Annotated in this window: 38 protein-coding genes; 22 read left to right on the top strand and 16 right to left on the bottom strand. The window is 45.5% G+C overall.

The features are described from left to right. Nucleotides 1-163: 163 nt before the first annotated feature. Nucleotides 164-592: a helix-turn-helix domain-containing protein gene (locus RH949_RS08515; RefSeq protein ID WP_446352556.1), complete on the top strand. Its 429-nt coding sequence runs from the start codon at nt 164-166 to the stop codon at nt 590-592. A 19-nt stretch (nt 593-611) separates the two neighbouring features. Here the strand turns inward: RH949_RS08515 and RH949_RS08510 are convergent, their stop codons facing one another. Beyond that, complete coding sequence (locus RH949_RS08510; RefSeq protein ID WP_446352555.1) at nt 612-1,553, bottom strand: phosphate ABC transporter substrate-binding protein; 942 nt, start codon at nt 1,551-1,553, stop codon at nt 612-614. Nucleotides 1,554-1,915: 362 nt separating this feature from the next. On the opposite strand from RH949_RS08510, the gene RH949_RS08505 reads away from it, so the two are divergent. Further along, nucleotides 1,916-3,277, top strand: coding sequence for a hypothetical protein (locus RH949_RS08505; protein WP_446352554.1), 1,362 nt, complete (start codon nt 1,916-1,918; stop codon nt 3,275-3,277). Between the two features lie 216 nt (nt 3,278-3,493). On the opposite strand, the gene fghA is transcribed toward RH949_RS08505, so the two are convergent. Further along, nucleotides 3,494-4,351 carry an S-formylglutathione hydrolase gene (gene fghA / locus RH949_RS08500; protein ID WP_446352553.1) on the bottom strand — a complete coding sequence of 286 codons (858 nt, stop codon included), beginning with the start codon at nt 4,349-4,351 and terminating at the stop codon, nt 3,494-3,496. 788 nt (nt 4,352-5,139) lie between these two features. Between fghA and RH949_RS08495 the strand changes: the two genes are divergently transcribed. From RH949_RS08495 to RH949_RS08480, 4 genes are all read left to right on the top strand, one after another. Beyond that, nucleotides 5,140-5,805 carry a hypothetical protein gene (locus RH949_RS08495; RefSeq protein ID WP_157453411.1) on the top strand — a complete coding sequence of 222 codons (666 nt, stop codon included), beginning with the start codon at nt 5,140-5,142 and terminating at the stop codon, nt 5,803-5,805. Between the two features lie 489 nt (nt 5,806-6,294). Further along, nucleotides 6,295-8,376 carry an ATP-dependent zinc metalloprotease FtsH gene (ftsH, locus tag RH949_RS08490; RefSeq protein WP_446352552.1) on the top strand — a complete coding sequence of 694 codons (2,082 nt, stop codon included), beginning with the start codon at nt 6,295-6,297 and terminating at the stop codon, nt 8,374-8,376. A gap of 120 nt (nt 8,377-8,496) precedes the next feature. After that, the gene (locus tag RH949_RS08485) at nt 8,497-9,867 is read left to right on the top strand and encodes a DUF1800 domain-containing protein (RefSeq protein WP_446352551.1); all 1,371 of its coding nucleotides are present in this window, start codon (nt 8,497-8,499) and stop codon (nt 9,865-9,867) included. A gap of 323 nt (nt 9,868-10,190) precedes the next feature. After that, nucleotides 10,191-11,279, top strand: a complete 1,089-nt coding sequence (locus RH949_RS08480) for a glycosyltransferase family 4 protein (RefSeq protein ID WP_446352550.1) — start codon at nt 10,191-10,193, stop codon at nt 11,277-11,279. Nucleotides 11,280-11,323: 44 nt separating this feature from the next. Here RH949_RS08480 and sat read toward each other — a convergent pair whose 3' ends face one another. After that, nucleotides 11,324-12,496, bottom strand: a complete 1,173-nt coding sequence (gene sat / locus RH949_RS08475) for a sulfate adenylyltransferase (protein WP_006105726.1) — start codon at nt 12,494-12,496, stop codon at nt 11,324-11,326. 593 nt (nt 12,497-13,089) lie between these two features. After that, the gene (gene mnmA / locus RH949_RS08470; RefSeq protein WP_446352549.1) at nt 13,090-14,154 is read right to left on the bottom strand and encodes a tRNA 2-thiouridine(34) synthase MnmA; all 1,065 of its coding nucleotides are present in this window, start codon (nt 14,152-14,154) and stop codon (nt 13,090-13,092) included. Nucleotides 14,155-14,657: 503 nt separating this feature from the next. On the opposite strand from mnmA, the gene RH949_RS08465 reads away from it, so the two are divergent. The 5 genes from RH949_RS08465 (at nt 14,658) to RH949_RS08445 (ending at nt 19,902) form a co-directional block, all read left to right on the top strand. Beyond that, nucleotides 14,658-15,722, top strand: a complete 1,065-nt coding sequence (locus RH949_RS08465; protein ID WP_446352548.1) for a diguanylate cyclase domain-containing protein — start codon at nt 14,658-14,660, stop codon at nt 15,720-15,722. 255 nt (nt 15,723-15,977) lie between these two features. Beyond that, nucleotides 15,978-17,309, top strand: a complete 1,332-nt coding sequence (locus RH949_RS08460) for a sensor histidine kinase (protein ID WP_006105722.1) — start codon at nt 15,978-15,980, stop codon at nt 17,307-17,309. A gap of 537 nt (nt 17,310-17,846) precedes the next feature. Next, the gene (locus tag RH949_RS08455) at nt 17,847-18,551 is read left to right on the top strand and encodes a DUF433 domain-containing protein (RefSeq protein WP_044210827.1); all 705 of its coding nucleotides are present in this window, start codon (nt 17,847-17,849) and stop codon (nt 18,549-18,551) included. Next, on the top strand, nt 18,548-18,979 hold the full coding sequence (locus tag RH949_RS08450) for a PIN-like domain-containing protein (protein ID WP_446352547.1): 432 nt from the start codon (nt 18,548-18,550) through the stop codon (nt 18,977-18,979). The genes RH949_RS08455 and RH949_RS08450 overlap by 4 nt, the downstream gene beginning before the upstream one ends. Before the next feature lie 230 nt (nt 18,980-19,209). Beyond that, complete coding sequence (locus RH949_RS08445) at nt 19,210-19,902, top strand: carbonic anhydrase (RefSeq protein WP_006105779.1); 693 nt, start codon at nt 19,210-19,212, stop codon at nt 19,900-19,902. Between the two features lie 132 nt (nt 19,903-20,034). On the opposite strand, the gene RH949_RS08440 is transcribed toward RH949_RS08445, so the two are convergent. Then, a complete protein-coding gene (locus tag RH949_RS08440) occupies nt 20,035-20,277 on the bottom strand; it encodes a hypothetical protein (RefSeq protein ID WP_006105755.1) in 243 nt (80 codons plus the stop codon). A 332-nt stretch (nt 20,278-20,609) separates the two neighbouring features. Between RH949_RS08440 and RH949_RS08435 the strand changes: the two genes are divergently transcribed. After that, nucleotides 20,610-21,386, top strand: a complete 777-nt coding sequence (locus tag RH949_RS08435; protein ID WP_006105767.1) for an MBL fold metallo-hydrolase — start codon at nt 20,610-20,612, stop codon at nt 21,384-21,386. 96 nt (nt 21,387-21,482) lie between these two features. Beyond that, nucleotides 21,483-22,274 carry a glutathione S-transferase family protein gene (locus RH949_RS08430; protein WP_006105760.1) on the top strand — a complete coding sequence of 264 codons (792 nt, stop codon included), beginning with the start codon at nt 21,483-21,485 and terminating at the stop codon, nt 22,272-22,274. Between the two features lie 100 nt (nt 22,275-22,374). Here the strand turns inward: RH949_RS08430 and RH949_RS08425 are convergent, their stop codons facing one another. From RH949_RS08425 to RH949_RS08415, 3 genes are all read right to left on the bottom strand, one after another. Beyond that, on the bottom strand, nt 22,375-23,583 hold the full coding sequence (locus RH949_RS08425; RefSeq protein WP_446352546.1) for a 4-hydroxy-3-methylbut-2-enyl diphosphate reductase: 1,209 nt from the start codon (nt 23,581-23,583) through the stop codon (nt 22,375-22,377). 109 nt (nt 23,584-23,692) lie between these two features. Then, on the bottom strand, nt 23,693-24,532 hold the full coding sequence (locus RH949_RS08420) for an SGNH/GDSL hydrolase family protein (RefSeq protein WP_446352569.1): 840 nt from the start codon (nt 24,530-24,532) through the stop codon (nt 23,693-23,695). 932 nt (nt 24,533-25,464) lie between these two features. Continuing rightward, nucleotides 25,465-27,345 (bottom strand): phosphodiester glycosidase family protein, encoded by a 1,881-nt coding sequence (locus RH949_RS08415; RefSeq protein ID WP_446352545.1) that lies wholly within the window; start codon nt 27,343-27,345, stop codon nt 25,465-25,467. Nucleotides 27,346-27,692: 347 nt separating this feature from the next. On the opposite strand from RH949_RS08415, the gene RH949_RS08410 reads away from it, so the two are divergent. Further along, nucleotides 27,693-28,289 (top strand): Uma2 family endonuclease, encoded by a 597-nt coding sequence (locus tag RH949_RS08410; RefSeq protein WP_446352544.1) that lies wholly within the window; start codon nt 27,693-27,695, stop codon nt 28,287-28,289. 204 nt (nt 28,290-28,493) lie between these two features. Here the strand turns inward: RH949_RS08410 and RH949_RS08405 are convergent, their stop codons facing one another. The 8 genes from RH949_RS08405 to RH949_RS08370 form a co-directional block, all read right to left on the bottom strand. Continuing rightward, on the bottom strand, nt 28,494-29,540 hold the full coding sequence (locus tag RH949_RS08405; protein WP_446352543.1) for an N-acetyltransferase family protein: 1,047 nt from the start codon (nt 29,538-29,540) through the stop codon (nt 28,494-28,496). A gap of 101 nt (nt 29,541-29,641) precedes the next feature. Continuing rightward, a complete protein-coding gene (locus RH949_RS08400) occupies nt 29,642-30,085 on the bottom strand; it encodes an aspartyl protease family protein (RefSeq protein ID WP_446352542.1) in 444 nt (147 codons plus the stop codon). Nucleotides 30,086-30,237: 152 nt separating this feature from the next. Beyond that, on the bottom strand, nt 30,238-30,462 hold the full coding sequence (locus RH949_RS08395; protein WP_446352541.1) for a DUF433 domain-containing protein: 225 nt from the start codon (nt 30,460-30,462) through the stop codon (nt 30,238-30,240). Nucleotides 30,463-30,753: 291 nt separating this feature from the next. Next, the gene (locus tag RH949_RS08390; RefSeq protein WP_446352540.1) at nt 30,754-30,915 is read right to left on the bottom strand and encodes a hypothetical protein; all 162 of its coding nucleotides are present in this window, start codon (nt 30,913-30,915) and stop codon (nt 30,754-30,756) included. Between the two features lie 26 nt (nt 30,916-30,941). Next, complete coding sequence (locus tag RH949_RS08385; RefSeq protein WP_446352539.1) at nt 30,942-42,128, bottom strand: DUF4114 domain-containing protein; 11,187 nt, start codon at nt 42,126-42,128, stop codon at nt 30,942-30,944. Nucleotides 42,129-42,399: 271 nt separating this feature from the next. Continuing rightward, nucleotides 42,400-43,815 (bottom strand): HlyD family secretion protein, encoded by a 1,416-nt coding sequence (locus tag RH949_RS08380; protein WP_446352538.1) that lies wholly within the window; start codon nt 43,813-43,815, stop codon nt 42,400-42,402. A gap of 86 nt (nt 43,816-43,901) precedes the next feature. After that, on the bottom strand, nt 43,902-45,422 hold the full coding sequence (locus tag RH949_RS08375) for a hypothetical protein (protein ID WP_446352537.1): 1,521 nt from the start codon (nt 45,420-45,422) through the stop codon (nt 43,902-43,904). A 122-nt stretch (nt 45,423-45,544) separates the two neighbouring features. Continuing rightward, nucleotides 45,545-45,757, bottom strand: coding sequence for a hypothetical protein (locus RH949_RS08370; protein ID WP_446352568.1), 213 nt, complete (start codon nt 45,755-45,757; stop codon nt 45,545-45,547). 243 nt (nt 45,758-46,000) lie between these two features. Here RH949_RS08370 and RH949_RS08365 point away from each other — a divergent pair, with 243 nt between their 5' ends. The 8 genes from RH949_RS08365 to RH949_RS08330 all read left to right on the top strand — a co-directional run bounded on the left by RH949_RS08365 (nt 46,001) and on the right by RH949_RS08330 (nt 57,342). Continuing rightward, nucleotides 46,001-46,723, top strand: a complete 723-nt coding sequence (locus RH949_RS08365; RefSeq protein ID WP_446352536.1) for a sigma-70 family RNA polymerase sigma factor — start codon at nt 46,001-46,003, stop codon at nt 46,721-46,723. An 84-nt stretch (nt 46,724-46,807) separates the two neighbouring features. Next, complete coding sequence (locus RH949_RS08360) at nt 46,808-47,809, top strand: DUF1822 family protein (protein WP_446352535.1); 1,002 nt, start codon at nt 46,808-46,810, stop codon at nt 47,807-47,809. A 156-nt stretch (nt 47,810-47,965) separates the two neighbouring features. Continuing rightward, a complete protein-coding gene (locus RH949_RS08355; protein WP_446352534.1) occupies nt 47,966-49,777 on the top strand; it encodes a CHAT domain-containing tetratricopeptide repeat protein in 1,812 nt (603 codons plus the stop codon). Between the two features lie 231 nt (nt 49,778-50,008). Further along, entirely contained in the window at nt 50,009-51,169 is a 1,161-nt protein-coding gene (locus RH949_RS08350; protein ID WP_446352533.1) for a tetratricopeptide repeat protein, read from the top strand. A 187-nt stretch (nt 51,170-51,356) separates the two neighbouring features. Next, on the top strand, nt 51,357-54,929 hold the full coding sequence (locus RH949_RS08345) for a CHAT domain-containing protein (RefSeq protein WP_446352532.1): 3,573 nt from the start codon (nt 51,357-51,359) through the stop codon (nt 54,927-54,929). Between the two features lie 170 nt (nt 54,930-55,099). After that, nucleotides 55,100-56,389 (top strand): hypothetical protein, encoded by a 1,290-nt coding sequence (locus RH949_RS08340; RefSeq protein WP_446352531.1) that lies wholly within the window; start codon nt 55,100-55,102, stop codon nt 56,387-56,389. Beyond that, the gene (locus RH949_RS08335) at nt 56,374-57,030 is read left to right on the top strand and encodes a hypothetical protein (protein WP_446352530.1); all 657 of its coding nucleotides are present in this window, start codon (nt 56,374-56,376) and stop codon (nt 57,028-57,030) included. The genes RH949_RS08340 and RH949_RS08335 overlap by 16 nt, the downstream gene beginning before the upstream one ends. Before the next feature lie 87 nt (nt 57,031-57,117). Beyond that, complete coding sequence (locus RH949_RS08330; protein ID WP_446352529.1) at nt 57,118-57,342, top strand: hypothetical protein; 225 nt, start codon at nt 57,118-57,120, stop codon at nt 57,340-57,342. Nucleotides 57,343-57,671: the final 329 nt, after the last annotated feature.

The raw sequence follows: 57,671 nt of genomic DNA, 5'->3' as shown, positions 1-57,671 counted from the left end.
GGGGCGCATAGCGTGCGCCCATCAAATTGTAAAATCTATCCTACAATTTTAGCTGTGTCAGTCCAATAGGGTGGGAGCATCCCAATTTGGCACGTTGGCTTTTTGAATGGGGCTGAAACCATTGCAATTGCGTTACTTTAGGTAATGCTTTGTCCAAAACGGGATGCTCTCAATAGGGTTGGATAGGGCGTTAGCACTGTTAAATGCCCCGGATAATGACTTGAAGAACACTAATCCTATTATGTGGCAGCTTAATGTCGATGGAGTCCAAAGTCTGATCGATGACTTTACTGCCCAGATGCAGGAGTATGAAACTCTAATTAATCGGGATGAGAGCGAACCAATCATTTTTGAAATCGGTTCTCTTTCTCAGCTTCCCCGCATTTTGATTCAAGCCCGTATCGCGGCTAAAATTAGCCAGAAAGAACTTGCTCAACGGCTGGGAATTGAAGAGAGTCTGCTTCAGCGATATGAAGATAGAGAGTATGAATCAGCAACGCTGACACAATTATTAGAAATTAGTGGAGTTTTGGGAATTTCAATTCAACCAAAAACTACGGTTAGGGTGGTTGCACCATTGAAGACAGCATAAACTAATCTGTTAATATCACTCAATTTCCTGCTGATATCAGTTGCTTGCCTTGGGGTGAATTCGCATAACCTAAGAAGGCTTGAACGGCTGGATTCGCTGGGTTTTTGTAGACGTAATAGAGGGTTCGTTGATAGGGATACGTCGGTTGATCGGGAAGTACACCATTAACAGCCAAAGAACGCACGGTTTTCTGGTTCATCACCTGAGTGTACGTCGCATAGCCAATGCCATCATTCCCTAATGCGCGAAGTAGGGGTGTTGTGGCGTCTTGGGGTAGGGTGGTAATATTCGGCGTTGTGCCAAAATTTTCTCCAGCTAATACTAATTCTTGAAATGCTTGATGGGTGCCACTAATCGCGGGACGATTGATGACGCGGATGGCATTGGCAGCACCACCAACTTGTGACCAATTGGTAATTTTTCCCTGGAAAATAGCCTCGACTTGAGTCGGAGTTAGTCCGCTTGTAAGGGGATTATACACGCCAACCACGATCGCGATCGCATCCGTGGCAATTGGCATAGCGACTAAACCTTGACTTTGTTCTTGAGGAGTCAGAGGTCGAGAAATCGCCGCGATATCCGTGTTCCCAGCTAATAGGTTTTGAATTCCTTGATCAGAACCTCTGGCTTGGGGAATAACGGTTGTATTCGGAAATTGTTGTTCAAAGCCATTTTTGAGAGTTTGATTAATACCCACCATACTCGTAGAACCATCAATTCTTACCTGAGTACCACTCGCGACAGCCGTTGGCGGCGGAAATGAATTAGCCGCAGGGGTAGGTTTGGGGGCGGGTGGAGGTGTTGGAGAGGCGCTGGATGAGGTGGGAGGAGGAGTTGTGGGAACGGTGGTGTTGACGGTTGGGGTTTGATTCTTCAGATAAAACCATCCGTAGCCAGCCGCGAGTAAGGCGAGGGTGATCAGAATATAAGGAATGGGAGAAGGATCACCATGTTTTATCATCAGATTCACCGTGAGTGGGAACAGATATCTAGATGAGGCAAAATCACCGATAATTTAGAAAGTTTAGAGAGGAGTTAAGCTGTTCGGCATTTAAACCTTAATGCCAATAATGGCGAATTCCTTGTATGTAGTGCGAGCATCTTGCTCGCTACTCAGCATCATCTTGCTCGCTACTAAGCATCTTGCTCGCTACTAAGCATCTTGCTCGCTACTCATACCCAATTTAAATGCATGACAACTTACAACCTGCTGCTAATTTTATGCAAACAACGGCTCTTAATCACCAAAATTAACAAAACTCTACACTTCCGCCTAGCTTAACCAAAGCTTAAACTAATCGTGCTTATCTATTGCCATCAGGAATGGATGATGCCATTAAATGGTGGTATTGGTGGACGCTAATTATGAAATGTATTCAATGTCAGACGGATAATAATTTACAAGAACGGACTGAACATCAGGGGCGGTGTAAAAATTGTGGGCATCCCTTTGCTTTTGAACCGACGAGTATGGGTACACCAACATTTACTGACCCATTTTTTGCCAAGGCGATCGCAGATATTTCGGCTAACGGTACTCTATTTTTTACGCCCAAGCAACTTGTATATTTATTAAATAGGCGCTTGAGAAATCGGTCATTAGAAATTGCTACTTTGATTACAATATATATTATTTTTAGTCTTTTTGTATATGTGTTTTTAGCTGAATTTTTGTCTAATTTTTACGGTAAATTTTCAATTTTTATTATTTCAAATTTTTTAAATATTAGCATCTTTTTCGTTTTATTTAAAGCTAGCAAATCTAATCAAAATAGTCCTAAAGTTCGCCAAATTAATGCCATATTGTTGCAAGTATTAGGAGGATTTATTATCGTCACTGGTATTTACTTAAGTATAGCGATATTCAATTCTTTTGGTATGTTTGCAGTTGCTGTTCTCCTAGGAATGCTGTCTATCTATTTGGGAATTCGACAGCTACAACGTCAAAAAAGAATATCTCAATCTTTTTTAATTGCTCAAAGTCAAGTAGAAAATTGGCTGAATCGCTGGCAAGAAATTAATGGTAACTCAGAAAAAATGCTACCCTCTCCCCGTGAGGAGAATACCGAAGCCGAAATCAGTCCAGATATCAGCGCCTATAGTTTTGACCGAGTAGTCGTTTGTGGTAGTGCGACTATTGCACAACTCCTGATTTCAAATAATTTCCACTTTGAAAATAACTGCGCTGTTCTCAGTATCAATGGCTATCCCAAAAGAATTTTTAGAACTGTATTACAAATGTTAAAACGTAATCCAGAATTAAAAGTTTATGCTCTCCATGATTCTAGTCCTCGTGGCGTAAGATTGCTGCATCACCTGCGAACTAGCCGAAACTGGTTTGCCGAAAGTACGGTGACAATTTACGATTTGGGATTACTTCCTCGTCATGTATTAAACAGCAAACGTAATTTTTTTGTCCGAGGATCAGAAGAATCAGCGCAACAGGCAAAACAATTATCTCCAGACGTGCGGCAGAATTTGTCGGTAGAGGAACTAGAATGGTTAGAGTTGGGTAATTTTGTAGAATTAGAATCCTTTACTCCCCGAAAGTTGTTGCAAATCGTCACTCAAGGGATTGCCAGAAGACAACTTTCCCCAGATGGCACAGATTCAGCTTTTGTAGAAATTGATAGCGATTCGAGTAGTGGTGAGGCTTATTTGTTAGCCTCTGAAAGTTTTGGTTAAGCTATCACACATTTAAGTTGAATGTTACTGAATTAAGGCTGCACCCTACGGTATATCAAAGGTTTCAGTAGTCCCAAAATGCTGACTGGAGCGTGCCATTCCATTTAAGTTGGGTATTGGAAACACCTCTCAATAACAAATATATTCCGATTCCCTCCCCTTGCAGGGGAGGGTTAGGGAGGGGTCTTTCCTTTAACCAAAAGCATCGTACATATCTTAATTCTCTAGCTTCAACGCCGCTGCATGATGACGAATGTGGTCTTCCACAAACGAGGAAATGAAATAATAGCTGTGATTATACCCTTCTTGGAAGCGTAATGTTAAAGGAACCCCAGCTTTTTCACAAGCTTGGGCAAAGATACCAGGAAGCAATTGCTGCTTTTCCAAAAAAGGATCGGCTGTCCCTTGATCAATAAGAATTGGGCGCTTATATCCCACAGTTAACACTAATTCGCTAGCATCATAGATGTCCCAATTTTCTTCATCCTCACCCAAATAATTTGTAAATGCCTTTTTTCCCCAAGGACATTGTGTTGGTGCAGCAATGGGAGCTAACGCAGAAACAGATGTATATTGCTCAGGGTTTCTTAAAGCACAAATCAGCGCCCCATGACCCCCCATGGAATGACCAAAAATCCCCTGATGATCAATTTGAGCCGGGAAATGTTGGGCAATAATTGCTGGCAATTCCTCAACGACATAGCTATACATTTGATAATGTTCTGACCAGGGTTCTACTGTCGCATCGACGTAAAAACCCGCGCCTGTACCGAAATCCCAGTCGTCATTTTCTCCAGGAATTCCCGTATCACGGGGACTGGTGTCTGGTGCCACCAGCATTAATCCGTACTTCGCCGCAAACTTCTGCGCCCCAGCTTTTGCCATAAAATTTTCTTCAGTACAGGTTAAGCCAGAAAGGAAATAGAGAACGGGGACTCGTTCAGATTTGGCTTTAGGCGGTTGGTAGACAGCAAACCGCATTTTACTGTTGCAGGTTTGAGAGTGATGGGAGTAAAAGCCAACTGTACCACCGAAGCATCGATTTTCTGAGATAATTTTAGGGGCTGTGGACATAAATTAATTGTGTAGTGAGCAGCAGTAGATGTGGCTTTTTAAGTCGGCTGTTTTGATACCTGACGCACAACCCATACCCGCAAGAAGGCTAATAGTCGCTATTGATCCAATAAAGCATGAAGCAAGCGTCAGTCCTGTTCTATTCTCCCACAGACAGGGGAACATCGTCTGCTTTAGATTAGTGATTATTATGAATCGCTGCTCAGGGGATCAAGTTGTCACAGGTCGAGAAAACTGCTAAGGTATCCGCGATCGCTCATCTCGAAAAAATTTCCCCTATCCCTTACCTAACCTAGCTTCCGATGAAGTGATAGGGAAAGCGCGATCGCAGGAGAGCGAGATGGTCTAGAATCGAAGCACAATCTGGATTGTGCGGCTATAGTAGAGTAGATTTACCTTGAATTCTAGACCTAAGGTAGCTTAAAATACCCACCTGGAAAAATTCTATCCCCCCTCCCAGGCTTGGCAGAGGGGATAGGGGTGAGGGCGAAACCTGTCTGTCAATTTCGAGCATTTGGGTTTAAGTTGATACCAATATCAGGAACTATAGAAATTCTTATAACCCTGGTGATACTGCCTAGAAACGTTTTAAAATCCTTGGGGATGGACAATTGAGCCTTTCTCGTTTTCAATTAGAAAACGGAGAACAGCCAGAGAACCCCCCCCAATAGACTCAATGATGTATAAACTCATAAGGAGTCAAGTTTCACCAACGGCAGTCAGCCTGTATCAGTGACAATGAGTGGTAGTTCAGTTTTAAATGTGAGGTAAGAGCGATGAGTGATGGTATGGCATTCCTAACAGGGGCTGCCTTTGCGGGGGTAGCGGTTCTGTTTATGATGAAAGGCGGAGACAGTCTTGGCATTACCAATGCCCCTCCCTCTCAAACCGCTCAACTTCCACAGAGCAATTCTTATAATCCCTATAATCCGGCTTATGGGCAGAACCCGCAAATGCCAGTTCAGACAACACCAGGTTTTGCAGGTAATGATTTTGAACAGCAACAGGTTACAGTAGAACGCTTGAAAGGCATGCTGGAACAGCAACGCGCCGAAACGGAACAGCTAAAAGCTCAAATGCAAAATCAGCAAGCGTTGATTGACAATCTTATGGGACAAACTAATCCCAATAATCCCAATAGTTTCATACCCCCTCGGATTGAAGCAGCGCCCCCTGTAACTCCTGTGCAGCAGTCTGAGCAAGATAATTCGATTATTTCCGGCTTGGTTTGGGGATTGGGTGGTATGGCGGTAACGATTAGTGGTGGTGTTGTAGTTGTGGGATTATTAGCAGTGCTGTCGCGACAACAACAACCCCGTCCACCTCGGACGACTTACGTTGTCCCCCATCCCTACAATGCGCTTCCTTATGCCCCCTCAGCTAGGCGGCGCACTGAAGTAATACCGCCTCCTCTTGATGATAGACAAGTGGACTATGTGGAATATGAGCGTTAGTCCAAAAAGGCAGAAGACAGAGGGCAAACCTACACCCGTCCCCCTTTTAGATCCCCCTCCCGTCCCCCTTAAAAAGGGGGAAGCCAGCAGATGCTTCGCTTTTTTTGCACGGGAGAGGGGAGTAAGAGAATCCGATCCCCCTTCTCCCCACGGTGGGAGAAGGGGTTAGGGGATGAGGGGGAAAATGTCAAGGAGTAGATAGACACAACTTAAAACCTTGTCAGTATTAGTTTGCACCTTACAGCAGTTTGCTCTGCTATGCGGTACATTGTCGATCCCCCTAAATCCCCTTAAAAAGGGGGAATTTGATCTACTATACTTTATTACAGCGCAAAGCGCTGTAAGTTGATACGAATGCGTACCCAACGCTCCCCTACGGGAGAGCGTTGGCTTCTGATGCCTTGAATAAGACGCTAACTTGTTACCCTAAAAATAGGAATTCTCCCATCCACCCAAGCCCACGGCATCAAGCGTGCAGATAACAAATGTATGAGTATTAAAGACAAACCGAAATCGCCACACGGTCGCCAGATTGGTCTTATCCTATTAATTCTGGCGAGTGTATCCTTACTGGGGTACTTGTTTGTACCCAAATCTCCTCGGTTTCCCCTAGTACCCTATAGCAAATTTCTCGACCAACTGGACGACGGTAAAGTCACCCGGGTTTCGGTGGGGGAAGACCAAGTGATTTATCAGCTTAAGCCCACTCAAGATCCCCTGAAGGCGACTCAAGACTTGCTGCAAGCCACTCAAGATCCTCTCCAAGCCACTCAAGACTTGCTGGAAACGCCAGAACCGCCCCTAGACACAGAAGTAGAACCGGATCTGGACACACCCGACAATCCGTTAAATTCACCATCTGACGATCCGCTCAACCCAACCGATGAACTGCTCAACCAAGATGAGCAACAAGGACAAATCTATGCCACACTCCGGGTTTATGATCCAGACTTGGTGAACACGCTTCAGGAACAAGAGATTGAATTTTTTGCTGCGCCTCCTCCCAAAAATGGTTGGTTACTGAGTCTGTTAAGTTGGGTGGTTCCGCCGCTAATCCTCGTTGCCGCCTTTCAGTTTTTCCTGCGCCGCAATGACAGAGACGCTGAAGGTGCGCTTTCGTTTAGTAAAAGTAAGGCAAAGGTTTATGTAGAAGGAGAATCGGCTAAAATTACCTTTGCTAATGTCGCGGGGGCGGAGGAAGCTAAGACAGAATTAGTGGAAATTGTCGAATTCCTGCAAAACCCCGATCGCTTTACCGCAATTGGGGCGCGAATCCCTAAAGGGGTACTGCTGGTGGGACCTCCAGGAACGGGGAAGACACTCTTGGCAAAAGCGGTAGCTGGGGAAGCAGAGGTTCCCTTCTTTAGTATTTCCGCTTCGGAGTTTGTGGAACTATTTGTGGGAACCGGTGCGGCGCGGGTGCGGGATTTGTTTGATCAGGCAAAAAAGAAGGCACCCTGTATTATTTTTATTGATGAATTGGATGCGATCGGCAAATCTCGGAGTAGTGGGAATTTCCATAGTGGCGGAAATGATGAACGGGAACAAACGCTCAACCAGTTGCTTACAGAAATGGATGGCTTTGCGGCTGGCGATGCGACGGTGATTGTCCTCGCCGCGACAAACCGCCCCGAAAGCTTAGATCGTGCCTTGTTACGTCCAGGACGCTTTGACCGTCAGGTATTGGTTGACCGTCCTGATTTAGCTGGACGTAAAGAAATATTAAGCATTTATGCCCAGAAAGTCAAATTAGGCGAGGATGTGGATCTGCACGCGATCGCAACTCGGACACCTGGGTTTGCTGGGGCGGATTTAGCCAATCTAGTCAATGAAGCCGCCTTATTAGCCGCCCGCAAGCGACAAGATACCATTGCTCAAGCCGACTTTGCCGAAGCCATTGAACGAGTCGTGGCGGGGTTGGAGAAGAAAAGCCGGGTTCTCAGCGATGTTGAGAAAAAGATTGTCGCCTATCACGAAGTTGGTCATGCTTTAGTGGGTGCGTTAATGCCGGGAAGTGGTAAAGTCGCGAAAATTTCCATTGTGCCACGGGGAATGTCTGCGTTGGGATATACACTGCAACTCCCCACAGAAGACCGTTTTTTGATGAATGAAGCGGAACTTCGCGGCGATATTGCCACCCTATTAGGAGGACGCGCCGCTGAAGAAATTGTCTTTGGTAATATCACCACAGGGGCGGCGAATGATTTGCAACGCGCCACAGAGTTAGCTGAACGCATGGTCACAACTTATGGCATGAGTAAAGTTTTGGGTCCTTTGGCGTATAATCAGGCTCAAGGCAATAGTTTTTTGGGCAATAGTGGCGGAAATATACGCCGGAGTATGAGTGATGAAACGGCAAAAGCGATTGATGTGGAAGTGCGAGAAATTGTGGAAAACTCTCATCGGAAAGCCTTAGCGATTCTCAATCACAATCGCGATTTACTCGAAGAAATTGCACAACAGATATTAGCAACGGAGGTGATTGAAGGGGAAAATTTGCAAAATCTGCTGCAACAAGTGCGCCCAGCGGATAATTTTGTCGCCTTGGAGAATAATCGTGTAGCTTCATAGGGGAGATGGGGGAGCAATGTAGAGACGTGCCATGGCGCGTCTGGGAGATGGGGGAGCTGGGGGAGATGAGGTAGAGATTTCCTAATCAACATAAGACATAAGACATAAGACATAAGACAAATGACGAAATCTCTCCATATTCTAAATCGTCTCAGTTTTGGTGTTCGTCCCGGTGATATTGAACAAATCCAATCGATGGGGATTGAGGCTTATATTCAATCTCAACTTTCGCCAGACTCCATTCCCGAACCTCCGCAAATAACTCGCCAGCTTAATCAATGGCGTACTCTAAAACTGACTCCAGTTCAATTACTCAGACAGTATAAACCTCGCCGCCAAAAACAGCGTTCAGAGGAGGAACGTCAGCAAGCTCGCCAAAAAGCTAAACAACCCTTACAGCAAGCAATACAGGCGCGATTACTGCGTGCGATCGCCAGTCCTCGGCAATTGCAAGAAGTAATGGTAAACTTTTGGTTTAATCACTTTAATGTTTTTGCCAGAAAAGAAGACATTAAATTCTGGGTTGGTGCCTATGAACAGCAAGCCATTCGACCTTATGCCCTGGGTCGTTTTCGGGATTTGCTAGCCGCAACAGTTCATCATCCGGCAATGTTGGTTTATTTAGATAACTGGCGCAATACTGCCCCCAATAGTCCGGGTGCAAAGGGGAAATTTCGCGGTATTAATGAAAATTATGCCCGTGAATTGATGGAACTTCATACCTTGGGTGTTGATGGCGGCTATAGTCAGGATGATGTAATTGCTTTAGCTTATATGTTAACCGGATGGGGTTTGGATCTGGATGAGAATAAGGGGGATAGTAATGGCTTTTATTTCGATATAAACCGCCATGACTATAGTGATAAACTATTTCTAGGTCAACGGATTAAAGGCAGTGGCGTAGCGGAAGTGGAACAGGCGATCGATAGTTTAGCGAGTCATCCAGCGACTGCCCGTTATATTAGTTATAAACTTGCCCAATACTTTGTCGCCGATGACCCACCTTCCGGTTTAGTGAAGCGGCTGGCTAAGGAATTTTTGCAGACAGAGGGGGATATTCGCGCTGTCTTAGACACCCTTTTTCAACGTCCTGAGTTTTGGCAGGTAAATGAGTATGGTCGTAAATTTAAGACACCCTATGATTATATTATTTCGGCTGTCCGGGCGACGGGGACAAAAGAGCCAAATTTAAAGCGAATTTCGGGTATGTTAAATCAACTGAGTATGCCGCTTTATAACTGTTCCACTCCTGAGGGCTATAAAAATATTCAAGAGGCTTGGTTGAGTCCCGATGCGATGCTGCGGCGGGTCAGTTTGGCAACGGCGATAGCCCAGGGACGCTTGGGTGATAATCAATCAGTGGATGCGAGTCAACTTCTGAATACATTAGGTGATAGTATTTCGGCTCAAACTAAAATGGAGATTGAGAATAGTCCCGAAAAGTTACGGGCAGCTTTAATTTTAGGAAGTCCCGATATGATGTATCGATAATGACTCAATTAAACTCGGTAACAGTCAAGGAAAGAATATGGGGAAGAAGTTACATCGAAAAAGAAAAAACAACGGCATCTAAAAAAGTATATACCAAATCTGGTTTAGCATCCCCGTTATAACCTAGTCCGCGCAGGCGCACTTTGTTTGTGTAGCAGCGATTTCAATCGCCTCCTCTTGCTAAAATTGTGGAATGGATTTGACCATTGAATCGGGCGCAAAGCTTTGCGCCCCTATGGTTTCCGGGTTAATGGTTAATTCATATTGCCAAGGGTGTGCAACACCACTACAATTGACTGGTTATTTTAATAATTTATAATTTAATGAACAAGAATTCTCTAAAATTACTACTTATTTCTAGTCCCGTGGGTCCCTTGGGTCCGGGATTGACGGGCGGTGTTGAATTAACGTTGCGTAATGTTGCTAGCGATTTAGTCAGACGCGGACATCAGGTCACCATTGTAGCAACACAAGGGTCTACGGGTTGGGGTATGCCTCTGGTGGAAATTAGCGGAACGGTGCAAACTAGCACTCAAACACAAGCACGAGATACACCGATTATTATTCCCCCAGCTTCGGTTTTGGCGGGGTTTTGGGATTATGCACGGCAAGTGCAATTCGACTATGATTTAATTGTCAATTTTGCGTATGATTGGCTGCCCTTTTATGTAACGCCGTTTTTTTCTCGTCCTGTTGCCCATTTGGTGAGTATGGGTTCTATCTCAGAAGCGATGGATGAGATAATTGAGCAAGTGGTGATGGCGTTTCCGGGTACAGTGGCGGTTCATTCTCATGCACAGGCGGCTACGTTTACATTTGGCGATCGCTGTCGGTGTCTGGGGAATGGTATTGATTTATCATGCTATAATTTTTGTCCAGAACCTGAACCGTGGTTGGCATGGATGGGGCGAATTTCCCCAGAAAAGGGGTTAGAGGATGCAGTGGCGGCGTCTCATAAGACGGGGATTCCCCTGAAAATTATGGGAGTGCTGCAAAATCAGGACTATTGGCAACAGATTTTGCGGGATTACCCGAAAGCGCCGATTGATTATTTAGGGTTTTTCTCGACGAGTGAGTTGCAGGAACACTTACGCCAATGTCGGGGATTATTAATGACGCCGCGTTGGGTAGAAGCCTTTGGCAATGTGGCAATAGAAGCCCTCGCCTGTGGCGTGCCGGTGATTGCTTACCGTCGCGGTGGACCGGCGGAAATTGTCGAGGAGGGGAAAACGGGGTTTTTGGTAGAACCGGATTCTGTGGCGGGATTGGTTGAGGCGATTAACGGATTAGATAGGATTAACCGCTATACCTGTCGTCAACAAGCCGAAGCCAAATACTCGACCCAGGCGATGTGCGATCGCGTGGAGCAGTGGTTGTACACTATTTTGATGGAATGGGAAAAGAGAACTTGACCAGTAGGGGTTTGGTTACCAAACCCCTACTCACTTGCAGGATATCAATCTTCCACCTTCATCGCCTTCGCCAATTCCGCCGCGACTAAAGGTCGAGAAAACTGCGGCGGAGGTAACTCACCTTTACGCAACAGTTCCCTTACCTTGGTTCCCGATAAGTGAATGCGTTGATCTGGAGTGCTGGGACTTGTCTTGGCTGTTGCCATTGTCTCCGTCACTTCGCAGTAAAAGGCGTGTTCAAATTTTAGCGGAATAATCCCCAATTCATCCGGCTCAAACTCTTCAAAGATATGCTGAGCATCGTAGGTACCATAATAGTCACCCACACCTGCATGATCCCGCCCCACAATAAAGTGAGTACAACCGTAATTCTTACGCACGATCGCGTGAAAAATTGCTTCCCTTGGACCCGCATAGCGCATAGCGGCTGGGTTAATCGCTAAAATTACCTGGTTTTGGGGGAAATAGTTATCCATCATAATTTCATAGCAACGCATCCGCACATCGGCGGGGATGTCATCGCTTTTGGTTGCACCAACTAAGGGATGCAGGAATAAACCATCAACAATTTCCAAGGCACACTTAATAATATATTCATGCGCCCGGTGGATGGGATTTCGGGTTTGGAAACCCACCACCGTTTTCCATCCCCGTTCTTTAAACAACGTCCGAGATTGAGCCGGATCAATTTGATACTTAGGAAACAGAGGATGGGGATACCGTTGCAATAACCAAACTGGACCGGCTAGATTCACGTCTCCTTGGTTATAAACCACCTTGACACCGGGGTGCTTCTCCTCATCGGTGCGGTAAACATTCATCGCTTCCCGCTTTTTGTCATAGCGATATTTTTGCGTGAGTTCTAAAACGCCAACAAAGCGCCCATTTTGGTCATCCAGACGCACTAAGTCGCCTTCCTTTAATGGTTCAGCAACGTCCTCATTAACGGATAGAGTAACTGGGATAGACCAAGGTAAACCATTCGCCAGACGCATATTATCCACGACTGACTCATAATCCCCTTGCTCCATAAACCCGGTCAAGGGACTAAATCCACCGATCGCGATTAAGTCTAGATCAGATGCTGCCCAGGCATCAAGTTGCACCCTGGGTAGGGAATCCGCTTTCTCTAAAAATTCAGATCGCTGTTGTTCTGAGGCAATACGATTGATAAGTTGACCCCCATGAGGGGCGATTCCATCCGAATGCTTACTCAATGTCTTTTCCTTTATTGCTTGACATCCTCCCCCGGCTAAAAGCGCGGGGGATTCCTCACCACGCCACCCCTAAAAGAATGGTCGCTGAATGGGGGTGACAGCTCTACGCACACAGCCTGAAAACAGGTCTTACACGCGCTCCCTGTCCGTTTTAAGTCTCGGAATGCCCTCCCGCGACTACACGTATCGTTTAGAGCAAAAACACAAATACTGTTTTTGTTTGCCTCCAGGTCGGATCGTCCGTTGCCCTTCAGTCTTTCCCTATTGCTGGCTCAGTCCCGGTTTCAACTCCTATCCTGTGGAGTGTATATCGCTGCAAGCTTAGGCGGGGATTTCAACCGCTTACTATGATAGCACAAAAAGCCGTCCTAGAAGGTGTTCCTGAGCCTGTCGAAGGACGGGGAGCCTGGACCCAAGTTTCCGGTCAAAATCACCAAAGAGAGTTTAAATTCAGGGTAAATCCCGGCAAATTTCGTGCCTCAAACCAGCCTACTCATGGACATATTGAACCATTGCCAAAATAGTTACCGTAGGTGGGCAATGCCCACCCTACAGAACAACCCCCCATATCCCAGACGTGCCATGGCACGTCTCTACACTGCATCCTGATTTCGTTCAATAATTCCACCGCCTAGCAGCATTTCCCCGTCATATAAGACGGCGGCTTGTCCGGGAGTAATGCTAAATTGCGGCTGATCAAAAATCAGTTTCATCCGATTCCCCTCTAGGGGAATAACCGTCACATCTACGGGATGACTGCGATAACGCACTTGCACAGACGCCTGAATTGGAGTCGTTGGCGGATGAATCGATATCCAATTGACTCGCCCCACGGTACAATCAGGTTGAGTTGCACTGGCGCGATCGCCAACAATGACTCGATTCGCCCCGGCATCAATCGCCACAACGTATAACGGTTCAGGTGCAGCAATGCCGAGTCCTTTGCGTTGTCCAATCGTGTAATGGTGAATTCCTTGATGCTGACCTAAGACTTTACCGTTAGTATCAACAATATCTCCCGTGGTTTGGGAAATATACTGATCCAGAAACGTTCGCATTGAACCATGGGACTCAACCAAACATAAGTCCTGACTTTCTGGTTTAGCTGCCGTCTTTAACTGATACTCAGCCGCCAGTTGTCGCGTTTGCGTCTTCTCCAGTTCGCCTAAAGGAAATATCGAGGCGGCGAGTAACTCTTGGCTTAAGTCGTACAGGAAATAAGACTGGTCTTTATTAGAGTCTACCGCCCGCAGCAACTGATAGCGATCGCTCTTGGCATCATAGCGAATCCGCGCATAGTGACCCGTGGCAATTTTATCAATGCCTAACGTCTCCCGTGCATAAGCCAACATGGGACCAAATTTAACCGTTTTGTTGCACTGAGAACAAGGCAAGGGCGTGATTCCCGATTCATACCCCGAAACCAGATAATCGACGATATTTGCCTGAAAAACCTCACGACTGTCTACAATATGATGAGGAATGCCCAGTTGCTCACAAATAAACGCCGCATCGACCATTCCCTCAGAACAACATTGACCCTTACCTTTCATTAACCACAGGGTCAGACCAACGACTTCATAGCCTTGATGATGTAGGGTAGCGGCGGCAACTGAACTATCAACTCCACCGGATAGACCGACGACGACTTTCTTCATGACATGAATGGACAACTAATCCTTTTGAAACATCAATTGTTGATCTAGGCTAACATCCCCACCTGCTAAGTAGTCGGACTTTCATTCAAGTTGACGGTTGAGATTAGGCAACAGGCAACAGGCAACAGGTAACAGTAAGGGTTTGAGGCTTGTTAACATTTCTTCGTACAGCGGACAGAATTTATGTCTAGGTACTTATTTAGGGTTTGCTGCACAACCCAAAAACCATTAGCCAGTCATACCTGTAGTTCACTGCAATACAAATATTACCCTTTTACCATGGTTATCCTTGTTGCGTTGGATCTCGTACCTCAACCCAACCTACTTGCTACCCGTTTAGTCTTCTACTGATTACTTTTTAATAACCCAATCTTAACCTTGTTTTATTTGCTTAACTTAATGTAAATCTATTGAGCAAAACTGTATAATTTAAATCCGAACTTTTTACAAATCGGTGTTAAAATTTTATTTTTAACAGTTGCTAGAGAGAAGAGAGAACCCTTATGGATTCATCGATGTATTCTATACAACAGCCATCTATGCAACTTGAGACATCTTACCCAGAGATAAAACAATTGAGTGTAAATGCGACACTGCAAGAATTACCTCTCTATAATTTTCAATTTGAAGCGTCTCAACCTGGAGAGGAAGTGGCTCAGATATTCCAACAAAACCCTGTATTACCAGGAGTTATTTTAATTGAACAGGGGAGATTTATGGGCATACTTTCGCGGCGACGGTTTCTGGAACAGATGAGCAGTCCCTATGGACTGGAACTCTTTTTGCGGCGACCACTCAAATCATTATATCGTTTTGCCCAGACTGAGGTGTTAGTTTTAACCGGGGATACCCAAATTGTTACAGCAGCACGCCATTGTTTAGAACGTCCTTCAGCTTTACTCTATGAACCAATCGCTGTGGAGTTAACCACCCAAACTTACCGCCTATTGGACGCCTATCAATTATTAGTGGCTCAGTTGTATATTCACGAACTAGCCACCCGGTTACTCAAGCAGCTTTATCAGGAGTTAGAAATTGCTAATCTGCAACTAGAGGAACTCGCCAAGTCTGATGGTTTAACGGGGGTTGCCAATCGTCGGCGATTTGATGACTATTTACAAACCTGCTGGAAACAACATTGTGTGGGAAACTCTTGGCTGTCGCTAATTATGTGTGATGTAGATTGTTTTAAATACTACAATGATACTTACGGTCATCAGGCGGGTGATGACTGTTTACGAGAAGTTGCATCGGCTATCCAGCGTCAAGTTAAGCGTCCCGCAGATTTAGTAGCGCGTTATGGGGGTGAAGAATTTGTGGTCATTTTGCCCCTGACTCCTCTCGATGGTGCAATTCAGGTGGCTCAAGCGATTGCACAAGCGGTGCGGACTTTAAACATTCCCCATGCAACCTCTTTTGTGAGTCACTGCGTTACGTTGAGTATTGGCGTCGCCAGTACCATTCCTAATCCACGCAGATCACCAACAACCTTGACCGCAGCCGCTGATGCTGCATTATATCAAGCTAAATCAGCCGGACGCGATCGCGTGATTGTTTATACCCGTTAGCATTAATGCTGATGGATAACTTCAACCGTCTCTAGTTTATATCAGGGATTCTCTACTTAAATTGGATTAATTTCCCGTGTTCACTTGGTCTTTATTAAAGTTTAATCGTTTCTTAAAACGATATTAACGTTTCAGGGCATCTTTATTTTCTAGAATATTTCGTACAAACCAACTATTAAATCATTTTACAAACCATAAGACAAATAGTTGATTGTGGGTTTATATACAAATTAGAGGTTTAATTGTTATAGCATTATGGTTTCTCTTCAAGACTACTACCCCGACTTATGCGTCTTACCCCAAGCCGAGACCGCTAATCTGACCTTAGATTCCACTATCCGAGAACTTAATCTCTATCACTTTCAGGTGGAATCAGTTCAACCCGGTAGAGACGTGGCTCAATCGTTCCAATTAAATCCTCTATTACCCGGAGTTATTCTCACCCAACATAGAAAACTTGTCGGGATGATTTCCCGCAGGCAGTTTTTGGAACAAATGAGTAGTCCTTATGGATTGGAACTGTTCTTAAAACGTCCGCTGCACTCGTTATACCGCTTTGTCAATGCAGATATTTTAATCCTCAGAGGAGATACAAAAATAGTTGATGCGGCTCGCCGTTCACTTCAGCGTACACCAAAATTTGTTTACGAACCCATTATTGTAGAACTAGAGTCAGGAACCTACCGCTTGCTAGATGTGCATCAATTACTCGTGGCTCAGTCGCAAATTCAGGAACTCACCACCCAGCTTTTGCATGATCAAACTCAAGCTCAAATGATTCAAACCGAAAAAATGGCAAGTTTGGGACAAATGGTAGCGGGGATTGCTCATGAAATTAAGAATCCAGTCGGGTGTATTACCGGGAATTTTGAATTCTTAGATGATTATTGTGACAAGTTAATTGATCTATTGACAGCCTACGCCGCAGAAGTTCCAAAGCCATCAGAAGATTTAAGTCAACTCAAAGAAGATTATGAACTCGATTTTATCTTAGAGGATTTACCGAAAATCCTGAAAAGCATGAAATTAGGCTCAGAACGATTAACCAAAATTGTTGGTAGCCTGCAAAACTTCTCACACATGGATGAGTCGAGACATCAGTCTGCGAATATTCATGAGTGCATTGAAAGTACGTTAATTATTTTAAACAATCGACTTAAAAAAGGAATTAACATTATTAAAAATTATGATGAATTGCCATTGGTTAATTGTTCGTCGGGTCAACTAAGCCAAGTTTTCATGAATCTGATTAGTAATGCTATTGATGCCCTGACTGAAAAGGCAGAAAAAGCTGGGAATGGGTCTGGCTCATGGCAGCCTCAGATTGAAATTAACACTCGCCTGGAGCAACAGCATAAAAGGGACTGGGTTTTGGTAAAAATTAGTGATAATGGTTCAGGAATAGCACCCAATATTCAAGAGCGGATATTTGAGACATTTTTTACGACTAAGCCAGTCGGAAAAGGGACAGGATTAGGGTTAGCGATTACTCATCAAATTGTCACTGAGAAACATAACGGACAATTGTTAATGCAGTCACAGTTAGGGAAAGGGACAACCTTTGAAATTTTATTACCATTAGAGTAATTAATCTGTAACCATTGGATAACTATCTCGCGCCTGTTCGAGCTTCTGGAAAGCTTTCGGCTTCACTTTCATCTCACCACATGACAAGGGAATTGAGGGTCAGACAGGGTATGGAGTGTAGGGAAAAATTGAACTCTACTGGCGTGGCACAGCTAAAATGGTGACATAGATTTTATGATTAAATCGGGCGCACGTCGGTGCGCCCCTACGGTTTGGAGGATGTAAGGCTAATCCACCAATTAGGTGTGCCACGCCACTACTAGAGCGTCGGTAAGCGTAATAGCGGTTTGTTGAGACGTTCCACGGTTACATCTCTAAAAAAAAATTTGTAGCTTGTTGTTACAGTTTTTTTGGAGGATCTCCTATCGATTTCGATTACTGTGTCACCCCTTCAGGTGTGTTAGCCCAGCTTAACTCACCATTACCACTATAGATAGCGTAGCTGCGTAATTCCTGAGTATTTTTACCTTAAGGATTTAATAAAATAGAGACATTTAGGCTTAAAATAAAAACAGATAAAGGTTAAACAACATCACAATGATTGATATTTATGGCGGTAAAGACCCACGCGATATTCCCACTTACTCGGCTGGGGACGCATCCCGCTATCTGAATATACCCTACTCAACCATTCGGTCTTGGACAGTCGGCTATCAATACAAAATCACAGACGGCAATAAACAATTTGAACCCGTCATCGACATTAAGAAAAGAAAACCCTTAACCCTGACATTCATCAACCTAATTGAAATTCATGTTCTCAGAGCTATCCGCCAACATCATCACATCGACTTAGCAAAAGTTAGAGCGGCATTAGATTACATCAACGAAAAAATTAACATCCACCATCCCCTCGCACATCAAGAATTTTATACAGATGGTGTTGATTTATTTATTGACCATTATGGCTCTCTTATCAATGCATCACAGGATGGTAAAAAGACCCTAAAAAATGCCTTAAAAACCCACTTAGAAAGAATCGAATCTGATGATAAAGGTTTAGCCATTAAGCTATTCCCATTCACCCGCAATCAAGAAGAAAATAACCCATGTTTTGTCGTGATAGATCCGCGTGTCGCCTTTGGTAGAATGGTCATTGCAGGTACAGGAATTCCTGTAGATGTCATTGGCGAAAGATTTTATGCTGGTGATTCTCCCCAACAGCTTGCCCATGATTATGAATGTGAAATCGATAAAATCGAGGAAGCTATACGCTGTGTGAGTCGCCCCGTTGCTGCATGAATCTCAAGCCAAAAACAACCGTCTTTTTCATTGATCGCTGCTTAGGAAAACATCCCATCCTAGAAATGCTGAAAGAAACAGGGGTTAGCGTCGAAATTCATGATGATCATTTTCCACAAAATACCTTCGATCAAGACTGGATACCACAAGTTGGAGAATGGGGTTGGATCATCCTAACAAAAGATGCACGCATTGCTAGAAATACCCTAGAACGCCAAGCTGTAGCCCGTGCAGGCATTCGGATGTTCACCCTTGCCTCGAAAAAACTGTCTGGAGAAGAAACAGCGATTGCCTTTCGAGATGCCTTACCATCTATGCTGAAATTCATTTCAGAAAATCAGGCTCCCTTCATTGCAAAACTGTATAAAGATGGCAAAGTGGTGGCTTGGAAAGACGCCACCGACTTACTTGATGAAATTGAGTCTTGAAACCATTGCTAACCAATAATTTCGATACTTTCCGTCAAAAAATGCTTCCCTAACGCGGACTGAGTTATAAGGGGATTTGTTCTTGGTTCCTCTATTGAAGGAGATCTCCTTGTCTGCGGAGTCCCTCCATCCCCCTGTCAGCCTCAACTCTCAAAATAAATGCGTGACAACTTACGCTTGTGTGGGATCATAGACAATGATGTCCCCTTATCTTGTGGAAAAGTTGATCGATGAAACAGTTAATCCAGGGTCTGCATGAGTTCCAGACCAATTATTTTACAACGCACCGGGAGTTATTTGAGTTACTTTCTCAAGGACAACATCCGCGAGTTCTATTTATTACTTGTTCCGATTCCCGGATTGATCCCAATCTGATTACCCAAACCAAACCCGGGGAAATGTTTATCATCCGTAATGCGGGGAATATTATTCCTCCCTATGGAGCGACGAATGGCGGAGAAGGTGCAGCCGTTGAGTATGCTATTCATGCATTAGGTATTGAAGATGTGATTGTTTGTGGTCATTCCCACTGCGGCGCGATGAAAGGATTGCTGAAACTCAGCAAATTGGAAGAGGATATGCCAATGGTTTACGAATGGCTCAAACACGCGGAAGCAACGCGGCGGATTATTAAGGAACATTATCAAAGCTACGAAGGGGAAGACCTACTTAATGTGTCTATTCAAGAGAATGTTCTTAACCAATTGGAAAATTTACGCACGTATCCGGTAATTCAGTCTCGACTTAAAGCCGGAAAATTGCAACTCCATGCTTGGGTGTATGAAATTGAATCGGGAGAAGTTATGGAATATAACCCGGTTCAAGGTCAGTTCATACCACCAAGAACCCAATTTGCTAGAGCGACTTGGATTACGCCAGAACAGCAAGAGCGTATCTTTAAAGGCTCTTATAATGCTCATTAGGTGTAATTCGTCCTTTGTCAGTGGAATAGATTTTACCATTGAATCGGGCGCAACGCTTTGCGCCCCTACAGTTGCTGGGTATGAGCCTAATTGATCAAATTAGATGTGCCATACCACTACAAATGCGTGATTTTAGTCGGAAGAGTCAATTAGTGCCTTAATGACGCCGATTTTAGCTTGGGAGACTTTTGACCCTAAGGTGGGATTAGTCGAACCAATAAAATATTCTCCAGTTGGCAGATAATGTAAGGCTAATTCAGGATAGGTAATAATCTCCCAATCTTTATAGATTTCGGTCTTTTCATGACTATGGCTGGGTCGATTACTTTCGTAACACCAGCCGGCGGCAAGTAATTTTTCGATTAGGGTTGACATGGAAAATCAGCTAATTAATTCTCGGATAGAAATTTCGGGAAGCTGTCATGCATTTACATTGGGTATCGATGAATGATACTGACTGAGCCTTGGTGGGTTGAGCGAAGTCGAAACCCACCCTACGGTAGGGTTTAAATGCTCAACAGTTCCTACTAGCTTTTGGTAGATTTCCCTGTATTCGTTTCTACCCTAACATTCGTCATTTGTCTTATGTCAGGGAACACGAAGCGTTTTGAGTTAATTTCTCCAGCTTCCCCATCTCCCCCCAGACAACGGGCAGAAACTTTAAGAAACTTTACAATTGGGAGAGATGACACTATAGTCGGACTGCCATGCACCTAACCTACTTCGGCGCCAATAGCTGGCTACTCGAACTTGGGCAAAAACACATCCTGATTGATCCCTGGCTTGTGGATTCCCTAATCTTTGGCAATATGCCCTGGTTGTTCAAAGGCGACAAACCTCCAGCCTTGGATGCGCTTCCTGATCAGATAGACTTGATTCTGCTATCTCAGGGACTCGATGATCACGCCCACAAACCTACCTTGGAAAAGCTGGACAAGACGATTCCCGTCGTGGGTTCAGAGAATGCAGCAACGGTGGTGAAAGAGTTGGGCTATACTCAGGTGACGCCGTTAGCCTTTGGTCAAACCTTCACCCTCGCTGACCAAATTGAAATCCGCGCCTTACCAGGGGCACCGATTGGTCCTTTTTTGCAGGAAAATGCCTATCTGGTCAAACAGTTAGAGAGTGGTACAAGTCTCTATTATGAACCTCATGGGTATCCATCGGAGCAGTTAAAAGAGTATGCTCCCATCGATGTGGTGATTAGTCCCGTGGTGACGTTGGAATTACCTGTGCTGGGACCGATTATCCAAGGGCATCGTACCGCACTGCAACTGGCACAATGGGTGCAACCCCAAGTGTTTCTACCCACAGCCGCCGGAGGTGGAGTTCAGTACGAGGGAATGTTAGATTTCCTGTTGAATCAGGTTGGTAGTCTGGAAGAGTTGCGATCGCAACTGGCACAGCACAACCTATCCACTCAGGTGATTGACCCTCAGCCAAAAGAAGCGCTGGAACTTAACCTGACACCTCAAATGGCTTAGTATTCTGCACATTACTGTCCTGGGTTATTGGTTCAATTGAAGCAATTCCCAAGGACAAAGGACAAACGATCAAACTAAACCCTAAGGAGATAAATCATGTTGGAACTGTATCAATTTGAAATGTCGCAGTTTTCGGAAAAAGTGCGGCTGATTCTCGATTACAAAGGGCTAGCCTATCGCAAAATTGAAGTCACTCCCGGAATCGGACAGCTAGACTTGTATCGCCTATCGGGTCAACGGCAAGTCCCGGTTCTCAAAGATGGAGATACCGTCATTGCTGATTCGACTGCGATCGCGATGTACTTAGATCGCAAGTATCCCGACAAGCCCCTAATTCCCACCGATCCCCACCAACGCGCCCAATGCTTGCTGATGGAAGAATGGGCAGATGAATCCATTGGTGTCAAAAGTCGTAAAGTCTTCTATGGGGCATTAAGTCACAATCCCAGCTATCGCACATCAGTATTACCCAAAGATACGCCAGATTTCTTCAAAACCGTTCTGGGCGGTGTTCCCGCAGAAGTGTTTGAGGTTTTGGGGATTGGTTTCGGTTGCAGTGCAGACGCCCTCAAAGACGCCAGAGACAGCCTGAAGCAAGACTTAGAAGCCCTCAGCTTAATTTTGTCCGATCGCCCCTATCTGGTCACAGACAGTCCCTGTTTAGCTGATTTTGCCGTGGCTGGGGTGAGTTTACTGCTGAAATTTCCCGAAGGTTCCTATCTGGATTTGCCTGACTCCCTGAACGGGAAAGGTATTCCTGGTTTAGCCGATAGTAGCATGTATCAAACCTTCTTCGACTGGCGCGATCGCCTCTATGCTGAGTATCGCACGCCATTGACCACAACGGGAACCAGCGATTCGCAACCAACCTCTATTGAGATTGAATAAACATCAGCTATATGTAGGGGCATGGCACTGCCATGCCCCTACCTTGTTCCTTTTGACCGTTAACTGGGGTTACTGAATCGATACACTAACCGAACCAAAATCAAACAGCTACCGGAGTGGCTTTCAACTCAAAAATCTTCTCAATCGCATCTTCAACCACCTTATCGGGTGTAGATGCTCCAGACGTTACACCAACAACAATTTCACCCTCTGGAAGCCAATTTTCCGTCACCGTCATATCTTGATGCAGTACCTTGTGATCAATCCGATTCCCCGGACCAATTCGCTCAGCGCTATCGATGTGATAAGAGGGAATTTTCCGTTCAATGGCAATTTGTTGCAGTTGCGTGGTATTGGATGAATTAAAACCACCAATCACAACCATTAAATCTAACCGTTCTTCCACCAACTCCAACATCGCATCCTGCCGTTCTTGAGTGGCATCGCAGATGGTGTTAAAACTCTGGAAATGCTGATTTAACTGAACCGGACCATACTTTTTCATCATCGTCCGCTCAAACAGCTTACCAATTTGCTCGGTTTCGCTTTTGAGCATGGTGGTTTGGTTAGCGATGCCAATATGCTCCAAATCCCGATCCGGGTCAAATCCCTCGGACGTGGCGCGGCTGAATTTTGCCATAAATTCGTCCCGATTTCCGCCGTTGAGGATATAGTTGGCGATATATTCGGCTTCTTGTAGATTCAGCACCACCAAATATTTCCCAGCAAAGGAACTGGTAGCGATGGTTTCTTCGTGCTTATACTTGCCGTGAATGATCGAGGTGTATTCTTTCTTCTTATGCTTCTCCACCGTATGCCACACCTTGGATACCCAAGGACAGGTGGTATCGACAATCTTACACTTTTTATCATTGAGCAGTTGCATTTCCTGAACGCTAGCACCAAAGGCGGGTAAAATCACCACATCACCCGCACCAACGACGGTAAAGTCTTTTGTCCCATCCTCCACGGGGACAAAGTTAACGTTCATCTTCTGTAGGCGCTGGTTAACGGAAGGATTATGGATAATTTCATTCGTCATCCAGATGCGCTCGGTAGGAAAATGTTGGCGAGTTTCATACGCCATCGCCACAGCGCGTTCCACACCCCAGCAAAAGCCAAATGCCTCTGCCAGGTGAATGGTCACATTTCCCCGTTTGAGTCGATAGTTATTATCGCGGATTTCTTGAATCAAGCTGCTTTGATATTCAGATTGAAGCTGAGTCGCCACCTCAGCTTCGTGACCAAATCCCTTACGGTGATAGTTTTCTGAACTATGGAGTGAACGTTTGAAGGCTTTTGTATCCATGAAACTTGTCTAGCAGATGAGTGTATACAATTGTTAATTCCTTTTGATCTTAAGACGAATCCGGTTGGGTCGGGAAATAGGGAATAGGGAATAGGGAATAGGGAATAGGTTACAATCCGCCATCGAGAACGAGTTGATCCGTGACTTGTAGAGCATAGTGCCAAATTAAATAGCCTTGAGGATTTAGGTGCAAGCCGTCGGTACTCAATTCCATTTTCAGATTGCCTTCGGTATCGGCGAATAGGGGATAGAGATCCAGGTAAATGGCATCTTCCGACTCCGCGATCGCTTTCAATTGCTGGTTAATCTCTAAGATACGACGGTTGGGGATTTCCAGGAGGCGATCGCGCCCTTCCCAGGTGGCGTTTTTCCCACTATGGGGCAAAATCGATTGGACGATAATTTTGGCTTCAGGATGATTGCGCCGTAGGTAGCGAATAATCAGCCGTTGGTTGGCTAAAATCGTCTCATCGGTGATCCCTCGAATGACGTCATTGATGCCAATCATCAAAAAGATGATATCCGGCTGGGTTTGATCCAACACATCCAAGCGATTTAGCAATCCGGCTGTCGTTTCGCCAGAAATTCCCTGATTCAGCCAGGTTCGTTGCGTCGGTAGCATTTCATTGGGAAACCAGAGACTGATGGAATCTCCCAGGAGGATGGCTAAATCCTCTGGCTTCTGATCCACCATCACCTCAGCTTCTTGTTCCAGCAGCGCCACCCACTGCTGGTAATTGAACTGGTGGCGGGGTCCGAGTTCGGGGACAAGGGTAGGGGTTGCTTCTGCTTCTGGAGTCGCATCAGTGGCTAGAGACTGGCTCACTGCAGAAGGGATAGCTCCTTGGTATTGGCGCAGCAACACCCCCGCGATCGCTAGCACCAGTAAGCCATTGACAGCGAGGGAGAAAACCGCCCAAGTTGGAAAGCTTTTCGAGGTTATGGACACTTGTCTAGATTCAGCATCGGCTCTCTCATCAGATTGTAGTTCTATTCCACTGTTGCCGATCATAAAAACAATGACAAAGGGGCAATTTATGAATTGCCCCTACAGGATGTTATTGGCGAAGTGAAGTACCCTAACTTGCCTCGCTGAAGTTAGGGCTTCCAACTTAGCTAAACAAGGACGGTCTTATTCGTCTTTAGGATTTCCCGCTTCATCCGCCGATGCCTCTAAAGGTTGCCCTCTATTGGTCTTACTCAGCGTCCACAGGCAGTTGTCCGCCTTCCGCAGACAGTTATATTTTGTTAGTCCGCTTGGATGATAGCGGTTTGCGGTTGTACAGACGCGCCATGGCGCGTCTGTACTAACCGAATAATGCCATTAGGCATCTTGCGCTATTCTTTTCTGGACGCTATAAAGCGAACGGTGGTCGAGTTCATTAACGCGCAAGGACTACATCTCTATCACACCTAGCCCATGCCATCTTTAGCCCATGCATTACCATGTAGACCTAGGAGGGTTACTGTTATTATAGCGCCAAAAGTTAATTGTAATTTGAAAATTTCGTTCCTCAATTTTCCGCTGTCCATCCTCACCCCACTATCGTTGAGGGTGAGGACTTCCGCGCCTGCGTTAATCGCACGTAAAAACGTTTTATTGAATTTTTAGCTATTGCCAGGTTCTCAACAACGCAAAACCTAACCACAATCAACATTAGCAAATTCAGTTAAGATTTTGAATACAGTAGGGAGTGGATTCGTAAAATTGTAGGAAGTCTTTACATTTAGAGGCTTGAGCTTTATCAAAACTTTAAGAAAAGAGTCGGACAAAAGAAAAGGTAATTCATTAAGTTTTGTAAAGTATCCTCAAACCCTTACAAAGGACTAAGGACAAATGAAAAATAACGACCTCCACCACTCTTCTTTTATTGTGTCCACCTACTTATAGGGTCGGAAGAGTCCTAAACCATTGTGAACCCGGGCGGCTGTATGAGGAGAACGATCTAGAAGATGACCCCCCAAATAGAGTCCAGTAGAACTGCCACCATCGAGATTGAGCGCATCAACGGCTCCCAGTTGTTGCATCAACTGTGCCGTTTCCGTCAAGTTGGGTCCCCTGCCACCGACACGATTGTGCATAGCCGCAATAATTAGTGTGCCATTTGCTGTGATTCCGATCGCACTCCGAATGGCAGATTGTTGGGCAAAGGCATTACTAAAGTTTTCGGCTTTGGCGTCTAACACAATTTGGCGATTTTGCAGTAACAAGGGACCTGCACCCAGGATATGAGGATAATCATTAAACTCAACGGGCAAGGTTTTCTGTTCAATCTGAACGGTTGTGCCAAGGGTGAGTGACTTAGCGATCGCATTTGGATCATGTCCTCGGTGGGTAAGCAGATACCCATTAACTGGAATAACAAAGGATTCCTCTCCAGCGACTCCTCCGGGTAATTGAGCCGTAATCTGGTTATTCTGCACCACCCAAATCACTTCATTATCGGTTAAAGGGGTATAGGTTACGCCCCAAGCTGGGGTATAGCGAGATATCCCGGCTTGCACATAACCACTATTCAGAAAGAGACTGGGAAACCGTTCTCCATTCGCGGTAATTAAGGTTTCCTGGAGGCTAAAGCGTCCAAACTTAAATTGATGCTGATCTGTCCACGCGATCGCACCTCGGTTGAGAATGGGACCAGAATACCAATATCCATCCCGGCGGATCGCACCTAATGGTAATTGATTATTCCGGTTAAAGAAGCCACCATTAATTGCAGCAGCCGCTTTCCATAACTGTGCTGTTTTAATCAGGGGGGCGGTTCCCACTTGAGTTGTGGGATGACTCCACATTGGGCTTAATTTAACTTGGGGATTCTTTGGATCAACCTCTAGCCACACCAAAGGGAACTGATGATCACCCAGAGTCACAGTCCGCTGACGCCACCAGATACCGGGCGCCCACAAAATGTCTTTTTCTACCATGGCATTGGGACGAAGTTCGATCACTAAGCGATTGGGATTCGGTAAGCTGAAAACGTGCAACTGTAAACCCTCTGGAATCGATATCCCAATAGTGGTTTGAGTTTGATTGGTTTCAACTTGGATCGTCGGTTGATTGTCTAAGACTTGATTATCTTCCTCATCTCCCTCAACTTCCTCATCTCCCTCAACTTCCTCATCTTCCTCATCTTCTACAACCGGAGGCGGGGTAAACTGTTCAACTAGAGTCGGATTCGCGATCGCGTTTAAGATAATCGCCCCTTCACCAGGACTTCTGCTCACTTGCCAAGGTGTGGGACGATCTAAATCAAGGACAATCCTAAACCCCCATAGCTGCGTCTCTTGTCGGATACTGTCTAATCGTGCAGGTATAGAGGTTAGCGCTAATGTATCTCCTTGAGCTTGAAATTGCCATCCCACCTGTTGGGCAAACTCTGTAATATCTAAATAGCGATAAGCATCACGATGGTGAGCTACGAGAACTAGAGGCGTACTCAGGGGATTAGAAAACCACTGTATCGGTTGTCGCGTCCAATTGCGGGTACTCAACAATTCTAGTCCGAAGAGTTGTTGAACTCCTACATCACTGATACCTGTGCGAATGACTCCCCCAACCTGCCACTGTTTCCAAGCAAGGGGTACGATACGACCATTTAAGGAGAGTTTTGTCCCCCCGCCAACGAATTGAGTGGGGGTTTGAGCGAAAGTTTGAGTCTGAGGTGAGGGAGAAGCTGAGGGGGTAACGGCTTCAGATTCTACCCATTCGCGATCGAGTTCAAGGGTTGACTGAACCACTAAACGTTGCAGAATTTCCCCCATGGTTAGACTCTCTATTACTAGGGATTCTGCAAAACTAACACGTTGAGCGGCTAAACCTAGACATGAAGCGCAAATTGCTAAGAGTCCGATCACAATTTTGGCTTTATTCCGTGAGAACCCCTTTGTCATAATCTTGGCTTTGGCGTGAGATGAATTAAGTTTCAAAATTAAAGATAAACTAAATATTATATAGTAGGGCAAAATTTACAGACTGTCTTGCTGTTGACAGCGATCTAGACTTAAAGGTTCCAGTAGTAATTTGATGTTAAGTTAAAATAGTTATTGAATTTAAGTGAAAAACCTGTCCAGATTTGAGTTAATTTATAATAAAAAAACGGGAGAATTAAATGACTTTAGCCACGATCGCAACACCCAAAAAGGAATCCCCCTTTTTGTTTAAGGGAATGACCTGGAGAGAGTTCAAAGCCGTTGAGCAATTGTTAGACCGCCCAGGATATCGACTTTCTTTTTTAGATGGAGTTTTGGAGATACGACGAATGCCTGGAGAACCCTACAAAACTGTTAAACAAAGAATTGGTGCATTGTTAGAGCTATATCTGTTGATGGCAGGATTTGACTTTACTCCAACTGGCTCGATGACCTTGGAAAGTGAAGGAGTCGCCGTCAAGCGAGAAGCTGATGAATCCTATAAACTAGCGCCGGGTCGAACCTATCCCGATCTGGCGATTGAGGTGGTGTTTACCAGTGGCGGTATCAACAAGTTGGAGGTCTATAAGCGGCTGAATATCAAGGAAGTTTGGTTTTGGGAAGATGGGGTGTTAGAGCTTTATCACCTGCGAGGAGAGGGGAAGAAACTTCGTTATGAACAGATTACGAGTAGCGAGGAAGTTAAAGGGATTGATCTGGATTTGTTATTACGTTGCATCACTATGGTGAATCATGTGGATGCTATTAAAACTTTTCAAAAGGTGTTGCAAAATTAACATTTTATGGTATAGTTTTACCATGGGAAAATGTGTGCGCCTGTAGGTCGAGAATGAAGTCGCGATCGCACAGGTTGAATCAGTCGCATCGGGTACAGAAAAGTGGGGCAAGATTTTAGCGATCGCGTGAGACCCTGAAGCAGTTAAACACAACAGGTTTTGGTGCTTTTACATAAGTCCTGACCGACCATGGGTAGTGCTATATCAGTTCATCTGCTTAAATATAGGTTTTCCAGACGGATCATACAGTATCTTCCCAGCTTTATCCCGTTCTACGTCACAGAACACATAGTTGTTTGAAGCATCTTGCTTAAGGCGAACGCTACCCTGAATATAGTCATAAGCGGGCGGATGAAACTGAGGAATGCCTTGATATTCAACAACAGAGCTATTTTCATCCCGCAATACGGGACAAATAACTAACTTCCCATTATCATCAAATACCCAATCATTTTTCTGCGGATCACGCACGGGTGTTGGGTAAATTGGCATTCCTTCCGCCGTTCTCAGCATTTGGTTTTGCTCATCCTTGAGGGGATATAAGAAAACTGGTTGTCCTTGGGAATTGTAGATGAGTTCGTTGGTGTTGGGATCACGTAGAGGAATGGCGTTTGGTTCGGGTAATTCTAGGTCTGAAAATTCCGGGTGTGGCGGATGCAGGCTGGGTAATTCGGCATCGGCGGGAATATCATAATGCTTGGTATATTGAACTGCAGCTTTGGTAAAACCGAGGCGTTGGAGTAAGGCGTGAATTCCTGTTTGTTCGGCAGAAACGAGTAAATCGATATCATTAATTTTGAAGGTTTCAGCTTGCTGAAGACCCGATTCAATCAAGTGTTTAATCGCCTCAGCCTGTCGGTGTTCAGGTTGAATATAGAATCCGAGAACCGAACCAACGCGGCGGGGAATAAAAGGGTTGTCTTGGTCTGGGGATTGGTGTAAATCTTGGGGTAAATTAGGGGGTGGGGATTCGTCGTAGACGTAGGTGAATAAGACGCCAACAATGGATTTTTGATTTTCGCTGGGTTGACTGGATTCCGTTTCGGCTGCATATTCAATTACCCAGCAAAATGAGTTGGATTGGTTGAGTTGATGGGTAATGTATTCGGTAAAATTAAAGTTGGGTTTAATCACCATTGAAGGGTCAGCCGCTGCACGTTCTTGGACAAAAGCTGCCCAGAGTTTAGCAATTGCAGGGGCGTCTTCTTGGGTGGCTAGGCGATGAGAGTAAGATTGGGTTTTAGTCATCATAGTATTTGCTCCTCAATGTTTTTTTGCTTAGTCTTCGTCAAAGACGGGGGAATTTTCTGAAATTTTCGTAGGGGCGCATGGCGTGCGCCCTTTCTTGTTGTCTACAAAATTGTCAAATAGGTTTCTGTTGGACTGATAGGCAAGGGCTTCAGTGTTTGATTTTGTATGTCTATTTCTAACCCCAAAGATTCTAAAGGTATTACTCCTAAAAGCGCATCGCCACCGCCGGGTAATTCCAAACACTCGAAGGTTCCTTCACGCCCAAACATCGATAGTTTAGCATCTTGAAAAATTCGGGCTTTGCCAATACCCATTGCTGTGGCTACATCTACTTCTTTGAGTATTTTCAGTCCCAGTTTGGCGATGGCGTCTGCTGGCAAACACAAGGTTGTGGCTCCTGTGTCTACCAGTACATTAGAGAGTGTGATTGACCGAATTTTATCTTCTGGTATCACCCCAGCTTCTGCCAAAATTTGGTCAGCTCGATTGATGATTGTTAGTGTGGTGAAAACTTTTCCCATCGGGTTGCTACTTTTAATTGGCATAGTTGCTTTCTCCTTTAAATTCGGAGTTATTCTGTTGATTATTATAACTTATGTTCTCGTTGATTTGTGTATTTTTATAGGACAATGTAACAACATATCAACAGCAATGAGAGGGAGTGATAGAATTCAATAAAAACTAATGACTACTAAGCCTAAATTAGAGGCATTTCTATTTCTTCAACTCGCCAAGCCGCATAAGCTAGCGCTTCGTAAATGTCGGCTTCTTCTAGATAGGGATAGGCTTGTAATATAGTGGCTGGGGAGTGACCCGATGCCATTAATCCGACAATAGTGCCAACGGTAACTCGTAATCCCCGGATGCAAGGTTTTCCTCCCATGACGTTGGAGTTCATTGTAATTCTAGTTAGTTGTTTCATTGCGATTTTTATCTTTTATTTGATTATATCAAAAACAAAAACAGAATATTTTTTTGTTAATTTATTTTTGGTTTAACTTAAAGTAATGGAGGCGATCGCACGGCTTCGACAAATTGGCGATAACCCTTGTTGTTTGGGGATTGGCGGTGAGGTAAATGCGTGACATTGTTCGGGTATTTTATTGGTTTTCTGTCAGGATGCATGGGTTTTGGGCGCACACCGTGCGCCCCTACGGGGTGTTTTTCAGAAGGGAGATAATCCCTGATGTCGGATAATAATTGGATTGGTGTCTTAGCGGCGACTAAATTGATGCGATCGCACGGCTTCAAAAAAATAGCGATAACTCTTGTTGTTTGGGGATTGGCGGTGAGGTAAATGGGTGACATTTTCGGGTAATTGTTGGGTTTTCGTCGGGGCGCTATTAGTGCGCCCTGTTTCTTCTTTTGTTGTCATAACATCTTCATTATTCATTGAAATGATTATTGAAACAAAGGTTTGAATGTAGCAACCAGTTCAGAAAAGATATTTTCTAATTCTGGTTCAAGGTTTATTTTTGCCCATTTGTTTAGCTTATCAATTGCTTCTTTTGGACTGAACATATCTTCAAAATCTAGATCCAGTTTTTTGAAAATTTCCTCAAAACGCCCCTTTAACTCTAAATTTTCCCAATCATCATCCCACCCTTGTTCTAAGGTTTGACCTGCTTGTTTTAATCCATCCTCTAACCCTTTTATTCCCTCAGTGGCACCTTGAATGATTTGGGCGATCGCTAATCCTGTATAGCCGGCATTTTCTAAGGCATTCGCAATCTTTTCAACCTTGGTTCCCTCGGCAAAGGTTTTGGCAGAGTCTAAGGTGGCTTCTAAGATATCTCCAAATCCCTTAACCCAATCCTTTTCTTTCAGCGCTGCGATACCTGAACTGATTTTATTCGGGGCGGATGACAAAACTTTTAAAGTTTTATCCAGGTATGTATTTACCCATTCAGGAGGAGAAAAAATGCGGTCAATAAAATCTAAGACAATCGATTTTTTATCGTTAGATTTTTTATTCTTATCTTCAGAATTTTTCCAGGTTACAGCAATTTCAGCGATTCCTGTAAGCCAAGCTTTTAAACTACCGTCTTTGATGAATTGGTTATAGACGGTACTCGCATTGTTGTTGAGTGTACCTAACAAGCTAAACATCTTCGACAAAAATGTTTCCTCTTCTTTATCATCACAGTTACAGTCAGTTGTAGTTAAACTATGACCCAGTTTAAAAATTTCTCCAATAATGTCATTGATTCCTTTGAAAGTATCTCCATTCTTAATTTTTCTGATAGCGTTGAGGATGGCAGTAGGAGTAGACTCTAGGCTTTTAACAACTTTGAAGATGAGATCGCCACCGGGTAGATTTTTTAGACTATTACTTAAACCCGTAGTCCCTAAACCCTTAGTCGCTGCGCCAGCTAGCCCACCGAGAATCTGTAAGATGCCCATAATTTCATCCCCAGACATGATGGATTTGGCACCGTTATAGGCTCCACTCGCTAATTTACTTAACGCATCAATGCCTTTTTTGATATTGTCTAATGTTGACTTGGCAATCCCTGTACCCAAAACACAAACACAGTTACCAGCTTTTTGGATGATGTCTCCTAAATAACTACTAACAAAGTTAGCTGCTGCTGTGACGCTATTGTAAATAGCCCCTAACCAATCTCCATTGATAGCCGACCAAATTGCCCCAACTATACTATTGACTAGATTGAGAGCAAGAGCGACTAAGGGAGCAAAAGGTTTCACAATCCAACTGATCACCTTCAAGACGGTTTTGGCGATATTGATAATCTTAGCCCAAAAGGCTTTCTTGCGAGCTTCGCGTTGCTTCTTGCGATAATCTAGGATTTGCTTTAACACGTCTTTAGCGGCTTTGGCTAACTCTTTAGAAATCTCGAAAGCTTGCTTGGCATAGGCAACTTTGGTTAGAGATTCTATGGCTAAAGGGGTGATAATTTCTCGCTCTTCTTTGAGCAATTTGGCTTGATTAACGTTGGCTAAAAACTCCTGGCTGGCTTGTTGCAAATCTTGATCAGCTTTGTGTAATAGTTCTGCGTCTTCTTGTTCCTCTTGGGCAATCCGCTTAATCTCGGCTTGGTACTGATTACTTTGTAGCATCAAGGCACTGACAGCCGAGAGGAGATTGTCTTTGCTAACTTCTTTAACTTTCCCTTGCAATGCTAAATGAATATCTCCCTTGGCTTCCGCTAAAAGGGCTTTTACCTCATCGGGTAACTCCGGAGTTTGGCGTTCTAACTCCTGAAAACTTGCTAGTAAACTCGCCAATTGCGTCGCGACTTCTGCCGGATTTTCTGTTGGTTCCAGGGTGGTTAATCCTAACTCTCCCCGTACCTGATTCAGGGAACGTCTTAAGTCATCTTCCGCTTGTAATTGTTGCAGTTGCTCAATCTTAGCCGTTGTCTCTAAACGCTGACGGGCTAACTCTAAAGCGTCGCGTTCCATCCGTTGCTGTACGGCGGCTTCAATGTCGGCTTGATGAGTGGTGGCGAGTTGTTGTTCGAGCTGTGCCTGGGCTAAATTCAGTTGTTCTAACGTGACTAATTGGGTAAAGGTTTGTTCAGTTTGGAGACGGATGCGGGTGATGCCATCTAATCGGGCTTGGGCAATGGCTACGTCTTGTTCCTTTTGTTCCCTTTCTGCTTGAGTTTGGGCAATTTTATCGTTGAATTCCTGCAATACCTGGGCGGCGGTTTCTTGTTCACCTTGGAGTACCTTGATTTGATGTTGGGCGGTTTCTTTTGCCTGTTTAAAGGCGTTGGCTTGTGCCTGGGCGCGACGTTGTAATTCCCGATTTGCCAGCATTTCCTGATAGTATTGATTGGCGAGAATCTTGTCGGAGGCACGCCCTGCACCACCCGCACAACCGCCTCTGTCGCTGGCTAAGTCGTTATAATCTCGATAGTAAAGTTCGGCAGCGGTGGCAATATCGTTATATTGGGCAACCTCTAACAACTGTTTAGCTTCCTGGGAACCAGCGGCGGTGGCTTCCTGTAACCGTTGGATAATTTGCAGTTCTAGGGTATTGACTTCGTGCTGTTTTTGTGCTGCTTGTACGGTGTAATTGGCATTGAGTTGAGTGGCGGTGACTAATTCCTTCAACTGTTGCTGATGTGCCTGGGCTGCTTGTAAATGGGCGTCATTTTGGGTGAGTAAGTCGGTTTGTAACTGTTGCAGGGGGGCAGTAAGTGCCTGACTGGCGGCTTCGGCTTGTTCGGCTAACCGTTGCGCTTCGGCGAGGGCAGCGCGGCTATCTTGTAATTGCTGTTGCAGGGTACTATAGTCAGCATCCGGGTCTTGGATGTAGGCATCTAAAAGGTTTTGTTCGGCGAGAATTACCTCATTTTGGGCGGTTAAGAGGGTGCGTTTCTGAGTCAGGGCGGTTTGTTGGGCGGTGAGAAGGGTAACTTTATTGGTGAGTAACTGTAAGGATTTCTCCAGTTGGGCATCTTTGCTGTAGAGTTCATCTAATCCTTCTACGGTTACCCCTTGTTGGGCTAATTCGCGGATTTGAGAGGTGATGACATCTCGTTGCTGTTGCAGGTTCTGTTGTAGAGACGCGCCATGGCGCGTCTCTACATCTAGCGCCACCATCTGACGTTCTACCCATTTCTCCGATTCCGCCATCTGCTGCTGGAGTTCTAGGGAATTTTGATTCAGTTCCCCACGGCGTTGTAAGATATCTGCGATCGCGTTTTGGTAGTCTTGGGAATCTGTATCATAGTTATCCCATTGGGCGCGAACTTTAGCATTTTGAGTATCCGCCTCTATTTGCGCCGCTTCTAACTGCTGTTGAATTGTTGGTAGTAGGTTCTCTAAATGGGTAAGTTGTGCCGCTGTTTGGGGAATCGATTCTCGCGCCGCCTCTAATTCTGCCTCAAAATTCCGGGCGGCTTTAATCGAAGGTTCGGCTAAATTGGCGGCGTCATTTGCTGCTATCCATTGTGCGACTAAGGGTGCTAATCGTTCCTTTTCCTTGCGCCATTTATCGGCTTCAGTCAGATGGGATGTGCCTTGTTGACGCAGTTGGGGTGCAGTTTGATGATGATAAGTATTCCAGAGAATCCAATCCTGGTCAACATGGGTAATGGTTTCCCAATGTCCTTTTTTGCCTGAACGCCCCTTCACCCAACGTTGTTCGGTCCAAGTGGGACCATTTTTACGACTCTTTGCCCAATGATAAGCTGCCCGTTGTTCATACCAATCGGCTTGGGATAAAGCCGCATAACCTTGGGCTTCATATTCAGCTTGTTTGGCTTGGGCAAGATTAAACAGGGCTTGATTCGGGTTGCGCCCTTCGATGGCGTCGGCGTTGAGAAGTATTTCGGGTTGGGTGGTATTAATTAGGGTTGATATCTGTTGATGGGGATGACTTCCTGCCAATGTGGCGACTTTTAATAGGTCAATTGCTGTACCATTATCAGGATGGGCTTGGATAAATTGACTCGGTAGGGCTTTAGTCGCATTTTCCGCTTCCGTTAGAATCTGTTTTTCTAGGGTATTGGCTTGTTGGCTTACATTAGCAGCTTGTTGGCTTAAGGTTTCATATTGGTTTTGTGCCACATTTGCCTGCTGCTTTAACCCATTTGCCCGTTGGATTAAGGAATTATATTGTTCTCGATACTTGGTAAATAGCCGTTTCCATACAGAAATATTCTGGGCTTGCTTCTCTAAATTTTTGGCTTGCTGACTTAACGCTTGATATCGGTTATTAGCGGCTTGGGCTTGTTGGTTTAAACTGGTGACTTGTTGGCGTAAGGATTGAACTTGGATGAGTTTTTGGGTTTTGGTAGCTTCAATGGCGGCTAATTGTGCCTGATACCCTTGTAATTCTTTGGATTCAACGCCATAGCGGGTGGCAATGGGGGCGATATCTTGCCAGAGTTGGGCATCTTGTTCTAATTGTAGTTTGAGTTGGGCGATCGCGTCTTGGGCAGAGGTGACGCTAGACTCCAGGGAATCTGCCCGATTGCTGATAATACCTAGGGTGGTTATTCCATCCCGTAACTGGGTGACACTTTGGTTATAGTTGCCATTGGGTTCGGCTAAATTCTCGGTTATCTGGGAAATTAAGGTATCAACAGAGTCTGATAACTGCTGTTGACGTTTGCCTAATTCCTGGGTTTGTTGATGCCCCTCTAATAGGGCAGTTGTCCAATCAGATACCCCTTGAGTTAAATCCTGACGAACCTGGTCATTGAGTTGAGCATACCCCAAAACCGTATCTTGTGCGATCGCATCTGCGGCGGCTTGTTCTGAATTAAGTTGCGATGCTAAAGCCTCTAGTCGAGTTTGATGACTCTCTAATTGCTGACGAATCTCTAATTCCTGTTGTTGACGTAGGGGAGTTAGGCTGGTTATCGCCTGATTCAATAATTCTTCCAATTCATCAGCGTTCGTAGTAAGCGCTTCAGCGCTTAAAACCTGGGCATCTAACTCCTCAATCCTTGTCCGTAATTTTTGAATATAATCCTTGACTTGTGGTTCAACTTGTGTAGCAAAGAAATCGACATCTGACTCTGACGCCAAAACACCAAACCCAATTAATTGTTTTAACGCCTCAGATTGTAATTCCGTGGTATGCACCAATTCCGTTCTCAATGTCTCGGCTTGAGTTATCGCATTTTCCAATAATTCAACCTGTTCAGTTTCCTGCACCTGTAACGGAGTCAAGCGTTGGGATACTGTATTAATTTGGTCTTGTAACCGGGTAATCTCTGCCTCGATTTTAGGAATTTCTCCTAATTGCGCCAGTTGAGACATTTGGCGACTAATTTGAGCATTTTCTGCCGTAATTTGTTCCTTGAGTTCGTTGATTCGCGTCAGTGTATCTTGACGCTGTTGCCATGCTTTATTCCGTTGATATGCAATAAACGAAGCTTGTTGTAAATTGGTACGATAGGCGGCGGCTTCACCCGCATTATAGGTGTATGTTTTCCCATTCCAATACCACATTTTTTGTAAATGGGTTTGGGCTTGATTTAAATAGTATGCCTGTTGAGTGGCTAGGGGAGTATCTCGTTCACTTAAACTGGTGAGGAGGAGGTTTTGGTTTTCTAGTTGTAACTTAATGAGTTCTACATTAGCTTGACTGTCGCCAATGGATTCCTGTAAGGTTTGGGCTTCTGTCAGGGTAGTATTAACCTGGCTGAGTTGAGTTTGTAAATTAGCCAATAATTCCCGATCCGATTTTCCGGCTTCACGAATAGCAGATAAGGCAGTTTGGGCAGTGGTTTGGGTAGTAATCGCTTGTTGGAATTCATCCCAATGATCCTGATACTCTTGTTCTAAGATACCCGCCTGGTTGAGTAAGTCGAAGCGATGTTCCAGGCGGGTGATTTCAGCGTTAATTTGGGATAGGTAGTTCTCAGTTAATTCAATCTGGCGGTATTTATCGATGAGTTGGCGTTCGATATCAGCTTGCTGTTGATTCAGATTGGCTAATTCATTGAGTAAGGTTTGCCGTTGCTGCTGTTGAGTTTGACGTTGGCGAGTTAAGTCAGATAAGCGCTGCTGTTGTTGTTGAATTTGGGCTTGTTTAGTCGTTTCGGTTGCCGTAATCTCTTGGAATTGTTGCTGTAGTTGGTTTAATTTCTGGGTTTGACTGGCAAGTTCGGTTTCAATTGCCTGTTTCTGGGTAAGGAAAGGTTGTTTGGCTTGGTTTAGGGTAGCAATCCTTTGGGTTGTGGCAGCTATTTTCGGCTGGAGGGTTGCGGTGAGTTGTCGCGCTTTAACTTGGGCAGTATCTCGTTGTTTAGCAGCGTTATTGGCGGCGGCTTGTGCGGCATTTCGATTAATAACTGCCTGGGGATTAATAACCCTGCCATCCTTATTCCTGCGAATCTGACTATGCCAATAATTTGCTGCATTCTGATGCCGTTTTCGTTGTTGTTCAAACTGAGTAACCGTCGCATTGGCTTGGTTAATTTGATTCTGATACCCTTGTAAAATAGCCTGTTGTTCCTGGATTTGATTATCCTTCGCCTCAATCTTAGTGTTAACATCAGTTAACCGAGATTGAGTAGAGGCGATTTCATCGGCAGCCACTGAAGTGGCTACTACAAACTGGGCTTGAGTTGCACGAATTTGGGATAACTCATCTGCCAGTATTGTCAGTTGTGCTTGAGTCTGAGTAATCTGATTATTACTAGAAAGAATTGCCTGTTCGTTTGCCCCAATCTCTTCTTCCTTTCCGGGAATCCGTTTATCTACCAAATCTGCCTGAGTTAATCCCAACTCTCGATACGCTTCCTGAAGCCTTAACAACGACTCTTCTGTTTTCTCCGCTTCCGCCTTAGCCGTCGTTAGACGCTGACTTAAATGATCAAACCCGGATAAGAAATGACTCCCACTCCCCTCAATAGACTCCAGAAACGTCACCATCGTCTGTGGATTAAACACCCCATCCATCGCCAAGGGTGCTAACTCCTGAATTAACCCCGAAATCGCCAACCGTTCCGGCGAATCCGCCACCGCCAATGCCAACTGTTCTTGCTGTATAGTTACCCAAGCCAATCGCTGATTTAATCTCTCTAAATAATTCTGCCACTCAGATAACTGCTGACTCAAACTCTCACTCGGCGTTTGACTCAACTGACTCCTTAACTCCTGAATCATTAACTGTACATCAACTCTCTCATCCTCCAGTCGTTGCTTCTGAGTACGAATCGCCGTTAACCGTTCACGATAGGGTAACAAAAATCCCGATAACTCCAACAAATTTTGCCGTTCATCTTGCGCCGTAGCTGCGGCTTGCTGACTGGTTTGCCATTGTGACTGAGTATCCTGTAACCGCTGTTCAGTTTTATCTGTTAATTCTTGCTGAATCGGTAACTGTTCCTGCAATAACTGATTCAATTCTGTTTCAGTTTGCTGAATCTGTAACTGCAAGGTATCCAACTTCTGCTGCTGTACGGGTTCATGGAGTGTCAGTAAATCAGTCTGCCCTTGCCGTCGTAATTCAGATGCGGCAATTTCATACTCAATTCCCTGTTTCAAAACATCCCAATCCCGCCGCCGTTCTTGTAATTGACGAATTTGTTCATTCAACCCATCTAACTGCTGTTGTGCCTGGGCGGTTAACTGTTGATATGCCTGTTTTTCCTGGGCGGCTTGATTGGCTAATTGCTGGGCTTGTTTACGCGGGAGAATATGTTCGGGATAATGAACCCAACCATAGACCTTTTTCGTTTTACCCGAACGCTTACGTTTTGTACCAATCACCTCCCAGCGATTAATCTGAGAATTATGCCAATCGACTAACTGTTGATTTTCCAGACGCCGAGATTCAGCTATGGCAGTCAGTTGAGCATACTGGTGAACAACTTTCTCCTGTTCAGCCGCTTGTTGCTGTAAAAATTGGATAATTGTCGTCACATCACCTAGGGTTACTCCATCAAAACTGAGACTATCTTTCCTCGCCGCTAAAAACTCACCATAGTCAGTTAAATTATCCTGTTGGATCTGGGCGGCTTGACTTAACTGCATTAAAATAGTGGAATTATTGTCTGCCACATCTCCTTGCCATTTGGCTTGAGTCTGCTGTTTAAGTAACTGTTGATTAGTTCCCCAGCCCCAGACTTGCTTCGTTCGCCCACTGCGATCGCGTTCTGTCTTCACTACCTGCCAGCGTCGGGGATTAATACTAGCGGCAATTGCTTGATATCGCTGGGCTTCAGCCTCCTGTATCGCCGCCTGCGCCTGGAAACTTTGAGCGGTTTGGGCTTCTTGGTTTGCCGCCTCTTGCCAAGGTTGAGGATTAGTTTCTAGGTGATCATCGACATCGGCAAAGGGATTAAGCAATTTCGTTTTTGCCTTAGCTAAATCCGCCTCAGCCTTAGCAATTTCCTGGCGAATAGAAGCCAATAGTTCCTGAGTATCTGTCTCTAATGCCGCCTTTTGCGTTCCCAATTCTGTTAACCGAGTCTCCAATTCCTGCCGTTGAGTTAACAGGGAATTGAGACAAGACTGTTCAATTTGATAATGACTCGTCGCCAATGTCAGCGCTTCTACCCATTGTTGGGCTTGACTTCGGCTAATTTCAGCAGCGGTATTCACCTGCTGATACTGCTCAAACGCCGTATGAATTTTCGCTTTAACCTCAGCCTCTAACTCAGTTAAACTCAAACTCGGATTGCCTAAATCCGCCAAAACCTGCCACTGATTTAACAGCGTTTTCTGCACATCAGCCAAAGACTGAATCGCCGTTTCAGTTGTTTCTGAAGTGGGGCGAGTCAGGGTAAAAACTCGTCCCTTGCCAGAGAAAGAAGTCAGGGGCAAATCAGATAAATTTGGTAAATACATCTCCGGTTCGGTTAAAAACGCCCGACTCATCGCCTCCTTAACATCTACCGCCCCAAACCCAGTTTTTTCATCCCATCCCGGCGTATTCAAATCCACCGCCGTTTCCAAGAGTAACTCTTTTACTTGTGCATAATTTAACCCTGGATTTGCCGCCCAAACCAAAGACGCCGCCGCCGTAACATAAGCCGTCGATTTCGACGTACCGACAAAAGCAGTCGGATCATCCTGCCATTGCCCCCCCGGTGCCATTAAATTCAGCCCATCACCATAGCCAGAGTAATCCGTTTTCGATTCAAACTGATTCACCGCCCCCACAGTAATAATATTATCAAACTGCTCACTCGCCGCCCCCAATGCAGAGAGTTGTCCCCCCGTATTTCCCGCCGACACCACCAATAAAACATTATGATCCTGGGCATAGCGAATCGCCTCCTGTTCAGGTATCGTCAACTCATACCGAGTCGTCTCACCTATATCATCCAATTGAGATAAATCCAGACTCAGATTTAACACCCCCTGACTCCGCCCCGAAGCCTTAATTTGATCCACAAATTGCACCACTTGACTATGCCAGTTTCCATTACTAACCGATAAGGTTTGATAATCCGCCACCGGGTTAACCGTAGCAAACGTATCAATCACCCGATTAATATGATGTCCCTGAGTAAAATCAATAAATCCCACCGGCGGTTGCGGCGTATTTTCCGGTAACAAATCAATCGCATCCTGAGCATTTGTCAGAAACAAATCCATCGCCCCTTGATCCGGTTGACGCAACGCCTCACCCAGAGATACAGGTAATCCCATATCCCTCGCCAACTCTGGACTTTCTAACACCGGGCGTAAGTGAGTCGTATCCGCCGTTATCCCAATTTTGGCTAAAGATTCCGGTTGGAAAATTAAGTTAAGAATACTCGGATTTTCCTCAACCAGGGTTTCCAGTTGTAAAATGACACTATCATCCTCTAGACTATCCAACCCTGCGATTAAATCACCCGAATGCGCCGCCAGAATTCCATTTAATTCCGTCAGGGAATCATTCAAAACCTGAGTCGATTCCGGCGTCAACTGACTTGTAGTTACCGTAAACTGATGAGTCAAAGAATCCCCCGCTGAATTCAGCGCCCGAATTGCCAGCGAACCCGACCAATTCTCTTGTCCTGCGGTAAGATAAAGTGTAGAATTATCGAGTGCGATCGCGAGTGCCTCACCATTCCCCTCCACAATCTCAAACTGCAAGCCAGACGCCCCAGTATCGGCAAACACCGTCGCCAAATCAATCGTCGCGGTAGGCTGTTCTGGTGTTAACGTAATATCGTCAATTTGATCAATAAGTTCTATCGTACCCGGATCAGGAATTTCCGGGAGTAAACTAGCTTGATAGTCAGACTCAGCCTGAGTTAAAATAGCCTGACCTAACTCTGTTGTGCGCCAATCCAAATCCGGATTAATAACGGTATCTAAATCAACCGCCCTTCCCGTCGCCCCAGTAACTTGAAAAACTAAATCATTATAATCCTTATCCGTCCATTCATCAACCCGCAAATCCTCCATGACAAAAGTATGTCCATCCCCCGTCACATCCGCAATTTGCCCGACATGAAACCCATCCTCTGGATTCGCCGTCGCCAAAGAAAATAGAGGACGAATAGCACCCTCACTATCCGGATTATCCCATACCTGTTCTACCGTACCATTGGGAACCAACATCAAGCCAAACTCATCTCCAGGGCGCATCTTAAATGTCTTCGCCCCCAGATATTCCCCAAAATTAGTATCCGCTTCCCCCAACTCACCAGAAAACGCCGCCCCTTCCACCGGATCACGAATCACAACATACCCCAACTCCGAATCACTCAACGCCCGACTCGCCGCTTCCCGAATAAACGCCGTTGAACCCGGTACAAACTCCTCCATTCCCTCCAGACTAAAGACAGCCAAATCCCCTTGATATCCGCCACCATCAAACAAGAAATCAACTGTAACCTCCCCCCTTTCTCCCACCGTAAACACACCCGATTCAAAAGGAGAAACCCCTCCCGCCATACCATCTAACGTATCAAAATCCGGTTCGCGATCGCCAACTTCCTGATCAACGACAGATTCAGGCAAATCCGTAAACTCTAGCGCCGTAGAATCAGCCCCAAATTGTCCAGATTCCCCCTCAAACAAATCAATCGGTAAATCCTCCAACCCATCCGTATCCAAAAAATCATCCGTACCATCCATCAACCCACTGCGGGTCAAAATCGGTTCTAAAATAAACGTTTTTTCAGACTCTTTATTTGATAATTTCCGAGACATAATAAAACTCCTTCCAATAATTATTAATTATCCGAAACCATTCCGGAGGCAACTTTAGTTAAATCTGGTCGAACTTACAAACAATAATCCTCCCACCTCAAACCCCCTCTGCGAACCTCTGCGCTTACCTCTGCGCCCTCTGCGTTAAAAAAAGCCAATTACCAAAACATAAAACACATCCATCAACATTAGGGGGCAGGTTTAGTAGCATCTAGGTAAAATCAGAAACGATAGTCGTAAAACCCGCCCCTACACACCCAACCAATACCCCCTAACACACGCCATACTTACAAACCTGAAAAACCTTAACCAACTCCCGCCAAACCTTCTCATAAAGCAGCAACCTTTCCGACTCAATTTCCGCATAAACCTTCGCCCCCGGAACCAACTTATAATCCGGATTCTCAATCACCGCCCGAACCTGCAATAACTGCCGTTGTCCAGACACATCTGGCTGCATCACCAAATCCCGTTTCATAATCCGAGTCTGATACGCCGAAAAACCCGGTTCCAGTGGATGAAACGTCACCGCCGCCCCCTCTTGCACAACATCTGAATCCGCTTGATTTACCTCAATAATTGCTACCAATTTACCCAAATCAGCAATCTCCAAAATGGGTTCCCCAGGCTGCATCTTTTTCCCCAATAGTTTCTGGAAATCTTGACTAATCACAAATCCAGATACCTTAGCCTGAATCACTTGATGTGTCTCTTGTTTTTGTTGCTGGCGATTCAATTCAGTTTGCAGCGTATTCAGTAACGGAACTTGACTCGCCACACTCACCTCTGCTGCCTCCAACGCTAGGGCGGCGGTTTGGCGTTCAGTTACCAGGGTTTTTAACTGATCTTCTCCCTGTTTTAAATCATCTTGCTTTTGCTTGACAATAATGTCGATCTCCGCTTGTTTTGCCGCAATTTGTCGTTGATACTCCTGAACCTCACTCTCCTTAAACCCGATATTCGCTTTCAGGCTTTCGGCTTTCATTTGTAAGTCATTCACTTGGGTTTTGGCAATGACACCTGCTTCAACAAGAGATTGATACGTGTTGATTTTTTCTTCTAAAATAGTGAGATTGGTTTTATCGCCATTAATTTGATGGTGTAATCCGTTAATTGTACTTTGAAGGGCTAAGATTTGTTGGGATAAGCGGTTAATTTCAGGGGCGGTGTTTCCGGTAATTTTGGCAAGTTCTTGGCGTTGTTGTTGAAGTTGCCGACGTAAACTGGCTTCTTTAGTCTGGGCTTCGTGGAGTTGAGATTTAAGGGGAGTGAGTTGGATAGAAGCAGATTTAAAACTAGACTGGGTTTCGGCTAATTTTGCTTGGGTGTTGGCAATATCTCGGCTTAAGTCATCTGTGGAAATCATGGCGATGGGTTGTCCAGAGTTGATGGGTTGATTGGGTTGAACAAAGAGTTCGGTGATAGTGCCAGATATTTCGGCATAAATGATTTGATGGGAGTTGGGTAGAGGTTCGAGTTGGGCTTCGGCTTGAACGGTGTTAGAGATGGGAATTTGGCTGATTAAACCGAGGGTGATGCCGATACCACTGAGGAAAAGAAAGCGTTTGTAGGGAATTTTTTGATGGGGGTGGGTTTTATGACTTTTAAACGCCCTTTGTTTGGGTGTGTTTAGGGTAGGTTGAGAGTTGGAGGTTGGGGGGACGAGTTTTAGGGGTTGGGGTGTCATGGTTAATAGTTTTTTAACGCAGAGGTACGCAGAGGGAAGCGCAGAGGGGCGCAGAGGGTTTTGGGGTGTGGGGGCGAGTCGCTGGATTAGTTTAAAGGGGTAGCTGATTGGTGATGTTGACTCGCATTCTGACGATTAAGGTGGGGTGGAGATTGGGGGAAGTAGAAATAGATTGCCCACAGGAGTAAAATAATTAGGGCGGTGGTGGGAATGTAGGTGATTATCCAGTCGGTTAGTTTGAAGAGAAGAAAGCCGAAGACAAACCAGAGATAGGCGATACTAAATGGGGCGTAGATGGCAAGAATTAGGGTATCTTTGGGTGTTTCGCCGCTGGGTTTTCCCTGAATTAAATTATGATAGAGGGCGAGGGAACGACGGCGAAGGTTATTAATTCCGGTGAGGGCAACGGCGAGGTGATATCCATCAAATTTTGCCAGGGGATTGAGGTTAAGGACGATGGTGAATAAAGCAGCAATTAATAATAGGTAACTGGTGGTGTGTAGCCAACTGCTGGAAACTGAAGTATTCCAGAGGAATAAGGCAAGGGCAGCGATGATTAATTGGGTGAGAATACCAGCGGCAACGACGAGAATTCTTTGGGGACGAGGTAGACAATAGGAGTCGCTAGTATTGGTATAGGCGGCTGGCATGAAGCCCATTAAAAGGATGCCGATTTCGGGAACAATACCGCCATAATGTTTAAGGGTGAAGGCATGACCAAGTTCGTGTAAGGAAACAACTAGTAATGACAGGAGAATAAAGGGTAGAATTAAGGCAGAACTATGGTAAGTCCAAAGCTGTTGTCCGTGATAGAGGATTTCGGCTTTTTGAGAGAGTCCGATTGCCGTAGCTAGAGTGAGGAAAATAGCGAGACAAATAGCCACAGATTTTGTCCAAATCCAGTGTATTAGCTGAATATGGCGAGTTAGCCAAGCATCTGGATTAAATAGGGGAATTTGAAAAAAGAGTAGGTGTAAGGGGGTGAGTTTGCCTCGTTGGGGTTTGGCGGGAGTGGTGCCTTCTAACATCCCAGTTACGGTAAGCAAATGTAGTAGTTTTCTGAGTCGGTTGGCGGGAATACTACCGGGTGGGAGGTGCGGGAGTTGAGAGAGAATCCTGTAGTCGCGATCGCTTACTTGGAGAAAGGTGATATCCTGACTATTGCGGAGTATCCAGTACCCATCCTGATGGCGAATCCACTCCACGCCGGATTTGAGTTGGGGTAACGCTGAAGTATGAGCTTTTTTCCCAGAACCTTCGACTTTGGGTTCTATCGGGTTCGCCGTTGGTGAAAATTGACAACTTGATTCGAGAATGCCGAAATTAATTAATTTTTGGATAAGATTGGCAACTAAATTCGGTTCGATGTTGGTAAATTCAGCGTTACATTGAGTTTGAATTTGCTTGAGCGTAAACTGTCCCGTGAAGAATTGCAAGGCATACCCTTCAGCTAAGGAGAAGCTAAATCGGGCATAATGGTGAGCGGAATATAGCATAACCTGCTGAGAGTCTTTTAAGTGATAAAGTATCCAGTAAGGTCGAATATCTGGACAAATCCAGTGATTATAATTCGCCTCAACAGGATAGTTTTTGGGAGGAGTAACCATGGGATAGAAGGGTAATTGATTCTCTTGCTCCCCTCTCCTCTGGTGGGAGAGGGGCTGGGGGTGAGGGGCTTTCGGTGAGGGGGTTTTGGCTTAAGTTGACACCAATGCACATCGGTGCGCCCCTACGAATTGACCAAAATGGGATGATCTCGTTGATGTATTCGCGATTCTTGCTGGACACGACCTACCATAACGGCATACTGTAATGTTATGAAGGCATTAAAATCAGCCAATTCATACTTTTTCCTCAATAGCTGTCGTAATTGGGCTTCGGCTTCAACCGTTAAATACCCAGTTGTCAAAGCCTCTTGGACGAGTTCACGAATCAGTACCATAGTTGCACCTGGGGGTAATCCAAAACATTCCCTTGTCCCTGGTTGATGTCTGTTGTAAACGAATCCTAAACAATCAACCATGAACCAAGTTGAATAATGTCCTCTAATAGTTACTCGTCTCCAGCAACCCACTTTTCGCACTTCCACCCCCAAAAATTTTTTTGCCCAATACTGCGAAAACACCCTCAAATCAGCCGTGTAACTAAATAGGAGGATATCTCCAGTGTCATAACAGTCTGGTTTATGCATCCCGATGACACCCAAACACCAAATTCTCAACCCCATGAAACCGACAGGAGTCAAACCCATCCGGTTTCAGATCATCTCAATCAAACCCTGCGTCAGCTTCTCGCCGCCGCTTGCAAGCATCCCCTGAAAAGTTGGCAACGTCGGGATACCCTTGATGAGGTTTATCGATTGGTGATGACATCTGGCAAACTCTGGAAAGACTCTACGCCTGAGTATAGTGACGCCCTGCAACAGATGTGGGAATACTGCTGTCACCATCCCCAAGACTATGACTCAACCGTAAAGGAGGTGATCACCTGGTTAAATGATGAACTAAAAAAGCGACTCAAACGATTACGAGATCAGAAATACAGACAGCGACGGCGACGGATATCTCCCTCCCAAACTACTGAGGAACCAACCCTAGACTTTTGGCAGAATTGTCCCGCCAACCCTGATATTGAACCGGTTCTGGATATGTGGCAGGAAACCTTAAACTGGGTGCGTCATGATCCCGAGGGCGTATTACGCAATACCTGCTTTCGCAGACGTAGCGAGATTAACGCTCAAACCTTATTCCTGCAACGATTTCCCGCTGAAACCCCTTGGTCGGCGATCGCGGCTCACTTTAATTTAACACCAGCAGAGGCAAAAGATTTACCCAAATTCTATAACCGTCGCTGTAAACCCCTACTTCGAGAATTCGGTGTTTCCCAAGGGTATATCGAAGCAGATTAGTCATTTGTCATTGGTCAATTGTCAATTGTCATTTGTTATAACTGCCCCACCCCTGTTCCCTATTTCAAATCAGAGCAATCGAACATGATTGGCAACCCTCAACCCCGAACTAATTTATCCATTCCCTTACCGATTACCCGACAGGCGCGACTGTGGGCAAAGCAGTTTGCCAGTCAGCAACCAACATCCGACAAAGCCGAGCAAGTTTACTTCAATACATTAGCCGTTTGTTTGGTAAATAACTATTTGCGAATTCTGGATATTCCCACCGATTTAAGTGCAGGGGATAGCTGGAATCCAACGGTACGTTTATTTTTTGATGTGGCTGATTTAGTAGTAACAAATATCGGGCAGTTGGAATGTCGTCCCTGGATTGAGTCACATCCTCAGTCGGAACTGCACCATCCGGGTATCGATACCCAGAAACGTGACGAACCCGTCTGTTATATTCCCCCAGAAGCCCAGGAAAATCGGATTGGCTATGTGGTGGTGCAAATTGATGACGCCCAAGATTTAGGACTGTTGTTAGGATTTCAGGAAACGTTAGAAAGTGAAGCCTTAGCCATTCCCCAGTTGCGATCGCCGAAAGCATTCCTCAAATATCTCCATCAACTCCAGTATCCAGAACCTGTCCATTTAAGTCAATGGCTGAATCATCTCATTGAAGCCGGATGGCAGACTGTAGACACCCTGTTTAAACCACCCCCAACTCAACTCGCCTTTAACTTTAGAACCGCCTCTGGACTTCAATTGAATCAACCCGAATCCTCTACCTCTGAGGTAAAACGGGGCAAAATTATGGAGTTAAAACAAGTCGATGAGTCGGTAGTATTGTGCGTGGGATTAACTCCCATCACCGCTGACAAAATCAGGATTTGTGTCGAAGTCTATCCTACCGATAATCACCTCTATCTTCCCCAAGAACTCCAGGTAATCCTCTTAGACGAAGCCGGAAAACCCGTCATTCAAACCGAAGCCAGAAGCACCAAACATATCCAATGGCGTTTCAAAGCAGATTCCGGCGATAACTTTAGTATCCAAGTAGCCTTAGGTGACGCCAGCCTGACAGAATTCTTTTTAGTTTAACCTGTAGGGGCGGGTAATGGGACTCAATTTGGCTATTCAAATGAACAACTTGCACCCACCCTACCTCACTAATCTCTCAGTGTCATCAGTGTGACTAACCTCTCACCCCCCTACCCCAATCTGAACAATAAATCTGTGAAATCAGTGTTTTAACCAATGACCAAATTAGTCATTTTTAGACCAATTGGCGATTTAGCTAAACAAGGATATTCGGTGCATCTAATCATTCAGGATATCCAGGATACGGATGGCTATGCATCTCTTCCCTTACTAGATATCACCGGTTCCTTACCCCCAAATCCCGACTTAGCCTCTCACCTCAACCACCATTGGCAACAAACCTATCGTCCTTTAGGATTACCTTCCCGGACATTAGAACTAGAAACCGTCACCGTTAACTATGAAGGGTCAATAAAACAACAGATTCAGGACTGTCTTACCTCTGCCAACGAATTACGCGATCGCATCCGCCAATGGTTCGATTCTCCTGAATTTTATCACCTCAATCTCCAATTACGGGAACACCTCGCCCCCCACGACACGATTCAATTCCTCCTCCGCAGCGAAGACAGCCAACTCCTGCAACTTCCCTGGCAAACCTGGGATTTTTTTGACCATTATCCCCAAGCTGAATTTGCTCACATTCCCCTCAACTCTCAGCCCCCCCATTCTCCCAATTCATCTCACCCCAAATCGGGGGTAAAAATCCTAGCTATTTTAGGACATAGCCAAGGGATAGACATTGAAGGCGATCGCCAATTACTGGAAACCTTACCCCACGCCCAAACCACATTTTTAGTTGAAGCCACTCACCAGGATATCAATGACCAACTTTGGGAACAAGCCTGGGATATTATCTTTTTTGCCGGACATAGTGAAACCATCGCCCAAAGCGGTAGAATTTATATTAACCCCACCGATTACCTGACCCTGAACCAACTCTGGTTCGCCCTAAAAAAAGCCGTTCAACGTGGATTAAAACTCGCCATCTTCAACTCCTGTGACGGTTTAGGATTAACCCAGCATCTTGATGACTTACAAATTCCCCAAATGATAGTCATGCGAGAATTAGTTCCCGATAGAGTTGCCCAAGCCTTTCTCAAATACTTTCTCACCGCCTTTGCCCAAGGTCAACCCTTCCATCTCGCCGTTCGAGAAGCCAGGGAACGATTACAGGGGATGGAGAGTGAATTTCCCTGTGCCAGTTGGCTTCCCCTCCTATGTCAGAACCTAGTCAGCGAATCCCTCACCTGGGATAACTTAGCCGGAATTTCCCCCCCCAGCCAAAATCCCTTTCTTTTCCCCAACTTACAACTCCCCAGATTAAGTGATTGGTCGAAAATTATCGTGATTTCCGGCATTATTTGCCTAATTAGCGCTATCGGTTTTAGCCCATACATTGCCAAAATTGTCAACGGTTTCGGATTAAAAAATTATAAGCAAGGAAAACTAGCCAACGCCGAATTTTACTACCACCTTGCCACCCTCATTGACCACAATTATGCCAGTCCCCATTACAATTTAGGGCACTTTTGGGATAAAAAAAATGATTTCAATCGTGCCTTTACCCACTATCAAAACGCCGCCGAACGGGGACTCCCCGAAGGCTATGCCCAAGTCGCCCGCCTCGCCATTCTCAACAATAACCACCCGGCAGCATTATCCGCCATTCATCACTGTTTAGAACTGACTCCTTACGACGCCGTAAAAGCCGCTTGTTTAAAAAATCGGGGTTGGATACTCTTTAAAGAAGAAAATTTCATCGCCGCCGAAAAAAACCTGCGTCAGGCAATTCAACTCGAACCCAACAGTCCCCATTCCCACTGTCTCCTCGCCCAAATCTTAGATAAAACCAAAAGAACTCAAGCCGCCCAAACCGCCTGGGAAAACACCCTCAACTACTCCCAACATCGCATCCCCGAACAACATGAATGTATCAGTTGGGCAAATCAACGTTTAAATCGGTGAGGATTATCAAAACACAGATTTCACGGATTTATTGTTCAGATTCGGATAGGAGGATGAAATGTTAATCACACGGATTTCACGGATTTATTGTTCAGATTGGGGTAGGAGAATGAAATGTTAATCACAGAGATTTAACGGACATATTATGTAACAGTTAAAAGACTATATACAGAACATAATAGAGTTAAATTTATTTTCACCAACCGACTCAAAAACAGGGAAAAATCTACCATGAAACTCCACCATCTCCCCCATCTCCCAGACGTAGCATGCTACGTCTCTACACAGCTTCCCCATCTCCCAGTCATCCCCCTCCTCGCCACAGTCAGCCTCAGCTTACAACTATTGAAAATACCCATAGCCAGCGCCACATCTGGTTCCCTAGCCAACGGACAAATCCTGCAAACCCTGGGTAAAGTCACCCTCAAACGCGCCACCGGTAGTCTCATCCAGCCCACACCCGGTACTCCCCTATATCCGGGAGACGAACTCCAAACCGCCCAAGGCGGGGAAATCATCATTCAATGTAGCAACCTCACCCTTTGGTCCCTAAAAAATAATCAAAACCGCCTGAACACCTGTCCCCCCCAAAGCCAAGACAACCAAGACGCCAAATGCACTCAAGATATCACCGAATGTCCAGAACGCGGTGATGAACTAGCCCGAAACGACCCCAGCCTACCCTACATTATCAGTCCCCGCCGCACCCAAATCCTCAGCGACCAACCCCTCCTCCGCTGGAACCCCGTCTCCGGCGCCACTGAATACACCGTCAAGGTTTCCGGTGGCGGAAACCAATGGCAAACCCAAACCAGCGACACCGCCATCCCCTACAGTGGCGACTTCCCCCTCAAACCCGACATTTATTACACCCTAAAAATCGAAGCCGACACCGGTTCCCTCTCCATAGACGAAAACACTTCTCAACTCGGATTCACACCCCTCAACTCCCATCAGCGCCAACAGCTGCAAACCGCTATCAACCAACTCAACTCCTGGAACCTAAACCCCGAAGCCAAAGCCCTATCCTTAGCTTACTTATACAATCAACACAACCTCAAAGCCAAAGCCATCCAAACCCTAGAAAACCTCATCCAACAAACCACTCCAACTCCAGCCACCCATCGCCAACTCGGAACCCTCTATCAACAAATTGGACTCACCAACCTAGCCGAAACCCATTACCAACAAGCCCTAAAACTCGCCACCCCCGACAACATCGAAGAACAAGCCCTCGCCACCCTGAAACTCGCCCACCTCTACACCGCCCTCCACGAAACCGAAAAAGCCATAACCCATCTAAACCAAGCCCTATCCCACTACCAAACCCTAAACAACAGCCAACAAATCAATCAACTCAATCATCAACTAGAAACCCTAACTAATCAATAATCATTCATCATTCATCATTTGTCATTTGTCATTCATCATTCATCCTCTCACCATTAACCCCTCTGTGTCCTCTATATTCCCCCCCCTAAACCCTCATCTCTCACCCCTAAACCCCTCTGCGTACCTCTGCGTAAACCTCTGCGTACCTCTGCGTTAAAAAAACACACCATCAACACACCAAAAAACAATGAACAAAACACAAATCCCCCCCCTCCTCCTAACCTTTTTCGCCATCAACCTAAACCACCCAACCCTACAAGCCCAACCCATTATCCCCGAACCAAACAGCACCAATACAACCGTCACCCAAAACAGCAACACCTTCAACATCCAAGGCGGCACCTATTCCAATAATCGCGCCAACCTCTTCCACAGCTTTCAACAATTTGGACTCTCCGAAAATCAAATCGCCAACTTCATATCCGATTCCCAAATTCGCAATATCCTAGGGCGAGTCGTTGGCGAAGATCCCTCCATGATTAACGGCATCCTACAAATAACCGGCGGCAATTCCAACTTATACTTAATCAACCCCGCCGGAATCATATTGGGTGCCAACGCCAGTTTAAACCTCCCCGCCGACTTCACCGCCACCACCGCCACAGGAATTGGTTTTGATAACGGATGGTTTAATGCCTTTGGCACCAACAACTATCAGAACTTAATCGGCAATCCCAATACCTTTGCCTTTGACATATCACAACCCGGAAGCATTATCAACGCCGCCGATTTAACCCTAGAACCAGGTAGCGATTTAACCTTACTCGGTGGCACAATTATCAGCACTGGAAAATTAACAACACCAGCAGGAAACCTGGTGATTGCGGCTGTCCCTGGAAAAAACCTCATCAGAATTAGTCAACCCAACCAATTATTAAGTTTAGAAATCGAACCCCCACGGGATGAACAAGGCGTAGTGCTACCCTTTACACCCCTAGACTTATCAACCTTGCTGACGGGAAATAACCCAGTAGAGACAGGCTTAACCGTTAATTCAGAAGGTAACGTCCAGTTAATCAGTTCTAACTTTCCCATATCTGAAAAATTAGTGCAATTAATCGGTTCGAGTGTACCCATAGAACCCGGTGATGTCGTAAGTTTTGGTCATCTTGACACTATTGACAAGTCTTTCAACAATAGTCATGGTGGTTCTGTATATATTACGACTGCGGGTAATATTATTACAGATAAAGTCAATTTTTCCACTTCCGGTCTCTTACCAATATATGGCGGTGATATCACCTTCATCGCAGGTGACAACATCATCACAAGTAACCTCTACGCTAGAGCTCAAAAAGATGGGGGCGATATCACCTTAAGAGCAGGTGGTAACATTACACCCAATACAGTCGATGCCCAAAGTGAAAATGGGAATGGAGGATCAGCCCGCTTAACCGCAGGTGGCAATATTACAACTCGTCAAATTTGGACTGGTGGTGATTTTAATGGAGGAGAAGTCAGCTTAACAGCAGGTGGTGATATTATTCAATTAATTGACGATTATCCGGATGATCGAGATGGATATATTTACTCTCGCTCCATTGATCGAGGTAATGGGGGAGCTGTCAGCTTAAGAGCTGGTGGCAAAATTGACATCCTAGGCACAATAGATTCTCACGCCATTATTGGCGATGGGGGCTCAATTTTCCTAGAAGCCGGAGAAGACATAAACCTGGGAACCCTGATTTCTTCCACAACGTTTGGTGACGCGGGAGACATTACCCTAAAAACAGGAGGCAATATCACAATTTCTGGTGGCGCTTTGTTTAAATTTCTATCCGGATCATGTGGTTCTGGAGGTATTTTAGCCATCGACTGTAATACCAATGCCTCCATTACAGTAACTCCCACTCCAATGTCCACGACGACTTATCCTGAACTTAAAGCATTATTCTCATCAATTACCGGAAAAATCACCATTATTGGTTCAGAGATAAGCACAGAAGTTACGCCACCCAATACATCCAATAATCCCCAAACTCCTGCCGTCGAAACTCCAGATAATCCTGCACCAAACCCACCCACTAAAAAAATTTCCATTAGTGACAATACCGCCGTCATATCTAACACCACTCAAGGAAACGGAGGACAATTCACAGCGAATGCAAACAACGGAGATATCACAACAGATTCGGTCGATACCAGAGTGGGACTACAAGGAAACGGCGGCGACATCGACTTAAACGGCAATCAGATTACCACCGACAACCTCAACACCGCTGTCGAAATTACTGGAAATGGCGGAAACGTCACCGGAAACGCCACCGAAAACCTGACCACAAACAACATCAATACCAACAGTAATAACGGAAATGGTGGCAATATTACCCTCAACAGCCAAGACAACATTACCACCCAAAACCTAAACGCCTCCACCAACATAGGCAATGCTGGAAATGTCAGCATTACCGCCATAAATGCCATTACCACTGGCTTCATTAATGCCGAATCACGAAAAGGTCAAGATGGAATCATCGAACTTGATGCCAATCAAATCAATACCGGTTCCCTCTTTTCCGACTACATCTTCGTCCGCCAATCCCTTGAGCAAGCACAACTTGAAGACGCCATCTTCAACATTGAACAACTCCGCAAAAACGAATTTGAACAGCACTTCGGCAAAAACTTCACCTTCACCACCCTCACCGCCGCCAATATCCGAGAACGCTTAAGCCAAATCCAACAACAAACCGGACACAAACCCGCCGTCATTTATGTCTTAATCCCCCCAACCCTTGACCAACTCGACTTAATATTACTCACCCCCAATAGTCAACCCATCTACAAAAGCCTCGACATACCCCACAGCGAACTCGAAAAAGTCGCCAAAGAATTTCGCTATGAAATCCGAGACATCCAAAACAGCCAAACCGACAGCTACAAACCCCTCGCCCAACAACTCTATAAATGGCTAATTCAACCCCTAGAATCTGAACTCAAACGCCAACAAATCCAAACCCTACTCTTCTCCCTCGACGCCGAACTCCGGCTAATTCCCCTCGCCGCCCTCCATGACGGCAACCAATTTCTAATCGAAAACTATAGCATCGCCAGCATTCCCAGCATCAGCCTCACCGATACCCCAAACCGCACCTTAAAAGACAGCCTCGTCCTCGCCATGGGTGCCTCCGAATTTCCCCAAACCCATCTCAAACCCTTACCCAGCGTCCCAATCGAACTATCCCTAATCACCGAACAACTTTGGCAAGGAACCGCCTTCCTCAACGAACAATTTCGACTCGAAAATCTCCGCTATCAACGCCAACACAACCGATTTGACATCGTTCACCTCGCCACCCATGCATCCTTTCCCACATCTAGCACCAAAAACCCCTACATTCAATTCTGGAACCACCAAGTCAGCCTAGACGAACTCCGCCAAGCCGAATGGTATGCCCCACCCACCGTACAACTCCTCGTCCTCAGCGCCTGTGAAACCGCCGTCGGCAATAAAGACAACGAAATGGGATTTGCCGGACTAACCGTCAGCGCCGGAGTCCAATCCGCCCTTGCCAGTCTATGGCGCGTCAACGACGTTGGCACCCTCACCTTCATGAGCGAATTCTACCACCAACTCAGTCAAGACCCAATCACCGTCAAAGCCGAAGCCCTCAGACAAGCCCAACTCGCCATATTACAAGGAAACATCCACCTCGCATCCACCAAACTCACCCCCCCATCCCTATCCGAAAACACAAAAAACCCAACCCTCTCCCACCCATATTACTGGGCAGGCTTCACCCTAATCGGCAGCCCCTAAACCTCCATCCCCCAACCACAAACCCCTCTGTGTCCTCTATATTCCCCAGAAACCCTTATCTTCTCACCCTCAACCCCTCTGCGTACCTCTGCGTAAACCTCTGCGTACCTCTGCGTTTAAAATCAAACTTCTGCAATAAACAACAAACCCTAAAATAAAGGAATCCAACCATGAAAACCCTACCCAAAATCATCACATCAGCCACCCTTACCACAACCGCCATCCTAAATCTATCCACCCCCACCCCTGCCACAACCCTCAACTTTGACATAGAATTCACCACATCCCATCAAAACATCTGGGATAGCGGAGAAGCCTTTACCCTAACCGACAATCGCTCCCTCGAACTTGACTGGAACGAATCCGTCAACAAAGGATACAAAATTCCCAACCCATTTGGCAGTGATCCCCGTGTCGGATTCGACGCCAGCACTCGTGGCAATATCGAATTACAAAGCACCCTAACCCTAAACAGTGGCGCCGTCGATGCCTTCATTCCCGTAGACTTATTCTTTCTCCTCCCCGACGCACCCCTAAAACCCGGTCAAACCTTCAACCTGCAATCCGGATTCTCCTTTAACCCAGATGCCACATTCACCACAACCAGTCCCCACGCTGCCTATAACCTAGACGTAATTTTCGACCTAGCCGCCGCCCTCAACGTTGATCCCGGCAGCATCCTAGATTTTAGCTTCAACAAAAGCGGCAGCCAAAATCTGATCCGTTTTGACACCAACGATTTGACCCTAGATATCAATGGTTCCTTTGGTAATATTGATGCCCATTTCCCCAATGTCAGTACCACCGGAACAGTATCCGATACCAACCAACTCACCGCCACCGGAGATGATCAATTTGTTGATGGTGCCCTAGATTTAGACTTGCTTGCCACTCAATTACTCGGTTTACCGCCCCTAGAAAACAGTAAATCCATTGGTTTAGGTGTAGACTTCAACTACAACCTTTTAGATGCCGAAGCCGCCGTCGCTTTATCCGTATTGCAGCAGTTTTCTTTAACCGGAACCTTACCCGCCCTCCTCCTTCTTGAAGATGGCACTTCAGTTCCATTTAACATTGGTGAAGATATCGCTATCACCATACCCAATCAGGTAGGCAATCTTCTAGATATTGATGCGGTGATTGACTTTGATGCTCTCTTCCAAAACACCACCCATTTAGGATTTGATTTTGATCTCGACGTACTGGTGGGCAAATTTGGACTCAATATTCCGTTTCTGGGGAATCAGTCAGTCGGACCCCTTTTTGAAAAAAGCATTGATCTTTTTGACCCCTCGTTTCCGGTTTTCGATGACACCTTCAAACTCGGCGGATTCAATTCCCAACAAGTGAGTTTCCAAGTGGAAGTCGAAACCGTTCCTGAACCCAGCGCCATTCTTGGTTTGCTCGCCTTAAGTGCTTTCGGTGTTGGTTTACGGCTTATATCATGTCCGCCAAAATAACCGTAATATCCTTCTTCCTTGCAACAAAAGCTCCTTCCCTTCTGCTTTCTGCCTGCTGCCTTCTTGTACTAGGTGGGGCAAGTTTTAACATTCCTGGCAGTTTAACCGTCACCACCGCCGACGCCATTGGTTTTGAGAGTGGCTTCTTTCCGGCGACAGGTAATGTTAACTATCAAAATCTGTTGGGTGCGCCGAATACATTTGTTTTTACAGGTGATAATGGCAGTATCGTCAACGCGGCTGAAGTTGAACTGAACCAGGGAAATTTGGCACTCATCGGTAGCAGTGTGATTAATACTGGAACCCTCAGCACTGCTAATGGGACGATTACGATTACGGCTGTACCTGAAAATAGAACCGTCAGGATTAACCAAGCGGGGATGGTGTTGGGTTTAGAAATTAGTCCGGCTGATTTGGAGAGTGGGATTCAGGCGACAGATTTAGCCCGGTTACTCACAGGTTCCAATCTGCAAGACGACACAGGAATCAGTGTTGATGCCAACGATGAACTCAGGTTAACAGATACCAACAGTCCCCTAGATACGGCAGGTAATGTGACGATTGCGGGTCAAGTTGAAGGCAATCAAGTCCATCTGGCGGCGGCGAATCAGGTTAACCCCATCGGTCCCCCGAAACCCTGATTCGCACCGATAACGGGGAATACAGCGCCCCTACTGTTACCCGGTTTGCCGCTAATCCAACGGATGCTAACCACTACATTTTCCTAGATGCGACTGTCCCTAATTACAGTAATTTACTCTTCGGGGGTGAGGCGGGAACGACGACAAACACAGTTAGCGATGATTCGGGGTGAAGTGCGAATTGAAAAGGGTCAACTAATTACGCCGAATTTTACCATTCCTTTACCCCCTCAGTTGGCTGAATTACCAGATAAAGAACTCACTCATCCGTATTATTGGAGTGCATTTACGTTAGTCGGAAGTCCTTGGTAAAACAGGCAATGGCTACAGTAAAGACGTTGCCTAAAACGTCTAGAAAAAACCGCTATGATAGCGGACTCAAGTGCTAATGTTACACCCGACTGTAGGGGTGCAAGGCTTGCATTGGTGTCAACTTAAGGTAGAAAACTAATACAGGGCGAGCATTTCACCCTCATCCCCTAACCCCTTCTCCCATCAAGGGAGAAGGGGAATTGGAATATAACACCTTTCTTGCTCCCCTCTCCCCGGCGTGCTATGCATTACCCACATCTTTCTTAAACATTGTGCGATCGCGTCACGATCTGGCGGGACTGAGCGCAATTGTGTAGTCCAAGTCAGTA

This window comes from Coleofasciculus sp. A1-SPW-01, assembly GCF_040217205.1.
GTDB classification, from domain to species: Bacteria; Cyanobacteriota; Cyanobacteriia; order Cyanobacteriales; family Coleofasciculaceae; genus Coleofasciculus; species Coleofasciculus chthonoplastes_A.
The sequence above is the reverse complement of the archived record's forward strand: the minus strand, read 5'-3'. Positions and strand labels throughout refer to the sequence as shown.

Coding starts and splice junctions, on each gene's coding strand:
- RH949_RS08515 (WP_446352556.1), top strand. CDS start 164: ATGCTCTCAATAGGGTTGGATAGGGCGTTAGCACTGTTAAATGCCCCG.
- RH949_RS08510 (WP_446352555.1), bottom strand. CDS start 1,553: ATGATAAAACATGGTGATCCTTCTCCCATTCCTTATATTCTGATCACC.
- RH949_RS08505 (WP_446352554.1), top strand. CDS start 1,916: ATGGATGATGCCATTAAATGGTGGTATTGGTGGACGCTAATTATGAAA.
- fghA (WP_446352553.1), bottom strand. CDS start 4,351: ATGTCCACAGCCCCTAAAATTATCTCAGAAAATCGATGCTTCGGTGGT.
- RH949_RS08495 (WP_157453411.1), top strand. CDS start 5,140: ATGGCATTCCTAACAGGGGCTGCCTTTGCGGGGGTAGCGGTTCTGTTT.
- ftsH (WP_446352552.1), top strand. CDS start 6,295: ATGAGTATTAAAGACAAACCGAAATCGCCACACGGTCGCCAGATTGGT.
- RH949_RS08485 (WP_446352551.1), top strand. CDS start 8,497: ATGACGAAATCTCTCCATATTCTAAATCGTCTCAGTTTTGGTGTTCGT.
- RH949_RS08480 (WP_446352550.1), top strand. CDS start 10,191: ATGAACAAGAATTCTCTAAAATTACTACTTATTTCTAGTCCCGTGGGT.
- mnmA (WP_446352549.1), bottom strand. CDS start 14,154: ATGAAGAAAGTCGTCGTCGGTCTATCCGGTGGAGTTGATAGTTCAGTT.
- RH949_RS08465 (WP_446352548.1), top strand. CDS start 14,658: ATGGATTCATCGATGTATTCTATACAACAGCCATCTATGCAACTTGAG.
- RH949_RS08460 (WP_006105722.1), top strand. CDS start 15,978: ATGGTTTCTCTTCAAGACTACTACCCCGACTTATGCGTCTTACCCCAA.
- RH949_RS08455 (WP_044210827.1), top strand. CDS start 17,847: ATGATTGATATTTATGGCGGTAAAGACCCACGCGATATTCCCACTTAC.
- RH949_RS08450 (WP_446352547.1), top strand. CDS start 18,548: ATGAATCTCAAGCCAAAAACAACCGTCTTTTTCATTGATCGCTGCTTA.
- RH949_RS08445 (WP_006105779.1), top strand. CDS start 19,210: ATGAAACAGTTAATCCAGGGTCTGCATGAGTTCCAGACCAATTATTTT.
- RH949_RS08440 (WP_006105755.1), bottom strand. CDS start 20,277: ATGTCAACCCTAATCGAAAAATTACTTGCCGCCGGCTGGTGTTACGAA.
- RH949_RS08435 (WP_006105767.1), top strand. CDS start 20,610: ATGCACCTAACCTACTTCGGCGCCAATAGCTGGCTACTCGAACTTGGG.
- RH949_RS08430 (WP_006105760.1), top strand. CDS start 21,483: ATGTTGGAACTGTATCAATTTGAAATGTCGCAGTTTTCGGAAAAAGTG.
- RH949_RS08425 (WP_446352546.1), bottom strand. CDS start 23,583: ATGGATACAAAAGCCTTCAAACGTTCACTCCATAGTTCAGAAAACTAT.
- RH949_RS08415 (WP_446352545.1), bottom strand. CDS start 27,345: ATGGGGGAAATTCTGCAACGTTTAGTGGTTCAGTCAACCCTTGAACTC.
- RH949_RS08410 (WP_446352544.1), top strand. CDS start 27,693: ATGACTTTAGCCACGATCGCAACACCCAAAAAGGAATCCCCCTTTTTG.
- RH949_RS08405 (WP_446352543.1), bottom strand. CDS start 29,540: ATGATGACTAAAACCCAATCTTACTCTCATCGCCTAGCCACCCAAGAA.
- RH949_RS08400 (WP_446352542.1), bottom strand. CDS start 30,085: ATGCCAATTAAAAGTAGCAACCCGATGGGAAAAGTTTTCACCACACTA.
- RH949_RS08395 (WP_446352541.1), bottom strand. CDS start 30,462: ATGAAACAACTAACTAGAATTACAATGAACTCCAACGTCATGGGAGGA.
- RH949_RS08390 (WP_446352540.1), bottom strand. CDS start 30,915: ATGACAACAAAAGAAGAAACAGGGCGCACTAATAGCGCCCCGACGAAA.
- RH949_RS08385 (WP_446352539.1), bottom strand. CDS start 42,128: ATGTCTCGGAAATTATCAAATAAAGAGTCTGAAAAAACGTTTATTTTA.
- RH949_RS08380 (WP_446352538.1), bottom strand. CDS start 43,815: ATGACACCCCAACCCCTAAAACTCGTCCCCCCAACCTCCAACTCTCAA.
- RH949_RS08375 (WP_446352537.1), bottom strand. CDS start 45,422: ATGGTTACTCCTCCCAAAAACTATCCTGTTGAGGCGAATTATAATCAC.
- RH949_RS08370 (WP_446352568.1), bottom strand. CDS start 45,757: ATGGTACTGATTCGTGAACTCGTCCAAGAGGCTTTGACAACTGGGTAT.
- RH949_RS08365 (WP_446352536.1), top strand. CDS start 46,001: ATGCATCCCGATGACACCCAAACACCAAATTCTCAACCCCATGAAACC.
- RH949_RS08360 (WP_446352535.1), top strand. CDS start 46,808: ATGATTGGCAACCCTCAACCCCGAACTAATTTATCCATTCCCTTACCG.
- RH949_RS08355 (WP_446352534.1), top strand. CDS start 47,966: ATGACCAAATTAGTCATTTTTAGACCAATTGGCGATTTAGCTAAACAA.
- RH949_RS08350 (WP_446352533.1), top strand. CDS start 50,009: ATGAAACTCCACCATCTCCCCCATCTCCCAGACGTAGCATGCTACGTC.
- RH949_RS08345 (WP_446352532.1), top strand. CDS start 51,357: ATGAACAAAACACAAATCCCCCCCCTCCTCCTAACCTTTTTCGCCATC.
- RH949_RS08340 (WP_446352531.1), top strand. CDS start 55,100: ATGAAAACCCTACCCAAAATCATCACATCAGCCACCCTTACCACAACC.
- RH949_RS08335 (WP_446352530.1), top strand. CDS start 56,374: ATGTCCGCCAAAATAACCGTAATATCCTTCTTCCTTGCAACAAAAGCT.
- RH949_RS08330 (WP_446352529.1), top strand. CDS start 57,118: ATGCGACTGTCCCTAATTACAGTAATTTACTCTTCGGGGGTGAGGCGG.